General features: G+C 61.6%; 53 protein-coding genes and 2 tRNA genes (2 of these 55 cut by a window edge). 36 read left to right on the top strand and 19 right to left on the bottom strand.

Annotated elements, in window-relative coordinates; all coding sequences use genetic code 11:
• Positions 1–651, bottom strand: partial view of a LysR family transcriptional regulator gene (locus PSH86_RS06285; protein ID WP_176688524.1) — the 5' portion only. It extends 264 nt beyond the left edge of the window; only the first 651 of its 915 coding nucleotides appear in the window; its start codon is at positions 649–651; its stop codon lies beyond the left edge, outside the window.
• A gap of 104 nt (positions 652–755) precedes the next feature.
• Here PSH86_RS06285 and PSH86_RS06280 point away from each other — a divergent pair, with 104 nt between their 5' ends.
• The 3 genes from PSH86_RS06280 to PSH86_RS06270 all read left to right on the top strand — a co-directional run bounded on the left by PSH86_RS06280 (position 756) and on the right by PSH86_RS06270 (position 3778).
• Complete coding sequence (locus tag PSH86_RS06280) at positions 756–1355, top strand: short chain dehydrogenase (RefSeq protein ID WP_163855096.1); 600 nt, start codon at positions 756–758, stop codon at positions 1353–1355.
• Positions 1356–1416: 61 nt separating this feature from the next.
• On the top strand, positions 1417–2091 hold the full coding sequence (locus PSH86_RS06275) for a COG3650 family protein (protein ID WP_163858893.1): 675 nt from the start codon (positions 1417–1419) through the stop codon (positions 2089–2091).
• A gap of 73 nt (positions 2092–2164) precedes the next feature.
• Entirely contained in the window at positions 2165–3778 is a 1614-nt protein-coding gene (locus PSH86_RS06270; protein WP_176688525.1) for an NAD(P)/FAD-dependent oxidoreductase, read from the top strand.
• Positions 3779–3960: 182 nt separating this feature from the next.
• Here PSH86_RS06270 and PSH86_RS06265 read toward each other — a convergent pair whose 3' ends face one another.
• Entirely contained in the window at positions 3961–5055 is a 1095-nt protein-coding gene (locus tag PSH86_RS06265; RefSeq protein ID WP_109755710.1) for a PLP-dependent cysteine synthase family protein, read from the bottom strand.
• Between the two features lie 268 nt (positions 5056–5323).
• Between PSH86_RS06265 and nhaA the strand changes: the two genes are divergently transcribed.
• The gene (gene nhaA / locus PSH86_RS06260; protein WP_109755709.1) at positions 5324–6511 is read left to right on the top strand and encodes a Na+/H+ antiporter NhaA; all 1188 of its coding nucleotides are present in this window, start codon (positions 5324–5326) and stop codon (positions 6509–6511) included.
• A gap of 136 nt (positions 6512–6647) precedes the next feature.
• On the opposite strand, the gene PSH86_RS06255 is transcribed toward nhaA, so the two are convergent.
• The gene (locus tag PSH86_RS06255; protein ID WP_003184697.1) at positions 6648–7112 is read right to left on the bottom strand and encodes a glycine zipper 2TM domain-containing protein; all 465 of its coding nucleotides are present in this window, start codon (positions 7110–7112) and stop codon (positions 6648–6650) included.
• Between the two features lie 170 nt (positions 7113–7282).
• Between PSH86_RS06255 and PSH86_RS06250 the strand changes: the two genes are divergently transcribed.
• Positions 7283–7516, top strand: coding sequence for a hypothetical protein (locus PSH86_RS06250; RefSeq protein WP_109755708.1), 234 nt, complete (start codon positions 7283–7285; stop codon positions 7514–7516).
• On the opposite strand, the gene pdxH is transcribed toward PSH86_RS06250, so the two are convergent.
• The 4 genes from pdxH to dinG all read right to left on the bottom strand — a co-directional run bounded on the left by pdxH (position 7513) and on the right by dinG (position 12833).
• A complete protein-coding gene (pdxH, locus tag PSH86_RS06245; protein ID WP_109755707.1) occupies positions 7513–8160 on the bottom strand; it encodes a pyridoxamine 5'-phosphate oxidase in 648 nt (215 codons plus the stop codon). The two genes, PSH86_RS06250 and pdxH, sit on opposite strands and share 4 nt — an antisense overlap.
• A gap of 24 nt (positions 8161–8184) precedes the next feature.
• Entirely contained in the window at positions 8185–9297 is a 1113-nt protein-coding gene (locus PSH86_RS06240; RefSeq protein ID WP_109755706.1) for an OmpA family protein, read from the bottom strand.
• 119 nt (positions 9298–9416) lie between these two features.
• Positions 9417–10562 carry a serine hydrolase domain-containing protein gene (locus tag PSH86_RS06235; protein ID WP_163855102.1) on the bottom strand — a complete coding sequence of 382 codons (1146 nt, stop codon included), beginning with the start codon at positions 10560–10562 and terminating at the stop codon, positions 9417–9419.
• 126 nt (positions 10563–10688) lie between these two features.
• A complete protein-coding gene (dinG, locus tag PSH86_RS06230; protein WP_092329194.1) occupies positions 10689–12833 on the bottom strand; it encodes an ATP-dependent DNA helicase DinG in 2145 nt (714 codons plus the stop codon).
• A gap of 99 nt (positions 12834–12932) precedes the next feature.
• Here dinG and PSH86_RS06225 point away from each other — a divergent pair, with 99 nt between their 5' ends.
• A complete protein-coding gene (locus PSH86_RS06225; RefSeq protein ID WP_109755704.1) occupies positions 12933–13397 on the top strand; it encodes a CopD family protein in 465 nt (154 codons plus the stop codon).
• Positions 13398–13523: 126 nt separating this feature from the next.
• Here PSH86_RS06225 and PSH86_RS06220 read toward each other — a convergent pair whose 3' ends face one another.
• The 4 genes from PSH86_RS06220 to PSH86_RS06205 form a co-directional block, all read right to left on the bottom strand.
• Entirely contained in the window at positions 13524–14282 is a 759-nt protein-coding gene (locus PSH86_RS06220) for a collagen-like protein (RefSeq protein ID WP_176688529.1), read from the bottom strand.
• The gene (locus PSH86_RS06215; protein ID WP_116831602.1) at positions 14275–14547 is read right to left on the bottom strand and encodes a DUF1145 domain-containing protein; all 273 of its coding nucleotides are present in this window, start codon (positions 14545–14547) and stop codon (positions 14275–14277) included. Before PSH86_RS06215 ends, PSH86_RS06220 begins: the two co-directional genes overlap by 8 nt.
• 145 nt (positions 14548–14692) lie before the next feature.
• Entirely contained in the window at positions 14693–15418 is a 726-nt protein-coding gene (locus tag PSH86_RS06210; RefSeq protein WP_163855106.1) for an OmpA family protein, read from the bottom strand.
• 90 nt (positions 15419–15508) lie between these two features.
• A complete protein-coding gene (locus PSH86_RS06205; RefSeq protein ID WP_109755700.1) occupies positions 15509–16204 on the bottom strand; it encodes an OmpA family protein in 696 nt (231 codons plus the stop codon).
• A gap of 192 nt (positions 16205–16396) precedes the next feature.
• Between PSH86_RS06205 and PSH86_RS06200 the strand changes: the two genes are divergently transcribed.
• The 4 genes from PSH86_RS06200 to PSH86_RS06185 all read left to right on the top strand — a co-directional run bounded on the left by PSH86_RS06200 (position 16397) and on the right by PSH86_RS06185 (position 18151).
• Positions 16397–16894, top strand: coding sequence for a DUF6231 family protein (locus PSH86_RS06200; RefSeq protein WP_109755699.1), 498 nt, complete (start codon positions 16397–16399; stop codon positions 16892–16894).
• Positions 16895–16896: 2 nt separating this feature from the next.
• On the top strand, positions 16897–17385 hold the full coding sequence (locus tag PSH86_RS06195) for a YchJ family protein (RefSeq protein WP_305488610.1): 489 nt from the start codon (positions 16897–16899) through the stop codon (positions 17383–17385).
• Between the two features lie 71 nt (positions 17386–17456).
• On the top strand, positions 17457–17942 hold the full coding sequence (locus PSH86_RS06190; protein ID WP_109755698.1) for an LEA type 2 family protein: 486 nt from the start codon (positions 17457–17459) through the stop codon (positions 17940–17942).
• A 5-nt stretch (positions 17943–17947) separates the two neighbouring features.
• Positions 17948–18151 (top strand): SEC-C metal-binding domain-containing protein, encoded by a 204-nt coding sequence (locus PSH86_RS06185; protein ID WP_003198420.1) that lies wholly within the window; start codon positions 17948–17950, stop codon positions 18149–18151.
• Positions 18152–18443: 292 nt separating this feature from the next.
• Here the strand turns inward: PSH86_RS06185 and PSH86_RS06180 are convergent, their stop codons facing one another.
• The gene (locus PSH86_RS06180) at positions 18444–19001 is read right to left on the bottom strand and encodes a cysteine hydrolase family protein (RefSeq protein WP_109755797.1); all 558 of its coding nucleotides are present in this window, start codon (positions 18999–19001) and stop codon (positions 18444–18446) included.
• A 207-nt stretch (positions 19002–19208) separates the two neighbouring features.
• On the opposite strand from PSH86_RS06180, the gene PSH86_RS06175 reads away from it, so the two are divergent.
• The 11 genes from PSH86_RS06175 to pdeM all read left to right on the top strand — a co-directional run bounded on the left by PSH86_RS06175 (position 19209) and on the right by pdeM (position 34125).
• Positions 19209–21659 carry a penicillin acylase family protein gene (locus tag PSH86_RS06175; RefSeq protein WP_116831600.1) on the top strand — a complete coding sequence of 817 codons (2451 nt, stop codon included), beginning with the start codon at positions 19209–19211 and terminating at the stop codon, positions 21657–21659.
• Between the two features lie 256 nt (positions 21660–21915).
• Positions 21916–22941 (top strand): ligase-associated DNA damage response exonuclease, encoded by a 1026-nt coding sequence (locus PSH86_RS06170; protein WP_305488600.1) that lies wholly within the window; start codon positions 21916–21918, stop codon positions 22939–22941.
• Positions 22938–24629: an ATP-dependent DNA ligase gene (locus tag PSH86_RS06165; protein ID WP_305488597.1), complete on the top strand. Its 1692-nt coding sequence runs from the start codon at positions 22938–22940 to the stop codon at positions 24627–24629. Before PSH86_RS06170 ends, PSH86_RS06165 begins: the two co-directional genes overlap by 4 nt.
• A 555-nt stretch (positions 24630–25184) precedes the next feature.
• Positions 25185–26333 carry an acyltransferase gene (locus PSH86_RS06160; protein ID WP_305488594.1) on the top strand — a complete coding sequence of 383 codons (1149 nt, stop codon included), beginning with the start codon at positions 25185–25187 and terminating at the stop codon, positions 26331–26333.
• A 320-nt stretch (positions 26334–26653) separates the two neighbouring features.
• Positions 26654–27436: a transporter substrate-binding domain-containing protein gene (locus PSH86_RS06155; protein ID WP_109755694.1), complete on the top strand. Its 783-nt coding sequence runs from the start codon at positions 26654–26656 to the stop codon at positions 27434–27436.
• Between the two features lie 57 nt (positions 27437–27493).
• Positions 27494–28222: an ABC transporter permease gene (locus PSH86_RS06150; RefSeq protein ID WP_109755693.1), complete on the top strand. Its 729-nt coding sequence runs from the start codon at positions 27494–27496 to the stop codon at positions 28220–28222.
• Positions 28219–28929, top strand: coding sequence for an ABC transporter permease (locus tag PSH86_RS06145; protein WP_109755692.1), 711 nt, complete (start codon positions 28219–28221; stop codon positions 28927–28929). The genes PSH86_RS06150 and PSH86_RS06145 overlap by 4 nt, the downstream gene beginning before the upstream one ends.
• Before the next feature lie 27 nt (positions 28930–28956).
• Complete coding sequence (locus PSH86_RS06140) at positions 28957–30075, top strand: succinylglutamate desuccinylase/aspartoacylase family protein (protein WP_109755691.1); 1119 nt, start codon at positions 28957–28959, stop codon at positions 30073–30075.
• A 13-nt stretch (positions 30076–30088) separates the two neighbouring features.
• A complete protein-coding gene (locus PSH86_RS06135) occupies positions 30089–30853 on the top strand; it encodes an ABC transporter ATP-binding protein (RefSeq protein WP_109755690.1) in 765 nt (254 codons plus the stop codon).
• Between the two features lie 129 nt (positions 30854–30982).
• On the top strand, positions 30983–33469 hold the full coding sequence (locus tag PSH86_RS06130) for a ligase-associated DNA damage response DEXH box helicase (RefSeq protein WP_305488583.1): 2487 nt from the start codon (positions 30983–30985) through the stop codon (positions 33467–33469).
• Complete coding sequence (pdeM, locus tag PSH86_RS06125; RefSeq protein ID WP_163855121.1) at positions 33469–34125, top strand: ligase-associated DNA damage response endonuclease PdeM; 657 nt, start codon at positions 33469–33471, stop codon at positions 34123–34125. The genes PSH86_RS06130 and pdeM overlap by 1 nt, the downstream gene beginning before the upstream one ends.
• Before the next feature lie 36 nt (positions 34126–34161).
• On the opposite strand, the gene PSH86_RS06120 is transcribed toward pdeM, so the two are convergent.
• Both PSH86_RS06120 and dcd read right to left on the bottom strand, forming a co-directional pair.
• Positions 34162–34377, bottom strand: a complete 216-nt coding sequence (locus PSH86_RS06120) for a hypothetical protein (protein WP_109755687.1) — start codon at positions 34375–34377, stop codon at positions 34162–34164.
• Positions 34378–34480: 103 nt separating this feature from the next.
• Complete coding sequence (gene dcd / locus PSH86_RS06115) at positions 34481–35047, bottom strand: dCTP deaminase (protein WP_003184751.1); 567 nt, start codon at positions 35045–35047, stop codon at positions 34481–34483.
• Positions 35048–35401: 354 nt separating this feature from the next.
• Between dcd and PSH86_RS06110 the strand changes: the two genes are divergently transcribed.
• Positions 35402–35611, top strand: a complete 210-nt coding sequence (locus PSH86_RS06110) for a cold-shock protein (RefSeq protein ID WP_002554837.1) — start codon at positions 35402–35404, stop codon at positions 35609–35611.
• Positions 35612–35806: 195 nt separating this feature from the next.
• Here the strand turns inward: PSH86_RS06110 and PSH86_RS06105 are convergent, their stop codons facing one another.
• Entirely contained in the window at positions 35807–36814 is a 1008-nt protein-coding gene (locus PSH86_RS06105) for a DUF481 domain-containing protein (RefSeq protein WP_109755686.1), read from the bottom strand.
• Between the two features lie 155 nt (positions 36815–36969).
• Here PSH86_RS06105 and PSH86_RS06100 point away from each other — a divergent pair, with 155 nt between their 5' ends.
• The 4 genes from PSH86_RS06100 to PSH86_RS06085 all read left to right on the top strand — a co-directional run bounded on the left by PSH86_RS06100 (position 36970) and on the right by PSH86_RS06085 (position 41743).
• Positions 36970–37323 (top strand): MGMT family protein, encoded by a 354-nt coding sequence (locus PSH86_RS06100; protein WP_109755685.1) that lies wholly within the window; start codon positions 36970–36972, stop codon positions 37321–37323.
• Positions 37324–37367: 44 nt separating this feature from the next.
• Positions 37368–38927, top strand: a complete 1560-nt coding sequence (locus tag PSH86_RS06095) for an AmpG family muropeptide MFS transporter (RefSeq protein ID WP_109755684.1) — start codon at positions 37368–37370, stop codon at positions 38925–38927.
• A 129-nt stretch (positions 38928–39056) separates the two neighbouring features.
• Complete coding sequence (locus PSH86_RS06090; protein ID WP_116831595.1) at positions 39057–40772, top strand: proline--tRNA ligase; 1716 nt, start codon at positions 39057–39059, stop codon at positions 40770–40772.
• Positions 40773–40789: 17 nt separating this feature from the next.
• Positions 40790–41743, top strand: coding sequence for a hypothetical protein (locus PSH86_RS06085; RefSeq protein WP_305488573.1), 954 nt, complete (start codon positions 40790–40792; stop codon positions 41741–41743).
• Positions 41744–41900: 157 nt separating this feature from the next.
• Here the strand turns inward: PSH86_RS06085 and dinB are convergent, their stop codons facing one another.
• Entirely contained in the window at positions 41901–42962 is a 1062-nt protein-coding gene (gene dinB, locus PSH86_RS06080; RefSeq protein ID WP_109755681.1) for a DNA polymerase IV, read from the bottom strand.
• Between the two features lie 282 nt (positions 42963–43244).
• Between dinB and PSH86_RS06075 the strand changes: the two genes are divergently transcribed.
• The 4 genes from PSH86_RS06075 (at position 43245) to PSH86_RS06060 (ending at position 47712) form a co-directional block, all read left to right on the top strand.
• A tRNA-Met gene (locus PSH86_RS06075) sits at positions 43245–43321 on the top strand.
• Between the two features lie 231 nt (positions 43322–43552).
• Positions 43553–43629: transfer RNA gene (locus PSH86_RS06070), tRNA-Met, on the top strand.
• 151 nt (positions 43630–43780) lie between these two features.
• On the top strand, positions 43781–46423 hold the full coding sequence (gene mprF, locus PSH86_RS06065) for a bifunctional lysylphosphatidylglycerol flippase/synthetase MprF (RefSeq protein WP_163855125.1): 2643 nt from the start codon (positions 43781–43783) through the stop codon (positions 46421–46423).
• A complete protein-coding gene (locus PSH86_RS06060) occupies positions 46423–47712 on the top strand; it encodes a virulence factor family protein (RefSeq protein ID WP_109755679.1) in 1290 nt (429 codons plus the stop codon). Before mprF ends, PSH86_RS06060 begins: the two co-directional genes overlap by 1 nt.
• A gap of 255 nt (positions 47713–47967) precedes the next feature.
• On the opposite strand, the gene PSH86_RS06055 is transcribed toward PSH86_RS06060, so the two are convergent.
• Entirely contained in the window at positions 47968–49809 is a 1842-nt protein-coding gene (locus tag PSH86_RS06055; protein WP_370873800.1) for a potassium transporter Kup, read from the bottom strand.
• A 334-nt stretch (positions 49810–50143) separates the two neighbouring features.
• On the opposite strand from PSH86_RS06055, the gene rimO reads away from it, so the two are divergent.
• The 5 genes from rimO to tsaA all read left to right on the top strand — a co-directional run bounded on the left by rimO (position 50144) and on the right by tsaA (position 54215).
• Positions 50144–51484, top strand: a complete 1341-nt coding sequence (rimO, locus tag PSH86_RS06050; protein WP_077505975.1) for a 30S ribosomal protein S12 methylthiotransferase RimO — start codon at positions 50144–50146, stop codon at positions 51482–51484.
• 237 nt (positions 51485–51721) lie between these two features.
• Positions 51722–52195, top strand: coding sequence for a GNAT family N-acetyltransferase (locus tag PSH86_RS06045; RefSeq protein ID WP_109755676.1), 474 nt, complete (start codon positions 51722–51724; stop codon positions 52193–52195).
• An 82-nt stretch (positions 52196–52277) separates the two neighbouring features.
• Entirely contained in the window at positions 52278–52988 is a 711-nt protein-coding gene (locus PSH86_RS06040; RefSeq protein WP_109755675.1) for an rRNA pseudouridine synthase, read from the top strand.
• 57 nt (positions 52989–53045) lie between these two features.
• A complete protein-coding gene (locus PSH86_RS06035) occupies positions 53046–53507 on the top strand; it encodes a DUF1456 family protein (protein WP_063322707.1) in 462 nt (153 codons plus the stop codon).
• A gap of 9 nt (positions 53508–53516) precedes the next feature.
• Positions 53517–54215: a tRNA (N6-threonylcarbamoyladenosine(37)-N6)-methyltransferase TrmO gene (gene tsaA / locus PSH86_RS06030; RefSeq protein ID WP_116831593.1), complete on the top strand. Its 699-nt coding sequence runs from the start codon at positions 53517–53519 to the stop codon at positions 54213–54215.
• A 204-nt stretch (positions 54216–54419) separates the two neighbouring features.
• Here tsaA and fpr read toward each other — a convergent pair whose 3' ends face one another.
• Entirely contained in the window at positions 54420–55199 is a 780-nt protein-coding gene (gene fpr / locus PSH86_RS06025; protein WP_003198368.1) for a ferredoxin-NADP reductase, read from the bottom strand.
• 122 nt (positions 55200–55321) lie between these two features.
• Here fpr and PSH86_RS06020 point away from each other — a divergent pair, with 122 nt between their 5' ends.
• Positions 55322–56248, top strand: a complete 927-nt coding sequence (locus tag PSH86_RS06020) for a LysR family transcriptional regulator (protein WP_162893797.1) — start codon at positions 55322–55324, stop codon at positions 56246–56248.
• Between the two features lie 4 nt (positions 56249–56252).
• On the opposite strand, the gene PSH86_RS06015 is transcribed toward PSH86_RS06020, so the two are convergent.
• Positions 56253–56257 carry the end of a diacylglycerol kinase gene (locus tag PSH86_RS06015; protein WP_003184792.1) on the bottom strand. It continues 358 nt past the right edge of the window, so only the last 5 of its 363 coding nucleotides appear in the window; its start codon lies beyond the right edge, outside the window; it ends in the stop codon at positions 56253–56255.

Below are 56257 nucleotides of genomic sequence, written 5' to 3'. Positions count from 1 at the left end.
CGGCCCCGACACGCGGACCCGCAGCAGTTCGTGTTGCTGGTGATAGAGCCATTCTTCCCGGCCGCTGTAGTGGCTGTTGAGCAGGCAGCGGTGTTCGGCCAGGACCTGGGGGGTCGCGGGTTCGCCATAGTGTTCGAGATAGGCAGGGCTGGCGCAGGTCATTTCGTGCCACGCCAGCAACGGCCGGGCCACCAGCCGCTCATCGATGGCGGCGTCGGAGCGGATCGCCAGGTCGAAGCCGTCGCGGGTCAGGTCACGGTAACCGTTGTTGAGCTCCAGTTCGATCTGCACATCGGGATAGGTGCGAGCGAACTCCATCAGCAAGCCTTCGAAGAAGGTTTCGCCCAACGAAACCGGAACCGTCATACGCACCGGTCCAGAAACATCATCCTTCAATCGAGCCAATGCCTGACGTGCCCTTTCCACTTGCACCAGCAGCGCCTGGGCCTGGGGTAACAACGCCGCCCCTGCCGCCGTGAGGCTCAAGCGCCGGGTGGTACGTTGCAGCAACACCACCGAAAATCGGCTCTCCAACAGGCTGATGCGCTTGGACAACTGGCCTTTGCTGCAGCCCAACTGTTGGGCCGCCAGTGTGAAACTGCCGGCCTCTATCAACACGGCAAACGCCGCCAGGTCATCCATTTCGCTCATTGGATTGTTTCCAATTGAAAACCAAAGGTTGCCTATTAGCATGATTATCCAAGGAAAGAACCCCTCTAGACTGAAAACTCATTCAACCCATTGAGGAACAGCTCATGAAAATCCTGTTGATCGGCGCTAACGGCACCATCGGTTCGGCCATTGATAAGGAACTGTCGCCCCGCCACGAAATCATTCGGATCGGCCGCCACAGCGGTGAACTGCAGGTGGATATCAGCGACAGCGCCTCGATTCGTGCGCTGTTCGCAAAGACCGGCCGTTTTGATGCCCTGGTCTGCGCCGCCGGCAACGTCACCTTTGCCCCCCTGGCCGACATGACCGAAGACAGCTTTGCCCTGGGTTTGAAAGACAAGCTGATGGGCCAGGTGAACCTGCTGCTGATCGGCCGCGAATTCGCCAACGACGGCGCATCCTTCACCTTCACCACCGGCGTGCTCAGCCACGATCCGATCAAGAGCGGCGCGTCGGCGGCCCTGGTCAACGGTGCCTTGGACAGTTTCGTGCGCGCCGCGGCAATCGAGTTGCCACGGGGCTTGCGAGTCAACTCGGTGAGCCCGAACGTGTTGGTGGAAGCCATGGGCAAATACGCCCCCTACTTCCGTGGCTACAAACCAGTGCCAGCCGTCGATGTGGCATTGGCCTACGCCAAGAGTGTCGAAGGCCTACAAACCGGTCAGACCTTTCACGTGGGCTGACACCCCTTGTGATGCAGGAACAGTCTGAGTAACGTGGCGGCACTTGTCTGGAGACCCAATGATGCGTGCCGCCCGCTCCCTGCTGTTTGTCGCCCTCCTGCCGCTCTTTGCCGGCTGCCAATTGCTCGACGCCCCGCGCCAGAGCGTCTCCCACGCCGACCAGACGCGCATGCAGGGCGAACTCACGGCGGCCGATGGCAAGCTGGTGTTCCAGCCATGCCAGGAACAGCGCCGCTACATCGTCAACGACAGCGGTGGTACCAGCGTGCTGCAACAGGCCGCCAGCCTGGCCGATGAACAGGGCAAACTGTTTGCCGATATGCGCGGTCGTATCGGCTCCAGCGCGGCGGCCGGCACCGATAGCCAGCTGGAGGTGGAGCAGCTCTATCGCCTGGAACGGTCGAGCACCGCATGCAATGACGAAAATTTCAGACTGTTGATCCTGCGCGCCGCCGGCCATGGCCCCGAGTGGAACCTCAAGGCCAGCGGCAAGGGCCTGGTGCTCGAACGTGACGGCCAGCCGCCACTGGCGGTGCCTTACATGGAGGAGCAACTGGGTGATGGTCGCCTCAACATCAGCACCGAAGCCAACGGCCAGAAGGTCGAGCTCTGGCTGGCCACCCAGCGCTGCGTCGACAGCGTCACCGGCAGTGTGCAACACATGAGCGCCGAACTGCGGGTCAACGGACAGGTCCAGCGCGGCTGCGCCTATTTCGGCGGCGCGCGCAACGACTGACTCACAGGTTTTGGCTTATAATCGCCGGTTCACGCCCTGATGCAGTTGTGCATCCCGCGAACCGGACCCCGCCATGTTACGAATCACCGAACTCAAGCTGCCAATCGATCATCCCGAAGAAGACCTGCGCCCCGCCATCGTGCAACGCCTGGGCATCGCCAGCGATGATCTGCTCGATTTCACCTTGTTCAAGCGCAGCTACGACGCGCGCAAGAAATCCTCCGAACTGTGCTTCATCTACACCATCGACCTGACGGTGCGCGATGAAGCCAGCCTGCTGCGCAAGTTCGCCGATGACCGTAACGTCAACGAGGCGCCGGATGTCAGCTACAAAGTGGTCGGCCAGGCACCAGCCGACCTGAGCGAACGGCCAATCGTGGTCGGCTTTGGCCCGTGCGGGATCTTCGCCGCCATGTTGCTGGCACAGATGGGCTTCAAGCCGATCATCCTCGAACGCGGCCCGGAAGTGCGCCAGCGCACCAAGGACACCTGGGGCCTGTGGCGCAAAAGCGTGCTCAACCCCGAGTCCAACGTGCAGTTCGGTGAAGGCGGCGCGGGGACGTTTTCCGACGGCAAGCTCTACAGCCAGATCAAGGATCCGAAATTCCTCGGTCGCAAGGTCCTGCACGAATTCGTCAAGGCCGGCGCACCGGAAGAAATCCTCTACGTCAGCAAGCCGCACATCGGTACGTTCCGCCTGACAGGCGTAGTGGAAAACATGCGTGAGCAAATTCGCGCCCTGGGCGGTGAAGTGCGCTTCCAGCAGCGCGTCACCGATGTACTGATCGAGGACGGCCAGTTGGTCGGCGTCGAACTGGCTAGCGGTGAACGGATTCATTCCAGGCATGTGATCCTGGCCCTGGGCCACAGCGCCCGGGACACCTTCCGCATGCTCCACAGCCGTGGCGTGTACATGGAAGCCAAACCGTTCTCGGTGGGTTTCCGGATCGAACACCCGCAATCGCTGATCGACAGCGCACGCCTGGGCAAGTACGCCGGCCACCCGAAACTGGGGGCCGCCGACTACAAACTGGTGCACCACGCCAAGAACGGTCGCTCGGTGTACAGCTTCTGCATGTGCCCGGGCGGTACCGTGGTGGCCGCGACCTCCGAGCCGAACCGCGTCGTGACCAACGGCATGAGCCAGTATTCACGCAACGAGCGCAACGCCAACTCCGGCATCGTCGTCGGCATTACTCCGGAAGTGGATTATCCGGGTGGCCCACTGGCCGGGATCGAGTTGCAGGAGCGCCTGGAGTCCCACGCGTTCGTGCTCGGCGGCAGCAACTACGAGGCCCCGGCGCAACTGGTGGGCGATTTCATCGCCGGCAAGCCGTCCACGGCACTGGGCAGCGTCGAACCTTCCTACAAACCCGGCGTCTCCCTGGGCGACCTGGCCCTGGCCCTGCCGGACTTCGCCATCGAAGCCATCCGTGAAGCCCTGCCGGCGTTCGAGAAACAGATTCGCGGTTATTCGCTGCACGATGCGGTGCTGACCGGGATCGAAACCCGCACCTCGTCGCCCCTGCGCATTACCCGCAACGAATCGCTGCAGAGCCTGAACGTCAAGGGCTTGTTTCCCGCCGGTGAAGGCGCCGGTTATGCGGGCGGGATTTTGTCGGCGGGCGTGGACGGGATCCGGATTGCCGAGGCGGTGGCGCGGGATATCCTGGGGCTGGAGGCCTGACAGAAGCGTCCTTGTGAGGGCAATGCTGTTCACTCAAGGCCGAATTTGCTTAAGTGAACAGCATGACCCTGTGGGAGCGAGCCTGCTCGCGATGGCGGCCTGGCATTCAACACAGATGTTGACTGGTCCGCCGCTATCGCGAGCAGGCTCGCTCCCACAAGGGATTCCGGTGTTTTCAAGGTTCAGATATTCGCCCGCAACACACTCTCTGGCAACGCATCTCCCCTCTCCACACTCGCCGCCACGGCCGCCATCAGCCCGCTCAACTCATAGCCCTGGGCTTTGAGCCACGCGGGGTCGTAATAGGTCGTGGCATAGCGCTCGCCGCCGTCACACAAAATCGCCACGATCGATCCCGACTCCCCTGCCTCCATCATCTGCTTCGCGGCGATCAACGCACCGATCAGGTTGGTACCGCTGGAACCACCAACCCGTCGTCCCAAGCGCTCGGCCAGGTAATGCATGGCCGCCAGTGACAGGGCGTCCGGGACCTTGACCATCGCATCGATGACTTTGGGCAAGAACGACGCCTCGACCCGTGGTCGGCCGATACCCTCGATGCGCGAGCCGCAATCCATGCGCAGATTGGCATCGCCGCTGCGGTAGTAGTCGAAGAACACCGAACGCTCGGCGTCGGCACACAACACCCGGGTGCCGTGCTGGCGATAACGCACGTAGCGCCCCAGGGTGGCCGTGGTGCCGCCCGTGCCGGGACTGGAAATCAGCCAGCTTGGCTCCGGATGCCGCTCGAAGCGCATCTGCTGGAAGATCGATTCGGCAATGTTGTTATTGGCCCGCCAGTCCGTGGCGCGCTCGGCATAGGTGAACTGGTCGATGAAATGCCCGTCATGCTCGCGGGCCAGGCGTTCGGATTCGGCGTAGATCTGCGTCGGATCGTCCACCAGATGGCTCTGGCCGCCATAGAAGGCGATCTGTGCGATTTTTTCCCTGGAGGTGGTCGCTGGCATCACTGCAATGAACGGCAGGCCCAGCAGACGGGCAAAGTACGCCTCCGAAATGGCTGTCGAACCGCTGGAAGCTTCGATCACCGGCGCCCCAGGCTTGAGCCAACCGTTACACAACGCATAGAGAAACAGCGAACGGGCCAGCCGATGCTTGAGGCTGCCAGTGGGATGGCTGGACTCATCCTTGAAATACAGTTCGATGCCCGGCAGGCCAGGCAGCGATAGCGGAATCAGGTGGGTATCGGCGCTGCGCTGGAAGTCAGCCTCGATGATGCGGATCGCTTCGCGCGCCCACTGGCGGTGGTCGTTCATGGTGTTTTCTCACTGGATCGGTTCGACGCGGGGAACCTGACGGTCATGCAGGCGCGACTTTGGTCTCGGAAAAACCAGGCACAAGCTTAGGAAAAAACCGACAGCGCGCACAGGTACAGCTAAGGTCCAATATGCGCCGTAACTGCCCGACCGCGCCGTGCAGGCGTTGTAACGCCATATAACAAAAAAGAATATAACTTTTGTTTTAACAACTAACAGTACGGGTTAGGGTGTGCCATCTTTTTGATTCGATGAATGGAGAGCGATCGTGGCTCTACGTAATTCTCTGACACGTTTTTTCCAGCTGGAGGCGGCCAGTGGCCTGCTACTGATCGCTGCCGCCGTACTGGCCCTGGCCATCAATAATTCGCCGCTGTCCTGGCTGTATAACGGCCTGCTGGACACCCCGGTGGTGGCCCAGGTCGGCGCGCTGAAAATCGCCAAACCCTTGCTGCTATGGATCAATGACGGCCTGATGGCGATGTTCTTCCTGCTCATCGGCCTGGAGGTCAAGCGCGAGGTCCTCGACGGGCAACTGTCGAAACCTTCGCAAATCGTCCTGCCGGGCGCGGCGGCGATTGGCGGCATGGTGGTGCCGGCGCTGATCTACTGGTTCCTCAACCGTGACAATCCCCCCGCCCTCGCCGGCTGGGCAATCCCGACGGCCACCGACATCGCGTTCGCCCTCGGCGTGCTGGCCTTGCTCGGCAAGCGGGTGCCGGTGTCGCTCAAGCTGTTCCTGATGACCCTGGCGATCATCGACGACCTGGGCGCCATTATCATCATCGCCATCTTCTACTCCGGCGCCCTGTCGACCTTGTCGCTCATGCTGGCAGCTGCCTGCATCGCCGCATTGGTGGCGATGAACAGGATGGGCGTGGTCAAGCTCGGGCCCTACATGGTCGTGGGCCTGATTCTCTGGGTCTGCGTACTCAAGAGCGGTGTCCACGCCACCTTGGCCGGTGTGACCCTGGCGTTCTGCATCCCGCTGCGCACGAAGAATGCCGAATCTTCACCGCTGCTGAGCCTGGAGCATGCACTGCATCCCTGGGTGGCCTACGGTATCCTGCCGCTGTTCGCCTTCGCCAACGCCGGCCTGTCCCTGAGTGGCGTCACCGTCGAAAGCTTCACCCATCACGTGCCGATGGGTATCGCGATCGGCCTGTTACTGGGCAAGACCGTCGGCGTCTTCGGCCTGACCTGGCTGGCCGTGAAAATCGGCATTGCCAGCCTGCCCGCCGGCGCCAATTGGGGTCAGGTACTGGGCGTGGCGATCCTGTGTGGCATCGGGTTCACCATGAGCCTGTTCGTCGGCTCCCTGGCGTTCGAGCCTGGCGTGAGTGACTACGCCGGCATGGATCGGATGGGGATTCTCACCGGTTCGATCCTCGCGGCGTTGTTGGGTTACGCGGTGACAGCGGCGTCCAGTCGCAAGCAGCCTGCATTGCCAAGCTGATTCCTGGCTGCCTGAGGGGTGTGTATATCCATTGCTGCGGTAACGGCTGCTTAGGGTTCCGCCCCCGGAAACAAAGCCATAAAAAAACGGCGCCTTCCGTCCAGGACAAGGCGCCGTTTTCTCAAACAATTCCAGCTTAGTGGGATACGCGACTCGTACCATCCACAGTGGAAATACGAACCCGCTCACCCACACGGAACACCTCGTTTTCCTGAACCTGCTGCACATAGGCACGCATGCTGCCGTCATCTTCACGAACGGTGATTTCCACACCCTGGGTACGAGTCAGGCCTTCTTCAGTGGCAGAGCCGATCAGGCCACCGGCCACAGCGCCAATCACTGCGGCGACGATGCTGCCACGACCGCCACCGATGGCGCTACCGCCTACACCACCGACCACGGCACCGGCTGCACCGCCGATAGGGGTCTTGGTGCCTTCGATCTTGACCGGACGCAGGGATTCGATGGTCCCCATGCGAATCGTCTGCACGCGACGCGCTTCGTCACGGGAATAGGAGTCACCGGTCAGGCTCGACTGACAGCCAGTGAGCAACATCGCCATCGTGGAAAAGGAAGCAACCAGCAAAACAGACTTACGCATAGCATCAACTCCAAAAGACAGGGATTCATTAAACTCCGCGACTTGACGCCTGTCACGGTCTCGCCGGGATAAAATTGTTTTCATTCAGGTGGGATACAGGCGCACCGGAAAAATTCACCCAACAGTAGCGCCAATTTCCAAAACCTGCGTCATCAACCCGGGGATTTTTCATGGATTATTTCATTATCGTCGCGATCACCGTGGCCGGCTTGTACTTCCACTGGTGGTTGTACGTACGGATCAAACGCTGGATGGACCGCGACCTGGCGCTGTCCCTGGCGGGGCAGGATGAACGGAAAAAGACCTACATGCTGCAACAACTGGCCCGCGCCCGGGAGCAAGGCATCAAGCGCCGGGACTTGCCGCAATGGCTTCAAACCGCTGCGGCAGGTTATCGCGGCTAAGGCGCCAGACGCTCGCGAATCCAGTTCGTCCCTTGCAGACGATAGTTGAGGCGATCGTGCAGGCGGCTCGGACGGCCTTGCCAGAACTCGATGCGCTCGGGCAGTAAACGATAACCACCCCAATGCTCCGGGCAGTGCGGCTGGCTGTCGCTGAAACGTTGTTCGGTGGCCTTGAGCAAGTCGTCCAGCTCAGCGCGCCCTGAAATCACCCGGCTCTGGGGGGAAGCCCAGGCGCCGAGACGGCTGCCCAGCGGGCGAACCTGATAATAGGCGTCCGACTCCTGCGCCGTGACCTTGACCACTTTGCCTTCGATGCGCACCTGGCGTTCCAGGGCCGGCCAGAAAAACGTCATGGCCGCGAATGGATTCGCGGCCAGTTGCTGGCCCTTGGCGCTGTCGTAGTTGGTGAAGAACGTGAAGCCCAAGGCATCCAGGCCCTTGAGCAGCAGAATTCGACAGTGCGGTCGCCCTTGTGCATCCACCGTGGCCAGGGTCATGGCGTTAGCCTCAACCGGAGCCTGCTCGGTTTTCACCGCGTCGGCGAACCATTGGTGGAACAATGCAAACGGCTCGGCCGGGGCTTGTGCCTCGGTCAAGCCATCGCGGGTGTAGTCGCGGCGCATATCAGCCAGCGGTTGGGTCATGGCGCGTTCCTTGTGGTTAGCCCATCACTGCTTGGGAGTATCGGCGGCCGCGACTTTCTTGGTATCGGTGGCGGCTTTGGCCGGTTGGGGTTTCTTCGCCGCAGTAGTGGCCTTGGCTGGCGCTTTCTTCGCCGGAGCCTTGGCCGCGGCTTTTTTGGCCGGAGCCTTCTTGGCCGTTGAGGTCACGGCTTTTTTAGCCGCAGGCGCTGGGGTCGGGGCTGCGGGCTTCACGTCCTGGGCCGCCACCAGCGTCACCGGCGCAGGGGCCGGCATGTTGTACTTGCTCAACAGCGCAACCATGGTGTTGGCCGGCGTGACCAGCAGTTCCACACGACGGTTCAAGGCACGGCCTTCCACGCTGTCGTTGGCCGCACGAGGTGCCACTGCGCCCATGCCACGCAGCATCAGGCGATCACGTTGCAGGCCGCTGAGACGGAAAATCGCCGCCACGGACTGGGCACGCTCCTGGCTGAGCTTCAAGTTCGCAGGCGCGGCGCCCGAAGTATCGGCGTGGCCGAGGATCAGCACGGCGGTCTTCGGGTCGGCTTCAAGGATCTTCGCCACGCGTGTGAACGGGCCGAGGGTCACGGGCAGCAGCATGGCCGGACGGTCTGGGTTGAAGGAGCCGTCCACGGGCGCGGTAACCACCAACACGTTGTCGCGACGTTCGAGTTCGAGCTTGCTGTCCTTGATGGCTGTGCGCAGCTTCGGTTCGTAGTCGTCGAGCCAGGCCTGGGTGACTTTCGGATCGGGCATCGGCACCGCCTTGGCGGTTTCCTGGTCCTTGCCGCCGAACGGCCACCACCACTTGCCGTTGCTTTCGGCTTCGGCCTTGGCAACGGCCGGCGCCTTGGCTTCAGGCTTGTCTTGAGGCTTGACGTCATCTTTCTTCGCGACGTCAGCAGCGTCATCGGAAGAGAACGGCCACCACCAGTGCGTAGCGCTCTCGGCCTTGGCTTGCGGAGCGACGGCGGCCGGTTTCAGGGGCGCCGCGGGTGTCGTTTCCTTGGCTACCACCTTGTCGGAAGAGCCGAACGGCCACCAGCTACTGCCGGCCTCGGCATCATTTTGTGGGGTTTGTGCGCAACCGGTGATAGCGAAGCACAGCGCCAGAGCGAGGGTTTTATTCGATGACATTGGATATCCACAAAATGATCTAAATGAAAAAACAAAAGGCCATGTTCGGGCCGCATAAACAGACGCTTGGAAACTGAAAAGGACACGAGGTTCCGGTGTCCGCTGCCTTCAATGGCGTTTTACAGACAAGTGGCTAACACCCTCGCCAGGTTCTGCGCGCGCGGATCCATCAGCACATAAGGCCCGAGTGTGTTGGTCACGAAACCAAAGGCAACATCCTGTTCCGGATCGGCAAACCCGATGGAGCCTCCCGCCCCCGGATGGCCGAATGCCCGTGGGCCGAGGCCGTAGGTCGCGTTCGGTACATCCGGTTGATCGAGCATGCAACCCAGGCCGAAACGGGTCCGGGTCAACAGTGTCTTGTCCTCGCCGAGGCTGTGCTGGCGAGTCAGTTCGTCGAGCATTTCGCCTTCCAGCAGGCTGCCGTCCAACAGACCGGCGTAGAACCCGGCCAGGCTGCGGGCATTGCCGTGACCGTTGGCCGCCGGTTGCTGCATGCGTCGCCACTCCGGCTTGTTGGTGCTGGTCATGATCGACGGCGGGTTGGTGAAGGCCCGGGTGGTCATGGCCGTGGGCTCGCGCATCGTCACCTGCAACAGACGCTGGGCCGCTGCATCCCCCACGTTGCCTTTGCCACGGGCAATGTGGGCCACGCGATGAAACTCCTCATCGGCCAGGCCGACATGGAAATCCAGGCCCAATGGCTTGGCAACGCGGGCCACGATGGAGTCCCCCGGGCCACGCCCATCGGCCCGGCGCAGCAGCTCGCCGACCAGCCAGCCATAAGTGATCGCCGCGTAGCCATGGCCTTCGCCCGGCGTCCACCACGGCGTTTCAGCGGCCAGGGCATCGACCATGGCTTGCCAATCATAAAGCGCCTCGGGCGGCAGCAATTCATGCAGAGCTGGTAGTCCAGCCTGATGGCAGAGCAACTGGCGCAGGGTGATGGATTGCTTGCCGGCGGCGGCAAATTCCGGCCAATAGCGGGCAACCGGGGCATCCAGTTGCAGCTTGCCTTCGGCTACCAGTTGCAAGGCAGTGACGGCGGTAAATGTCTTGGTGCAGGAAAACAGATTGGCGATGGTGTCGCTGTGCCAGGCTTCGCTGCCATCCTTATCGGCGGTACCGGCCCACAGATCGACGACAGTCCGGCCACCCACTTGAATGCACAACGCGGCGCCACGCTCCTGGGGATCATCGAACAGCGCCGCGAAGGCTTCACGCACCGCCTCGAACTGAAGTTCATAATGGCCTTGAATCTGCACCCGCAACTCCTTTGAAACAAACACTTTTTAAAGTGCTGGCATTGTTTCAGCCATTCAGGCTTTTGGGAACCGCCGCAAGACGGCTGACCGGACTGACACAGCCCCCGTCAAGCAAATCACCGGAATCTAGGAAATCTCCCGCCGAAACGGTGGCAGCGCATTGAGGATCGCCTTGCCGTAGCGCTGGGTTACCAGCCTGCGGTCAAGCAAGGTGATGGTGCCGCGGTCCTCTTCGGTACGCAGCAAGCGGCCACAGGCCTGGACCAGTTTCAGCGATGCGTCCGGCACGGAGATTTCCATGAACGGGTTGCCGCCACGGGCTTCGATCCACTCGGCCAGCGCGGCTTCCACCGGATCGTCAGGGACGGAGAACGGGATCTTGGCGATCACCACGTGCTCGCAATAGGCACCGGGCAAATCCACGCCTTCGGCAAAACTCGCCAGGCCGAAGAGCACGCTGGAGTCCCCGCCGTCGACCCGCGCCTTGTGCTTGTTCAGGGTTTCCTGCTTCGACAGGTTGCCCTGGATGAACACCTGTTTGCGCCAGTCACGGTCAAGCCCATCGAACACGTCCTGCATCTGTTTACGCGAGGAAAACAACACCAGGGTGCCCCGCGAGCCTTCCACCAATTCCGGCAAGTCACGAATGATCGCCGCAGTGTGGGCGGCGGCATCCCGTGGGTCGGCCTTGAGGTCTGGCACCCGCAACACGCCGGCATCGGCGTGATGGAAGGGGCTCGGAACCACCGCGGTCACGGCTTTCTTCGGCAGGCCGGCGCGCATGCGGAAACGGTCGAACGTGCCCAGGGCGGTCAGCGTGGCGGATGTCACCAACGCACCGTAGGCCACGTTCCACAGGTTGCGCCGCAGCATTTCCGCCGCCAGGATCGGGCTGGCATTGACCTCGATGTCAAACAGCGAACCGCTTTCGGCCAGGGTCAGCCACCGGGCCATCGGCGGGTTGTCCTCCGGGTCCTCGGCGGTGAAGGCCGTCCACAGTTCCCAGTTGCCCTGGGAGCGGGACAACAGGCTGCCAAATAGCGGGTACCATTCCTCGGCCTGGTTGCTGGCGATGCCGATGTTGACCTCGCCATCCATGCCTTCCTTGAGCAGGTCGGTCAGGCGGGTGAACAGATCGGTCAGGCGGGCGAAGCCTTTCTTGAGCTCGATGCCCATTTCGCGCATGTGTTCAGGAATCACCCCGCCGACGAAGCGATGGCGTGGCCGCTCGCGGCCCTCGACGTCTTCGCCGGGCTTGAAGTCGGCCACTTGCTCGCAGGCGGTGAACATGAACTGCTGGTTCGTCTTGATTTCCCGCGCCAGCTCCGGCACTTGCTCGATGAACTTGCCCAGGTCACCCGGCAATGGATGCTGGGCCAGCAGTTTGGTGAGGTTCTTGGCGGTGGTTTCCAGCCAGTCGGCGGTGGAGCGTAGCCGGGTGTAATGGGCGAAATGGCCGATGGCCTTGTCCGGCAGGTGATGGCCTTCGTCGAATACGTAGATCGTGTCGCGCGGGTCCGGCAGCACCGCGCCACCGCCCAGGGCCAGGTCGGCCAGGACCATGTCGTGGTTGGTGACGATGACGTCGACCTTGCCCATGCCTTCGCGGGCCTTGTAGAAGGCGCACTGGCCGAAGTTCGGGCAATGGCGGTTGGTGCATTGGCTATGGTCAGTGGTCAGGCGCGACCAGTCGGCGTCTTCCAGGGCCGTGGACCAGCTGTCGCGGTCGCCGTCCCACTTATTGCCGGCCAGTTTCTCGATCATGCTGGTAAACAGCTTCTGGCTGGCCTCATCGACTTCGATCTTGAAGCCTTCTTCTTCGAACAGCTGGGCCGTGGCGGTCTGCGCCTGGCCTTCCTGGAGCAGCATGTCGAGCTTGGACAGGCACATGTAGCGCCCACGGCCCTTGGCCAGCGCGAACGTGAAGTTCAGGCCGCTATTGCGCATCAGGTCGGGCAGGTCCTTGTAGACGATCTGCTCCTGCAGGGCGACGGTCGCGGTGGCAATCACCAGGCGCTTGCCGGCGGCCTTGGCGGTGGGGATCGCCGCAAGGCTGTAGGCCACGGTCTTGCCGGTACCGGTGCCGGCCTCCACCGCCACGACGGCGGGCTCGCCACTGCGCCGGCCTTCGTCATCGGTGTCGATGTCACCCAGGACTTTTGCCACTTCGGCAATCATCAGGCGCTGGCCATATCGCGGCTTGAGGCTCTTGGCTTCGAGAAAACGCGAATAGGCGCCCTGGATCGTGGTTTTGAGTTCGGTGCTGATCATGAATGGTCGGGCGCTAAAAACGCTGGATAAATTTTCAGTGGTTCGGATCGGCGGCTATCATACCCCGCTAATGAATCCTGCGCAGAACGGAGTAACCCAATGACACCCTTTGCCCTTGTCTACACCCTGCATTTGCTGGCGGCCCTGGTTTGGGTCGGCGGCATGTTCTTCGCCTGGATGATCCTGCGCCCCGCCGCAATGACGGCACTTGAGGGCCCTGCCCGGCTCAAATTGTGGGTAGAAGTGTTTCAACGTTTTTTCGTCTGGGTCTGGGTGGCGGTGGTGCTTTTGCCGATCAGCGGTGTAGGCCTGATCCACGTGCGCTTCGCCGGCTTCGAAACCGCGCCGCGTTATGTGCAGATCATGATGGGCCTGTATGTGGTGATGGCGGCGCTGTTTATCCGCATCCAGGGCCTGCAACTGCCTTCGTTGCGTAACGCAGTGACTGCGCAGGATTGGCCGACGGGTGCGGCGGTGCTGGGGAGAATTCGCAAACTGGTGGGGATCAATTTGCTGATCGGGCTGCTGGTGGTGGCGATTGGCGCGGCGCGGCCGATGTTCTGAAAATATTGCACCTAACCCTGTGGGAGCGAGCTTGCTCGCGATGGCGGCACATCAGGCAATACTTGATCGACTGACCCAATGCCATCGCGAGCAGGCTCGCTCCCACAAGTCGGGATCAGATTTTCTTCAGAACCGCTGCACCGTCACCGCCCCCGCCGCGCCGGCAGGCCCCGGCTGGCCATCGGCACCCGGACGGCCGCTCTTGCCGCCGTCAGCGGTATAGACCAGACAACCCTTGGCCTTGCCACCGACACCGGGTTTGCCGCCGTGCCCAGCCGCGCCACCGGCGCCGCCGTCCACCGTCACCTTGATCTGCTCGGCAGGATAGGCGCGGGGCAGCTCAAGGCGTACCAGCGCACCGGCCGCACCGGGCTGGCCATCGCTGCCGTTGCTGCCGTCGGCCCCGCGACCGGCCGACCCCCAGGTGCAACCTGGCGCCTGGCCATTGGCGCCGTCCAGGCCGACGAAACCCGGCGCACCGGTGCCACCACGGGCATCCACCGACAACAGCGGCGCATTCAAGGCATTGAAGCGCAGGTTCAGATCCCGCCCCGGCCGCGCCGCCTTGGTGTAGGTACCCGGTGCGCCGCGTGAAGTGATCTGGCTGCCCTCGGCCAACTCAGCCTGGGCCACTTTCATTTCCAATACCTGCTGCGCCGGCACGATGGCGATCCGTGCTTCACGTCCCAGGTGCAATTGGTCGATGGTCAGTTCCGTGACATTGGAAGGCACCAGCAGCGTGCCGTAGTCGGCCACATCCAGCCGCTCCAGGGTCAGAGTACTAGTGGTGTTGGGCAGACGCATCAACGAATGGCTTTCGACCTGGACCACTTGGGCCGAAGCCCATGGGCATACGAGTGCGGCGAGCAGACACAATTTACGCATGGGAAGCCTCTGGCGCGGTCGGGAGGGTTTGCAGATGGAAGATGCCGAACAGCAGCACTCTGAGGCGATCGCGGCCAGGCGCGGGACGGCCACGAAAACTGGCCCTGAACACCAGCAGTTCCAATAGATGGAGCGCCAGTAAAAACGCTGCGGCGAAATTGACCAGCAGATGCAACGGATGGACGAACGGCACAATCAGGTTGACCAGCACCACCAGCCAGAACAGTAGGGTCAGTAAACGCCCCAGCCCCCAAAACACCTTCATATGCCCCTCCGATGAGTATTATTCTTTGGCCGCACAGTAACGGCTTGCGCGCAGGATAAGCCAGAGGGCAAGGCAAATTTAATTTACCGCCGGCCAGCGACCGCCGAACCGCCCTCCTCGCGATCCGACGGCTCTGGCTCAGGGCTCAACGCTGGATATGCAGCTCGACCCGACGGTTCTGTGCCCGCCCTTCGTCGGTTTCATTGTCAGCCACCGGCTCGCTTTCGCCCTTGCCTTCACTGGTGAGTTTGTCGGGAGCCAGCCCCTGGGTCAGCAAATACTCGACGACGCTGCTGGCCCGACGTTCGGACAGCCCCTGGTTATAGGCATCAGTGCCGACACTGTCGGTGTGCCCCACCACCCGGATGCTGGCGACATTGGCATGGCTGAGTTTGCCCATCAGCCCATCGAGTTGGCTTCGGGCTTCTGCGGTGAGATCGGATTTGTCGAAATCGAACAGCACCTTGCCGGCATCGTTAAGGGTGATGACTTCGGTGGCCGGTGCTTCAGGCTCGACCGGCGGGGCGCTGGCCGGGTATTGCGGCAGCGGGCAGCCGTGATGCTCGACGGGAGTATTGGCCGGCGTATCGGGGCAACGGTCGCGGCGGTCGAACACCCCGTCGTTGTCTTCATCGCCATCTTGGGCGTAGCAGATCAAACCACCGCCCAGCAGCCCCAACGCGGCGCCACCGGCGGCCCAGCCGCTGCTTTCGATGGCCCCCAATCCGCCACCGACCAAGCCGCCGATCAGGCTACAGATCGGCCAGGTGCGTTGATTGAGGGGGGCGCTGCCATCGCTGTGCGTGGCACAACCGGACAACACGCTGCTGGCCAGCAGCACCGGTAAGACGGCCTTGATAAGAACGTTCATGGTGAAGGCTCCTGTGTCACCGGCCCATACCGGTCACACAGGAGTAAAGACTGTCATCCGCCACTCTACAAGCCGCGGATGGCAAGGGTTTTAGCGATTTATCCGGATTTCCGTGCGACGGTTCTGGGCGCGTCCGTCGGCGGTCTTGTTGTCGGCCACTGGCTGGCTTTCCCCGGCACCACTCACCGAGACGAAACTGGCGCGAGGCACGCCTTGATCGACCAGGTAGTTCACCACCGAATTGGCCCGTTTCTCCGACAGGCGTTGGTTATAGGCATCGCTGCCGACGCTGTCGGTATGGCCGGTGACGCGCAATTGCGCGGTGGACGTTTCCTGTTTCAGCCGGGTGGCGACTGTGCTCAGGACCTCTTTGTCGCCCGGGGTCAACGTGGCTTTGTTGAATTCAAAGTGCACATCGCGGATCACGATGGTTTCTTCCTTGACCACTGCGGGTTCTTCAACCACCGGCGCTGGAGCGGGCGGTGGGCAACCGTCGGCATCGACCTGCACGCCCTTCGGTGTACCCGGGCACTTGTCGCGGCTGTCCGGCACGCCATCGCCGTCTTCGTCGCCGTCGCCATGGGCCCAGCACCAGCCCGCCGCAACGGTGCCGGCCACCAGCGCTCCCGGGCCGATCCAGGAACTGCTTTCGATGGCGCCCAGTCCCGCGCCGACAACACCACCAGTGGCCGCACAGATCGGCCAGTCGGTTTTCTGCAAACCTGCGCAACCAGTCAACACACTGGTTAGCAGAACCAGGGGTAACGCTGTCCGAACTATGCTCATTGGGTTTTCTCCTTGAGGGATCGGCTCTGCGCCGATTCAGGGGAGTAAAGACCCGTCTGCGGATCTGCGCCAGCCTGAGCAATCGCGGGTTTTCGCCCCGTGTTTGCGACGTTTGCGCCCATTCAGGGACAAACCGCTCTAGGCCAGGATGTCCGGGCAGGCTATCGTGACGCTTCTGACTGAGGAACTTCGATGACCGTTGCCATTTCTTCGCGTACGCCCCAGCAAGCCCTGGCGGCCGTGCTTGACCGTTATGCCCCGCAAAAACTGCTGTTGATCGGTGCCAGTGGCTTTCCCGCACTCGAAGCGTTCCAGCAGGCCCACCCCGACACCGAAGTGGTCCATGCCGGCCCAGGCGCGCTGCCGGCGGACGTGGCGGCGCGGCGTTTTGACCTGGCCCTGGCGCTCGATTGCCTGGAGCATTTGCCCAAGCGCGACGGTCTGAACCTGTTGGGCGGCATCCGCAATCTCAACGCCAGCCGTATCGCCGTGCTGGCAGACCTCAACGCCTGCGGCTGGCAAGAGACGGACTTTTTTTCCCTGGCCCTGCAAGCCAGCGAGCGATTCCAGCGCGAAGAGCAGGTGCTGACCCTGTTTACCTATGATCTGCTTGAATACAAGCAAGTCCCCGACTGGCTCAACTCGCGCTTTTGGGCCAACCCGGAAAACTTTGGAAAATATTGGTGGTAGCCGTGAACACAAGCCCGCACACACCCATTTGCCCCTGCGGCAGTGGCAACACACTGGACGCCTGCTGCGGCCATTACCACGACGGTCACCCGGCGCCTTGCGCCGAAGCCTTGATGCGCTCGCGCTACAGCGCCTACGTGCTGGGCCTGGTGGATTATCTGGTCGCCACCACCCTGCCCGCCCAGCAGCAAGGGCTCGATCGCCAGTCGATCAGCGAGTGGAGCGCCAACAGCACCTGGTTGGGACTGGAGGTGGAAAGCAGCGAAGTGTTCGGCGGGCAACCGGAGCACGCCTTTGTCACGTTCACGGCGCGCTGGCACGACGGCCAGGGAGAGCACCGCCACCGTGAACAATCTTCGTTCGTACAGAACAACGGGCGCTGGTACTTCATCGACCCGACCGTGCCAGTCAAGACTGGCCGCAACGACAACTGCCCGTGCGGCAGCGGGCACAAATTCAAGAAGTGCTGCGCCGGCTACTTCAATCGCTGACTTTTCGGAAACGTCCGACGCTCGTCCATCGGCCCATAGGGCTAGACTGGGGATAAACCAGAGGCACGGACATGACCCCACCATCACTCTTGCTGCGCATCACCTGCCTGCTGCTATTCGTCGGGCTCGGCGGCTGCGCGTCCTGGTGGGGTGAAGAAGCCCCTGAGCCACAAGTGCATCTGGTCAAGGTCGAGGTGGTGCGGGCCCGGCTGCTGGAACAGAAGTTCATGCTGCACTTTCGCGTCGACAACCCGGGCGACAGCGACCTGACCGTTCGCGGCCTGACGTATCGCATCCACCTGGGCGACCTGTTGCTGACCGAAGGTGAGCATGAACACTGGTTCACCGTACGCCCCAGACACAGTGCCTACTTCAAGGTGCCGATCCGCACCAACCTGTGGCCGCAGGTGCGGGATGTGGTGAAGTTGCTGGAGAAACCCCGGGAACAGATCCCCTATCGTCTGGAAGGTGAGCTGGAAACCGGATTATTCATCGCCCACTACGTGCACCTTGAGCGCAATGGCGTGATAATCGCCGCCGATTTTATTGCGGAGTAACCCCGATGACCCAGCAACCCCATGTCCACGGCCCTGATTGCAACCACGATCACGACCATCATCACGATCATGACCACGGCCACGTCCACGGCCCGAACTGCGGCCACGCCCACCAGGAACCGGTACGCAACGCCCTGAAGGATGTCGGCCGCAACGACCCTTGCCCATGCGGCAATGGCAAGAAATTCAAGAAGTGCCACGGGGCTTGAAGGTTCGGGCGCAGATAATCTTCGCCTGTTGAATCGCTATCGCGAGCAGGCTCGCTCCCACAGGGGGTCTGCGGCGCTCGTAAGGCCGGGGCTCACCACCGACCTCTGTGGGAGCGGGCTTGCTCGCGAATGCGGCGGGTCAGTTGGCATTGATTAACCTGACACACCCTCTTCGCGAGCAAGCCCGCTCCCACAAGGGCATTGCGGTGAAGCGATATTCCATGATCAGTGCAGAGTCCAGTGTGGGAGCGAGCCTGCTCGCGATGAGGCCGGCACTTTCAATGCCTGTCTATCAGACTGCCTCAAGAACCCGCTTCACACTGACCACCGTCGCATACTCGCCATGCAAGTTGCCCAGGGACATGGCGTGCACCTCGCCAGCCGAACGGGCATTGCCGAAATAGTCGGTCTTGTCGAAGGTAAAGCAGGCATCCTCGACCACCCACGTGTCGAACCCCAGATTACCGGCCGTACGCGCCGTGGACTCCACCGAGTTGTGCGTCGCCACGCCGACGATCACCAGTTGCCCGATGCCTGCCCTGCGCAGGTCTTCTTCCAGGGGCGTGCCACTGAACGCATCCGGCACCTGTTTTTGAATCAACCACTCCCCGGCCATCGGTTCGAACCGTGGCTGGACCTCCACGCCCGACTGTCCCGGCCAGAACACCGAATCCGGCGAGCGGGACAAGTGGTGGACATGAATCACCGGTCGAACCGTGTGCCGCCAGAAAGCCAGAAGCTCCAGCATCCGCAGTTCTGCCTCGGGGTTGTTGCGAGGGCCGAGCCTGGGGTGAAGAATGCCTTTTTGTTGATCGATGAGGATCAGCGCTGCGTTGATCTGTAGCTCCATGCCGATTTCCTCTTGCTCAGTCATTGAATTTCCACACTTGGGCATCACCTCTTCCTGACAGGCAAGCCCTCGAGCGAAAGAGCTTACCCGAGCCCTGGGTTTTGTCGCCAAATCAACAAATAACCCTCGCCCCCGCTTGCGCGCCCCCCTCCTGCTCACTAACGTAGCGCCTTTATTGCCGCCACCCCCTCCCGCAGGAGCTTTGCCATGGCCTCGCCAGCCTCTATTTCCTTCATCCCCCGGCTCGGCGTTGCCGCCGCGGTGGCCAGTATGCTCGGTTTGAGCGGATGCCAGACCTGGAATGCCCAGGACACTGTCCCGCCCACTTCCGGCGTGCAGCCGCTCAAGGGGCTGGCGCAGAACGTCTCGGTCCGCCGCAATGCCACGGGCATGCCGCTGATCGAAAGCAACAGCTTTCATGACGCCCTGTTCACCCTCGGCTACGTCCATGCCAGTGACCGCATCACCCAGATGGTGACCCTGCGTCTGCTGGCCCAGGGGCGGTTGGCAGAGATGTCCGGCGCCGAACGGCTGGACGTCGACCGCTACATGCGCGCCGTCAATCTGAAGAAAAACGCCGATGAGCTGTACAAGGCGTCTTCGCCACGGCTCAAGCGCTTCTTCGAAGTCTATGCCCGCGGCGTCAACGCCTACCTGTTCCGCTACCGCGACAAGTTGCCGGCGGACTTGGCCGCCACCGGTTACAAACCCGAGTACTGGAAACCGGAAGACTCGGCGCTGATGTTCTGCCTGCTGAATTTCAGCCAATCGGCCAACCTGCCGGAAGAAATCGCTAGCCTGGTGCTGGCCCAGACGGTCACCAACGACAAACTCGCCTGGCTGAGCCCGTCCTATCCAGATGAACAACTGCCCCAGGCCGAAGCCGACAAGCTTCAGGGCGTGCGGCTCAACGGCCAGATTCCGGGCCTGAACGAGATCAGCAAGGCCACCAGCCAGTTGGCCGGGCTGAACCTTTTGAGTGCTGCCTCTTCGAGTAACTGGGCCATCGCGCCGCAACGCAGCCGCAGCGGCAAGAGCCTGTTGGCCAGCGACAGCCATGGCCCGCTGGGCATGCCAGGACTGTGGAGCCCCGTACAGATCCGGGCGCCCAAGTACCAGGCGGCCGGGGTTTCCGTGGCGGGCATTCCGATGATCCTGGCCGGTTTCAACGGCAAAGTGGCCTGGAGCATGACCAGCGTGCTGGGCGATAACCAGGACCTGTTCCTGGAAAAAATCCGTCGCCAGGGCAACGGCTTGTCCTACGAGGCCAACGGCAAATGGCAACCGGCAATCGTGCGCAACGAAACCTATTTCATCAAAGGCCAGCGGCCGATTCGTGAAGCGGTGTTCGAGACCCGCCACGGCCCGCTGCTCAACAGCGCCCAGGGCCCGGCCATGGCCAACGGCTTTGGCCTGGCGTTGCAGATGCCGAGCCTGGGCGACGACAAGACCCTGGATGCCTTCTTCGACCTGTCCCGGGCACAAAACGTCGAGAAAGCCTCCGATGCCAGCCGGGAAATCCGCGCCATGGCCGTGAATATGGTATTCGCCGACGCCAGCAACATCGGCTGGCAAGTCACCGGTCGCTACCCCAACCGCCGCGAAGGCGAAGGCCTGTTACCGTCCCCAGGCTGGGATGGTCGCTACGATTGGGACGGTTACGCCGACCCGATGCTGCACCCGTACGACCAGGATCCGGCCCAAGGCTGGCTCGGCACAGCCAACCAGCGGGTCATTCCCCACGGCTACGGCATGCAGTTGTCCAACTCCTGGGCCGCACCGGAGCGTGGCGAGCGCCTGGCCGAACTGGCCAGCGCGGGCAAGCACGACTCCCGCAGCCTGACCGCCATGCAATACGACCAGACCACGACCTTCGCCGCCAAACTCAAGAAGGTCTTCGAAGCCCCGGGCATGTCCCAACCGCTCAAACAGGCGATCGAAGCCCTGCCGGTGGCTGACCGGGCCAAGGCCCGCGAAGCCTATACCCGCTTGATGGCATTCGATGGCCGGCTCAGCCCGACCTCCGCCGATGCGGCGATCTATGAGCTGTTCCTGCAGGAAAGCATGAAGCAGATCTTCCTCGACGAACTGGGCCCGGACAGCAGCCCGGCGTGGAAAGCGCTGATCGCCAATGGCCAATTGTCCTACTCGGCCCAGGCCGATCATCTGCTGGCTCGCGAGGACAGCCCGTTCTGGGACGACGTGCGGACACCGCAGAAGGAAGACAAGGCCGTCATCCTGGCCCGCAGCCTCGCCGCGACCATCAGCGCCGGTGACAGCCAGTTGGGCGGTGACCACAAGGCTTGGCAGTGGGGCAAGTTGCATCGCTACGAGTGGAAGAACAGTAACGGCCAGATCGTGCGCGGACCGCTGCCGGCCGGTGGCGACGCCACCACGCTCAACACCGCGGCGTACGCCGTGGGGCAGGATTTCAATACCACCCTGGCACCGGCCATGCGTTTTATCGTTGACTTCGGCCAACCTGAACCGCTGATGATCCAGGACGGCACCGGCCAGTCCGGCAACCCGGTCAGCCCGAACTATGCCAATGGCATCGATCCGTGGATCAAGGGGCAGTATCAGAACCTGCCCTTGCAGCCGCAGAACTTCGATCGGGCCTATGGCAAGACGCGGTTGACCCTGGTGCCGGGCAAATAGACTCTCCACTGTGGCGAGGGGATTTAGCGAAACGTCGCACCGCCCCGCTGGGCTGCGAAGCAGCCCTGAAACCAAGCAACTCGATCTTTCAGGCAAATTGAGTTGGCTGATTTGGGACTGCTTCGCAGTCCAGCGGGGATAAATCCCCTCGCCACATTTTTCCCTCCTGTCACCTGATCCTGTCCGCCAAAAATCTGATAGAACTTCCCCTCTCGCCTGAGCCTCTACCTGACAAGCCCATCGCCCCGGTGACTGCATGGATCTTGTCATTGCCCGCCCCGAAGGCCTGTACTGTCCGCCTGGAGATTTCTACATCGACCCGTGGCGCCCGATCGAACGTTCGGTTATCACCCACGCCCACGGCGATCATGCCCGCAGCGGCAACCAACACTATCTGGCAGCGGCACCCGGCGAAGGCATTCTGCGTTCACGCCTGGGCCAGGACATCAACTTGCAAACCCTGCCCTACGGCGAGCGCTTGCGGCATCACGGCGTGACCTTGAGTTTCCATCCCGCCGGCCATGTACTGGGTTCGGCCCAGGTGCGGCTGGAATACCAAGGTGAGGTCTGGGTGGCATCGGGGGATTACAAGGTCGAGCCCGACGGTACCTGTGCGCCGTTCGAACCGGTGAAATGTCATACATTCATTACGGAATCGACCTTCGGCCTGCCCATCTATCGCTGGCAGCCCCAGGCGCAAGTCTTCGACGAGATCAACCAATGGTGGCGCGGGAACATCGCGGTCGGTCGCGCCAGCGTGTTGTTCTGCTATTCCTTTGGCAAGGCCCAGCGGATTCTCCACGGCATCGATGAAAGCCTCGGACCGATCCTGGCCCATGGCGCGGTGGAACCGCTGAACCGGGTCTACCGCGAGGCCGGCGTGCGGCTACCGCCGACGATCTATGCCGGCGACGTGAAGAAGAACGACCCGATCATGGGCCAGGCGCTGGTCATCGCCCCGCCCTCCGCCGGGGGGAGCAGTTGGATGCGCCGTTTCGGTGACTACAGCGACGCCTTCGCCAGCGGCTGGATGCGCCTGCGCGGTACACGTCGGCGGCGTGGCGTGGACCGGGGGTTCGTGCTGTCCGATCACGCCGACTGGCCCGGCCTGCTCTGGGCCATCGAACAGACCGGCGCCGAACGGGTAATGGTCACCCATGGCTCGGTCGGCGTGCTAGTGCGCCATTTGTGCGAGCAAGGCCTCGACGCCCAGGGTTTCATCACCGAATACGGCGACGATGAAGAAGAGCTCGGTGCCGACACCAGCGAGGGGGCGTCATGAAAGCCTTCGCCGAGCTGTACGCTGAATTGGACGCTACGACCTCCAGCAACGCCAAGCTTGCCGCCATGCAAAATTATTTCACCCTGGCCCCGCCCCAGGACGCCGCGTGGGCCGTGTATTTCCTTTCCGGTGGACGCCCACGGCAACTGGTGCCGGTCAAGATTCTGCGGGAATTGGCAGTGCAGGTGTCGGGCTTGTCGACGTGGTTGTTCGAAGAGAGCTACCAGGCCGTGGGCGACTTGGCCGAAACCATTTCGCTGGTATTGCCGGAATCGCCCCACAGCTCCGACGAAGGCCTGGCGCTGTGGATCGAGGAGAAATTGCTGCCGTTGCGCGGCGAATCGCCCGAGGTGTTGGCACAGCGGCTGCCAGCATTGTGGGCACAACTGGACCGACCGAGCCTGATGCTGTGTATCAAGCTCATCACCGGCAGTTTCCGCGTCGGCGTATCCAAACTACTGGTAACCCGGGCCCTGGCCGGCATGGCCAACCTGGACAGCAAGCGGGTGGCCCAGCGCCTGGTGGGCTATACCGATCTGTCCTATCGTCCGACCGCCGCCGGCTACCTCAAGTTGATCGCCGCCGAATCCGCCGATGAGCACGCCCAGCGCGGCGGCCAGCCTTATCCATTCTTCCTGGCCCATGGGTTGTCCGCACCGGTGGAGCAATTCGACGCGCTGCTGGGGCCGGCCAGTGACTGGCAAGTGGAATGGAAGTGGGATGGCATCCGCTCCCAGGTGGTCAAGCGTGACGGCCAGCTCTGGGTCTGGTCCAGGGGTGAGGACCTGGTAACCGAGCGCTTCCCTGAATTGCAGGTGTTGGCCCAGGCGCTGCCCGACGGCACGGTCATCGACGGAGAAATCGTCGTGTGGAAAACCACCGAGCCGTTGACCGAAGGCGCCTTCGACCCGGATGCGCCGCTGCAACCGGCGGTGCAACCCTTCGCCCTGCTGCAACAGCGCATCGGGCGCAAGACCCTGGGCAAGAAAATCCTCGAGGATGCGCCCGTGGTGGTGATGGCCTACGACCTGCTGGAATGGCAAGGCGAAGACTGGCGCAGCCGCCCTCAGGTCGAGCGCCGCGAGCAACTGGAAGCGCTGATTGCCCGCGCCCATAGCCCGGTGCTATTGCCATCGCCGATCGTCACCGGCCCGGATTGGTTCGACCTCGCCCGGCAACGCGAAGCCTCTCGCAGCCTCGGTGTCGAAGGCATGATGCTCAAGGCCCGCGATGCCCTGTACGGCGTCGGTCGGACCAAGGACATGGGCGTGTGGTGGAAGTGGAAGATCGACCCGTTCAGTGTCGACGCGGTGTTGATCTATGCCCAGCGCGGCCACGGTCGGCGCGCCAGCCTCTACAGCGACTACACCTTCGCGGTGTGGGACAACCCGCCGGGCAGTCGCGAACGCAGCCTGGTGCCCTTCGCCAAGGCGTATTCGGGGCTGACCGATGAAGAAATGCGCCAGGTCGACAGCATCGTGCGCAAGACCACCGTGGAAAAGTTCGGCCCGGTGAGCAGTGTCACGCCGACCCTGGTATTCGAGCTGGGCTTCGAGGGCATCGCCCTGTCCAAGCGCCACAAGAGTGGGATCGCGGTGCGGTTCCCACGAATGTTGCGCTGGCGCCAGGACAAAACGGTGGAAGAAGCCGACACGCTGGCAATCCTGCAAGACCTGCTGAAATGTTAGCGCCCTCCTGCGGCTGGACTTCGGCCCGTGTCATGACGCCCTCCACGCCAAGGCGAAAATACTTTCACCCGGTACTTCAAAACGAATGCGTCCATCCCGGCACGGAAGTTTTGGCGCTCTGCCATCACTCGGCCTACACGATAGCCGCTATGTAACATGCGTGAGAAAAATAGCGCGAATCGACGATGAACGGTAATTTAAAGATATGTGTTTTGTTGCGTGCCGATGCAATTAAAAAAACTATTGGCGCGCCGTACGCTAGCAGCTTTTCTGACGCCGTAATTGCGTCATTAGTACATTCCCCATAACAAGAAAAAACCGACTTGCTCTTTTAAAGAGCAATGCTAACGTGACATTAGATCAGTGATTCTATTTAAGTACCTCCCATCGTCCAGATCCTGCGCCAGACCCTTCATGCAACAGTGAAGGGAGACAATCGTTCGGGGAGCGGGCGACACCTAGCCCAGGGTGGAGCCGAGCGAGTCCATCCCCCAACGGTAGGGTGATCGGAGTGAAATCCAAGACGTGCCACCCACACGAGCAAGGGAGCCTGAAATGCGCGCAGAAAAGCGATTTCATTCGCTGGACAGTTTCAGGGGGCTGATGGCCATTTCGGTAATGCTCTATCACTTGCGCGTCAGCGGCAGTTTCACCGAATGGTTGTTATTTCGTCATGCCGAAGTATTTGTGTCTTTCTTTTTTGTATTGAGCGGCTTTGTATTGACGCATGCCTACGGCAGCGCCGCACAGTTCAACTTTCGCAAGTTCTTCATAACACGGACTTTCCGCTTACTGCCCCTGCACCTATTTATGCTGAGCATCTTTATACTTCTAGAGTGCGGTAGGTATATGGCCGCCCAAAAAGGCATGGACTTCAACAATGCGCCTTTTTCAGGAAAATTCGCCCCTTCTGAAATTCTGCCGAATGCACTGCTGTTGCAATCCTGGACGTATTTGACCAATCCACTGTCGTTCAACTATCCGTCCTGGAGCATCAGTATCGAGTACTACACCTACATGATCTTCGCCTTGATTCTGGGCATCGCTTTCGGCATCAAGACATGGGTATGGGCGACGATGGTACTGGTGGCCCTGACACTGATGTCTGCAGGCAATACTTTCTTCACCATCGAGTCGCTACGGGGCCTAGCCTACTTTTTCACCGGCTGCCTGGCGTACACCGTGTATGTGAGGTTCCCCCACCCCAACCGGGCCCAGAGCTGGTTGTTGACCACGCTTGAAGTGCTGGCGGTGGCTGCGGCGCTGGTGTTCGTGGTCAACGATTTTGCAGGCAAGCAATTACTGGCCAGCCTGTTGTTCGGTGTCATCGTGGTGATATTCGCCTTCGATGGCGGCGCCGTGTCGCGGCTGTTGGCGGGACGTGGCTTCAGCTTTCTCGGCAAGTTGTCTTATTCAATCTACCTGACCCATGCAGCCGTTCTGTTTTGCGTAGTGTCAGTGTTCATGGTGGCGAGAAAAATCCTTGGCGTTGACATTGCACCTGTGATCGACGGGACTCGCTACCTGGACCTCGGTAACGTACCGCTCAACAACCTCATCGCTTTGCTGGTAGCGGGATCGGTTGTCCTGGTGTCGATGTTCACCTACCGGTATATCGAAATGACCGGACAAGCCGTTGGCCGAGCGCTTGCCAACAAACCCGCGCACAACAGTCCCGTATTGAGACCTGATACTGAGGCTTGAAAAAAGCTCGATGAAAACCGCCAGGCCGCTCTGGCTTTCCCATCAAAGGCCCGCCCTGCGCACTCAGTCGCCACGCCACCTACGGCAGGTAGCCTGCAAGCGACAGAAACGCCGAGTCCGCTCCATCCTGGTGCATGTTTTGATGTACGCTCATCCCAGCGCACCATTGCATTCCGTTGCCTGTCGCCGAAGCTTTTAAAACACTTGTTCGGCACTCTGGTTCGGAAATTGCTACCTTTATGCCGTCATACCGTTCTCGCCTTCACCGGTAACAATACTTACGCGCCACAAGCGCTCATATTGGTTTTAGGGATTGAATAATGAAAAAAGCACTGCTGACCCTTTCTGCACTGGCGTTGTGCATGGCCGCTGGCGTCGCCACGGCCAAGGAATACAAGGAACTGCGTTTTGGTGTCGACCCCTCCTACGCCCCGTTTGAATCCAAGGCCGCCGACGGCAGCCTGGTCGGTTTCGACATTGACCTGGGCAATGCGATCTGCGCGGAACTGAAGGTCAAATGCAAATGGGTCGAAAGCGATTTCGACGGCATGATCCCTGGCCTGAAAGCCAATAAGTTCGACGGCGTGATCTCTTCCATGACCGTGACCCCGGCCCGCGAAAAAGTCATCGACTTCTCCAGCGAGCTGTTCTCCGGCCCGACGGCGTACGTGTTCAAGAAAGGTTCAGGCTTGAGCGAAGACGTTGCCTCGCTCAAAGGCAAAACCGTCGGCTACGAGCAAGGCACCATCCAGGAAGCCTACGCCAAGGCCGTGCTGGACAAGGCCGGCGTCAAGACCCAGGCCTACCAGAACCAGGACCAGGTCTATTCCGACCTGACCTCCGGCCGCCTCGATGCAGCGATCCAGGACATGCTGCAAGCCGAGCTGGGCTTCCTGAAATCGCCAAAAGGCGAAGGCTATGAAATCAGCAAGCCAGTGGACAGCGAACTGCTGCCGGCCAAGACCGCCATCGGTATCAAGAAAGGTAACACCGAGCTGAAGGCTCTTTTGGACAAAGGTATCAAAGCGTTACACGACGACGGCAAGTACGCCGAAATCCAGAAAAAACACTTTGGCGATCTGAATCTGTACAGCGGCAAATAATGCGCGGCGCCCATCCGGCCTCGGATGGGCGCTTTTCTCCTGCCAAAGGCCTCTTTCATGTTCGAACAACTCCTACAAAATCTGGGGCTCTCCGCCTTCAGCCTGCAGGGCTTTGGCCCGTTGTTGATGCAAGGCACCTGGATGACCATCAAGCTGTCGGCCCTGTCCTTGTTGCTGAGCGTCTTGCTCGGCCTGCTGGGCGCCAGCGCCAAGCTGTCCAGCGTCAAACTGCTGCGAATTCCTGCCCAGCTCTACACCACGCTGATTCGCGGCGTGCCGGACCTGGTGCTGATGCTGCTGATTTTCTACAGCCTGCAAACCTGGCTGACTTCGTTTACCGACTTCATGGAATGGGAATACATCGAAATCGACCCATTCGGCGCCGGGGTGATCACCCTGGGTTTCATCTATGGCGCGTATTTCACCGAAACCTTTCGCGGCGCGATCCTCGCGGTCCCCCGGGGCCAGGTCGAAGCCGCCACCGCGTATGGCCTCAAGCGTGGCCAGCGCTTTCGCTTCGTGGTGTTTCCACAAATGATGCGCTTTGCCCTGCCGGGTATCGGCAACAACTGGATGGTGATGCTCAAGGCCACCGCGCTGGTGTCGATCATCGGCCTGGCCGACCTGGTCAAGGCCGCCCAGGATGCGGGCAAGAGCACCTACCAACTGTTTTACTTCCTGGTACTGGCGGCACTGATCTACCTGCTGATCACCAGCGCGTCCAATTTCGTCCTGCGCTGGCTTGAACGTCGCTACGCCGCCGGAGCCCGGGAGGCGGTGCGATGATCGAACTTCTGCAAGAATACTGGCGGCCGTTCCTTTACAGCGATGGCGTCAACGTCACGGGCCTGGCCATGACCCTGTGGCTGCTCAGCGCCTCGCTGCTGATCGGTTTCGTGGTGTCGATCCCACTGTCCATCGCCCGGGTTTCACCCAAGTTCTACGTACGCTGGCCGGTGCAGTTCTACACCTACCTGTTCCGTGGCACGCCGCTTTATATCCAATTGCTGATCTGCTACACCGGCATCTATAGCATCGCAGCGGTGCGCGCCCAGCCATTGCTCGACAGCTTCTTCCGCGATGCGATGAACTGCACGATCCTGGCCTTCGCCTTGAACACCTGCGCCTACACCACGGAGATTTTCGCCGGGGCGATCCGCAGCATGAACCATGGCGAAGTCGAAGCGGCCAAGGCTTACGGCCTCACCGGCTGGAAGCTGTACGCCTACGTGATCATGCCCTCGGCCCTGCGCCGTTCGCTGCCGTACTACAGCAACGAAGTGATCCTGATGCTGCACTCGACGACCGTGGCGTTCACCGCTACCGTTCCTGATGTGCTGAAAGTCGCCCGGGACGCCAACTCGGCCACGTTCCTGACGTTCCAGTCGTTTGGCATCGCCGCGTTGATCTACCTGACCGTCACCTTTGCGCTGGTGGGCCTCTTCCGCCTCGCCGAACGCCGCTGGCTGGCCTTTCTCGGGCCGACCCACTAGGGCTTTTGTTCCAGGACACACACGCAAATGCGCCACCAGATCCATGACTTGCTGGGTCCCGTACCGGGGACCGCGCGCAAGATCCACAGCTTCCACTTCGGCCCGGAAAAAGCCGAGGGCAAGATCTACATCCAGTCGTCCCTGCACGCCGATGAACTGCCCGGCATGCTGGTCGCCTGGCACCTCAAGCAGCGCCTGGCCGAACTCGAAGCGTCGGGCCACCTGCGGCACGAGATCGTGCTGGTGCCCGTCGCCAACCCCATCGGCCTCGAACAGGTGTTGATGGACGTGCCCCTGGGCCGCTACGAAACCGAGAGCGGGCAGAACTTCAACCGACGCTTCGTCGACCTGAGCGAAGAGATCGGCAACGACATCCAGGACCTGCTCACCGACGATCCGCAGCACAACCTGATGCTGATCCGCACCAGCTTGCGCGACGCTCTCGCCCGGCAGACCCCAGGCACGCAATTGCAATCCCTGCGCCTGACCCTGCAACGGCTGGCCTGCGACGCCGACATGGTGCTGGACCTGCATTGCGACTTCGAAGCCGTGGCCCATCTCTACACCACGCCCGAAGCCTGGCCGCAGGTCGAGCCGCTGGCGCGCTACATCGGTGCCGAAGCCAGCCTGCTGGCGACCGATTCGGGTGGCCAGTCGTTCGACGAATGCTTCACCCTGCTCTGGTGGCAACTCAAGGAACGCTTCGGCGAACGCTACGAGATCCCCCTGGGCAGCTTTTCGGTCACAGTGGAATTGCGTGGCCAGGGTGACGTCAACCACGGGCTGGCGAGCCTCGACTGCCAGGCCCTGATCGAGTACCTGATCCGTTTCGGCGCCATCGACGGCGAACCGATGCCAATGCCCGAACTGCCCTACCCTGCCACGCCGCTGGCTGCTGTCGAGCCGGTGGCGACGCCCGTGGGCGGGTTACTGGTCTACAGCGCCCTGCCCGGCGAGTATCTGGAGGCGGGGCAACTGGTGGCGGAAGTCATTGACCCGGTCAACGACACTGTCACCCCTGTCCATTGCCGTAACGCCGGGCTGATGTACGCCCGCTCGCTGCGCCGCATGGCGACTGCCGGCATGGTCATCGCCCATGTCGCCGGCACCGAAGCCTACCGCAGCGGCTACTTACTTTCGCCTTGAGGATGCATGCTCCATGTACAAACTGACCATCGAAGGCCTGCATAAAAGCTATGGCGAACATGAAGTGCTCAAGGGCGTTTCGCTCAAGGCCAAGACCGGCGACGTCATCAGCCTCATCGGCGCCAGCGGCTCAGGCAAAAGCACGTTTTTGCGCTGCATCAACTTCCTGGAACAACCCAACGACGGCGCCATGAGCCTGGACGGCCAGCCGATCCAGATGATCAAGGACCGCCACGGCATGCACGTGGCCGACGCCAACGAACTGCAACGCATCCGCACGCGCCTGGCCATGGTGTTCCAGCACTTCAACCTGTGGAGCCACATGACCGTGCTGGAAAACATCACCATGGCGCCGCGCCGGGTGCTGGGTGTCAGCAAACAGGAAGCCGACGACCGCGCCCGTCGTTATCTCGACAAGGTCGGCCTGCCGGCGCGGGTTGCCGAACAGTACCCGGCGTTCCTCTCCGGCGGCCAGCAACAGCGCGTGGCCATTGCTCGCGCCCTGGCGATGGAGCCGGAGGTGATGCTGTTCGACGAACCGACCTCGGCCCTGGACCCGGAGCTGGTGGGCGAGGTGCTGAAGGTGATCCAGGGCCTGGCCGAAGAAGGCCGGACCATGATCATGGTGACCCACGAAATGAGCTTCGCCCGCAAAGTCTCGAATCAGGTGCTGTTCCTGCACCAGGGCCTGGTGGAAGAAGAAGGCAGGCCGGAAGACGTGCTGGGCAATCCCACCAGCGAACGCCTCAAGCAGTTTCTCAGTGGCAACCTGAAATAACCCTTGTGGCGAGGGGATTTTGTGGGAGCAAGCTTTGCTCCCACAGGCCCCCTGCACTGACTCCCCATTAAACCTTTCATCGCTCGCCGTGGTCACTGAAGAAGGACTTTCAGGGCGCACACGGCAGGCATGGCGACATCCAACAACTTTGCAAACCAGTGGTTCAGCGCCCGCGGCTGGAAGCCGTTCGCCTTTCAGAAGCAGGTCTGGACCGCCGTCAAACAGGGCGAGTCCGGGCTGTTGCACGCCAGCACTGGCGCAGGCAAGACCTACGCCGTGTGGTTTGCCGCCCTCAACCGTTTCGCCCGACCGGCCCCACCGCCGGATAAACCGCGCAAACGCAAACCGCCGGCCGAGCCGCTCACGGTGCTGTGGATCACGCCAATGCGGGCGCTGGCTGCCGACACCGGCAAAGCCCTCGAAACGCCCCTGGCAGACCTGAACCTGCCGTGGAGCGTTGGCCTGCGTACCGGCGACACCAGTGCCAGCGAACGCGCCCGCCAGGGCCGGCGCCTGCCAACCGCGTTGATCACCACTCCCGAAAGCCTGACCCTGATCCTCGCCCGGGCCGATGCGCAAGTCGCCGTCTCGAGCCTGCGCATGGTCGTGGTGGATGAATGGCACGAGTTGCTCGGCAATAAACGTGGTGTGCAATTGCAACTGGCCCTGGCGCGCTTGCGGCACTGGCATCCCGAACTCATCGTCTGGGGCGTGTCCGCGACCCTGGGCAACCAGGCCCACGCCGAACAGGTATTGATCCCGCAGGGCAACGGGGTCAGCGTGCAGGGGGCCGACGGCAAGGCACTGCAGGTCGACACGCTGATACCCCCGGCCCTCGAACGCTTCCCTTGGGCCGGGCACATCGGCCTGAAAATGCTGCCCCAGGTCGTTGCCGAAATCGACGCCAGCAGCAGTTGCCTGGTCTTCACCAATACCCGGGCACAGTCGGAAATCTGGTATCAGGCGCTTCTTGAGGCGAGGCCCGATTGGGCCGGGCTGATCGCCTTGCACCACAGCTCGCTGTCGCGTGATACCCGGGACTGGGTGGAACAGGCATTGAAGGACGGCCAGCTCAAGGCGGTGGTCTGTACGTCCAGCCTGGACCTGGGGGTGGATTTCCTGCCAGTGGAACGGGTACTGCAGATCGGTTCGGCCAAGGGCGTAGCACGTCTGATGCAACGGGCCGGGCGCTCCGGCCACGCACCGGGGCGCGCCTCGCGGGTGACGCTGGTGCCGACCCACAGTCTGGAGTTGATCGAGGCCGCCGCCGCACAGGACGCCGTGGCCCAACGGCGCATCGAACCTCGCGAATCGCCCCACAAGCCGCTGGATGTCCTGGTGCAGCACTTGGTCAGCATGGCCCTGGGTGGCGGCTTCGTGCCCGATGAACTGTTTCGGGAAGTGCGCGGCGCCTGGGCCTACCGCGATCTCAACCCAGCCGAATGGGCCTGGGCCCTGGCTTTCGTACGTCATGGCGGCCTGTCCTTGACCGCCTACCCTGACTACCGACGGGTCGAGCCGGACGAACACGGGATCTGGCGCGTCCCCGACGCACGCCTGGCCCGCCGCCACCGCATGAGCATCGGCACCATCGTCAGCGATGCCAGCCTGCAATTGAAGTTCTGGAGCAAGGGCGGAGGCGGCAAGACCCTGGGCAGCGTAGAGGAAGGCTTCATCGCCCGCCTGCGCCCCGGTGACGGTTTCCTGTTCGCCGGGCGGCTGCTGGAATTGGTCCGGGTCGAAGACATGACCGCCTACGTGCGACGCAGCCAGGCCAAGAAAGCCGCCGTACCGCGCTGGAACGGCGGACGCATGCCGCTCTCCAGCGAACTGGCGGCCGCCGTCGTGGCCCGTTTGAGCGAAGCCGCCGCGGGCCGTTTCGAGGGCCCGGAGATGCAGGCCGTACAGCCCTTGCTGCTGACTCAGCAACGCTGGTCCGGGTTGCCCACGCAAAGCACATTACTGGCCGAAGCCCTCAAGTCCCGGGAAGGCTGGCATCTGTTCCTCTACCCATTTGCCGGACGCCAGGTTCATCTGGGCCTGGCCAGCCTGCTGGCATGGCGTGTCAGTCGGCAACAGCCGCTGACGTTTTCCATTGCGGTCAACGATTACGGCCTGGAGCTGCTCAGTGCCACGGCAGTGGATTGGTCGCAGTACCTGACCCCGGGACTGCTGAGCGTCGATCACCTGCTCGCCGACGTGCTTGCGAGCCTGAATGCCGGGGAACTGGCCCTCAGGCGCTTTCGCGAAATCGCCAGGATCGCCGGGCTGGTCTTCGCCGGCTACCCCGGTGCGCCGAAAAGCACCCGGCAAGTGCAGGCGTCCAGTGGGTTGTTCTTCCAGGTGTTCAAGCAATACGACGCCGACAATCTGTTGCTGGCCCAGGCTGGGGAGGAAGTTCTGCGTGAAGAATTGGATATCCATCGACTGGAGCAGACCTTGCAACGCCTCGATACCTTGACGCTGGACCTGCACGTGATCAAGCGCCCCACCCCACTCGGGTTCCCGCTGCTGGTGGAGCGGTTCCGGGAAAGCATGAGCTCGGAAAAGCTCGCCGACCGCATCCGGCGAATGGTCAGCGAGCTGGAAAAGACTGCCGATCGCGGTGACGCCTGATGCCAGCGCCCTATCCTGTCAGCCTGGCCGGAGAAGAACTCTGGTTGCTCCCGGAAAAAGCCCTGTACTGGCCCGCCCAGGAAACCCTGATGGTGGCCGACGTTCATTTCGGCAAGGCCGCCGCCTACCGCAGCCTCGGGCAACCGGTACCCCATGGCACCACCGCCAGCAACATCGCCGTACTCGATGCAATACTGGCCAGCCTGCCGTGTCGACAGTTGCTTTTCCTCGGGGATTTTCTCCACGGCCCGGGCTCCCACGCGCCCGGCACCTTGCAGGCCCTTGCCGATTGGCGTGAGCGACATCCGCACCTGGCCATGACGCTGATTCGTGGCAACCATGACAAACGCGCCGGCGACCCACCGCCAGCGCTGAATATTCGCGTCGTACCGGAGCCCCTGCTGCTGGGCCCTTTCGCCGTACAACACGAGCCTGACCCGCACCCCAGCCGCCATGTGCTGGCCGGTCACGTGCACCCGGTCTACCACCTGAGCGGCAAAGGCCGGCAACGCCTGCGCCTGGCCTGCTTTCGACTGGGCAGCGAGATCAGCCTGCTACCGGCCTTCGGTGCGTTCACGGGCGGCTATCGAGTCGAGCACGACAGCGATTGCAGGATTTTTGTCATCGGCGATAACGAAATATGGCCCGTCAACTGAAGCACGCTGTGCTATCGCTGCCGGGCCATCGTCTCATCAGGCAACAGGCGCAGGAGGCGGCTCATCCGGCAAGGTCGGTTCGCCGGGTTCAGTGGGATCGTTGGGTTGTTCGTTGGGAGTATCGGGATCGGGCTGGCCGGGAATGCCACCCGCCGCTTCGGCAGGATGGGCCAGCAATGACCAGGCCATGACGCCGATCTGATTGGGCTCAAGCCTTGCCAGTTCGGCACTGATTCGCGGATCGATCTTCATAGAGCAACTCCTGAGCGAAGGCCCGCTGCGCTGACGCACAAAAAACGGGCAGTACACGCAATAGAGTGCCTACCCGCCCAGGAATTCCAGCAGCTCGTCAGATTCAGGTACGCGGCAGCGTTACACCGCGCTGGCCCTGGTATTTGCCGCCACGATCCTTGTAGGACACTTCGCACTCTTCATCGGATTCGAGGAACAGCATCTGCGCCACACCCTCGTTGGCGTAGATTTTCGCCGGCAAGGTCGTGGTGTTGGAGAATTCCAGGGTCACGTGGCCTTCCCACTCCGGTTCCAGCGGCGTGACGTTGACGATGATGCCGCAACGGGCGTAGGTGCTCTTGCCCAGGCAAATGGTCAGCACGTTGCGCGGAATGCGGAAGTACTCGACAGTGCGGGCCAGTGCGAAGGAGTTCGGCGGGATGATGCAGACATCGCTCTTGACGTCGACAAAGCTCTTCTCGTCGAAGTTCTTCGGGTCGACGGTAGCCGAATTGATATTGGTGAACACCTTGAATTCGTCGGCGCAGCGCACGTCGTAGCCGTAGCTGGAGACACCGAAGGAGATCAGCCGGTCGGCGCCTTCGCCACGCATCTGGCGCTCGACGAAGGGCTCGATCATGCCGTGCTCTTGCGCCATGCGGCGAATCCACTTGTCCGATTTGATGCTCATGGCGGTTTCCTGAAATAGCGAGGTGGAAAAAATACGTCCGGCATCTTACCGGGGCACGGGGCCGGGTTCAAAGCGCGACACGCAATTCTCGCCGATCCACCTTGATTTCCGGGTCCTGACGGCAATACCGCGCACCGCCAGTCACTAAATCCGAGAAACCTTCGCAAAGACCATTGGCACGTTCCGGAAAAAGGGTTAAGGTGGCGCCACTGTGCTGCTTGTGTCACTGAGAATCTCTACACGATATGTTGAATTTCGATCCAACCATCTACAAGAATTTTTCCTGCTCTTTGCACTCAGTCTCGGCCAGGGTTCTTCCTGAGTCGCAGTTATCTTTGTTCAAGGAGTTACACCATGTCTAATCGCCAAACCGGTACCGTTAAGTGGTTCAACGATGAAAAAGGCTTCGGCTTCATCACTCCACAATCCGGTGACGACCTGTTCGTTCACTTCAAAGCTATCCAATCCGACGGCTTCAAAAGCCTGAAAGAAGGCCAACAGGTTTCTTTCATCGCTACCCGCGGTCAGAAAGGCATGCAAGCTGAAGAAGTTCAAGTTATCTAACTTGTCCTTGCTTTAGTAAAAGGCCCCGCCCTCAAAAGCGGGGCTTTTTTGTGCCTGTCAGTTTTCTACTGTGCACAAAAAACTGTGGGAGCGGGCTTGCTCGCGAAAGCGGTGGATCAGCAACATCAACGTTGACTGACACACCGCTTTCGCGAGCAAGCCCGCTCCCACATGGGTTTGCTGGTTAGCCTGGGACTACCAGGTAACGCCAAACCCAGCCGTGTAGCGCGTCTTGCTCAAGTCGCTGTCTTCGGTACCCTCGATGACATCCTTCTCGGCCTTGAGGTTGAGCGACGCCCAATCGGTCACCTTATAGCGCAACCCGATCTCTGCGTCGTAAGCGTAATCCGCCACATCGGACAGCGGTTTGCCCACTTCGCCGTTGGTGAAGAACTCGACGCGCTTGCCAATCAGGTAGCGGTTGTAGTCCCACTTCATGGCGACGGAATAGAAGTTGTCCTTGCCGCCGTCACGGTATTCATAATCGGTGCGGTTCAACAGCGAACCCAGCGAGAACGCACCCAGCTCGTCATCCCAGAATTGATAGCCCGGACCGGTACCCACCACGCGCTGGCGCGCCAGGTCTTCGACTTTGTCCCGCTTGTAGTTCAGGCGGCCTTGCCAGAACCACTTGTCCGTCAGGAACCGGTCGAGGGAATACTCCAAGCGCCAGTTATCGGCGGAAACCACATCATCCTGGAACTCACGGTTGTATTCGCCTTCGGCTGTGTGCCGCCATCTGCCGTGGCGTGCCGAGGTCTTGAAGTCGATGTCGTAATCGTCGGTATCGTTTTCCGCACGCTGGTAATCCAGCGCGGCATCGATATTGCCTTTCCACACCAGGTCCTCGACCACCGGCTTGGGCTTGAGGATCTGCTGGATACTGGCCAGCTCGACGGTCTTGGGCGCATCACCGTTGGCCAAAGTGACCTTGCCATCCTCGGCCGCCTGCAACGCCTTGGCTTTCTCGCCGGTATAGGCATCCTGCTTGACCAGGAGTTGCTGGTCACTCTCCAGGGTCTTGACCTGTTTCCAGTCAATGGGAATCGCACCGGCGTAATCGGTCTGGATCAGCAGCTTGCCGCCATCGAAAACGGTAATCTTGCCACTGAGTTTGTCCCCATTCTTCAACCAGACAGTGTCGGCGAGCAAGGGCGTAGAGGCGCTGGCAACAGCCAGGCATAGCAGGGTTCTAGACAACATAAGCGATAAAGGGCTCAAGTTTGCGGTGAAAAGGCGGCATTATCCCCCAGGATGACACCTCAGCAAGGACTGACCCGTGTATGGGTGATGAGTTCATTTCTCAATCAACCTTGTAGGAATTAATCTACAGACGGACACCCGAGGAGCCCCCCAACGTGACTGATACCCCAGCGGATACCGAGAACGCTGCCCAAATCCGCCGCACCACCCTCTACCTGACCCTGGCACAAGTGCCGGCGGGCAAGGTCGTCACCTACGGCCAACTCGCCGAAATGGCCGGCCTGGGCCGTGCGGCGCGCTGGGTCGGGCGGACCCTCAGCCAATTGCCGAATGACACCAAGCTGCCCTGGCACCGAGTCTTGGGTGCCGGCGGTCGGATCAGTCTGCCGGTGGGCAGCTCTTCAGGAGATGAACAGCGCGCGCGCCTGCGCATGGAGGGAGTCAGTGTCCTGAACAATCGTGTTGATATTCAGCGCCATGGCTGGCGCCCGGTAGAGCACAGCGGTTAGAGTGCGCGCTTTGTTTTCGCAATTTTTGAGGCAGACTCCAGCCCATGCCCCGTAAAACCTGGCGCGCCGCCCTCGCCGCCTATGCCAGTCCCTCGACGCTCGTGCTGTTGCTGCTTGGCTTCGCCGCCGGCTTGCCCTACATGCTGGTGTTTTCCACGCTTTCGGTCTGGTTGCGCGAGGCCGGCGTGGCCCGCGAAACCATTGGCTATGCGAGCCTGATCGGCCTGGCGTATGCCTTCAAGTGGGTCTGGTCGCCGCTGCTCGACCAATGGCGCCTGCCGCTACTGGGCAAACTGGGGCGTCGCCGCTCATGGCTGGTGCTCTCCCAGGCCTTGGTGATCCTCGGCCTGATCGGCATGGGCTTTTGCGACCCACAAAAACACCTGTCCTGGTTGATCGCCATCGCCGTCATCGTCGCCTTCGCCTCCGCGACCCAGGACATCGCCGTCGACGCCTATCGCCTGGAGATCGCCGACGACACCCGCCAGGCCGCCCTCGCCGCCAGCTACATGTCCGGTTATCGCATCGCCGCGCTATTGGCCACCGCTGGCGCCCTGTTCTTCGCCGAAGGATTTGGCTCCACCGGCTTCAGCTACAAGCACTCGGCCTGGGCCGGTACCTACCTGCTGTTCGGCGTATTGATGGTCCCGGCGCTGCTGACCTCGCTGTTCATGCGCGAGCCGCCAGTGCCGCTGCGCACCCAATTGCAGGCCGGACGCTACACGTTCGTTCATCAGTTGGCGTCGGTGTTCGTGCTCATCGTGCTGCTGGTGTCAGTTCCGGCGATGTTCACCCAACTCTACAACACCGATTTCGCCAGCGTGCTGTTCGAGGGCGTCAGCCTGCTCGACCTGCTGCTCGAAGACCGTGCGTTCCTGCGGGCCATCCTCTACATCATCCTGACTGCCCTGTGCCTGTCGGCCATGGGTCGCCGTGGACTGGCGCCAGTGCTGACGCCGGTCAACGATTTCATCCTCCGTTACCGCTGGCAGGCCCTGCTGCTGCTCGGGCTGATCGCAACCTATCGGATGTCCGACACGGTCATGGGCGTCATGGCCAACGTGTTCTACATCGACCAGGGCTTCACCAAGGACCAGATCGCCAGCGTCAGCAAGATTTTCGGGCTGATCATGACCCTCGTCGGTGCCGGCATGGGCGGCCTGCTGATCGTCCGTTTCGGCATCCTGCCCATCCTGTTCATAGGCGGTGTCGCCTCGGCCGGAACCAACATCCTCTTCCTGATGCTCACCGACATGGGCGCCAACCTGAAGATGTTGATCGTCACCATCTCCCTGGACAACTTCAGCTCCGGCCTGGCCACTTCAGCGTTCGTCGCCTATCTGTCGAGTCTTACAAACCTGAAATTCTCCGCCACCCAATACGCCCTGCTCAGCTCGATCATGCTGTTGCTGCCGCGCTTGATCGGTGGTTATTCAGGGGTGATGGTGGAGAAGTTCGGTTATCACAACTTCTTCCTGATCACCGCCCTGCTTGGCGTGCCGACCCTGGTGCTGATCGCCCTGCACTGGTTCCAGGAGAACCGGCGCCAAGATTCGCCCCCGACCGAGGAGCCGGCGCCCACCCGGCCCGCAGAAGAGTCGTAGGAAACTTCAGCAAACGCCGGGGAAACCGGCGTTCGCACCTGGCGACCGGCCACGCGCCTGTACGCCAGGGCATCTCGCCCGTACAATGCTCCGTCACTTCTCGTCATCAGCAACCGACAACGGCCAACCATGCGCACCAGTCAATTTTTGCTCGCCACACAGAAAGAAACGCCTTCCGACGCCGTCGTGATCAGCCATCAGTTGATGCTGCGTGCCGGCATGATCCGCAAACTCGCCTCGGGCCTGTACACCTGGCTGCCGATGGGCCTGCGGGTCATGCGCAAGGTGGAAGCCATCGTTCGCGAAGAGATGGACGCCGCCGGTTCCCTGGAAGTGTTGATGCCGGGCACCCAACCGGCCGAGCTGTGGCAGGAATCGGGGCGCTGGGAAGAGTACGGCCCTGAGCTGCTGCGCATCAAAGACCGTCACGGTCGCGACTTCTGTGCAGGCCCGACCCACGAAGAAGTGATCACCGACCTGATGCGCAACGAGTTGAGCAGCTACAAGCAGCTGCCGATCAACCTGTACCAGATCCAGACCAAGTTCCGTGACGAGATTCGTCCACGCTTCGGCCTGATGCGCGGTCGCGAATTCATCATGAAGGACGCCTACTCGTTCCATACCGACCTGGCCTCGCTGCAAGTCACCTACGACCGCATGCACCAGGCGTATTGCAACGTGTTCACCCGCCTGGGCCTGAAATTCCGCCCGGTTGAAGCCGACAACGGCTCCATCGGCGGTGCCGGCTCCCACGAGTTCCACGTACTGGCCGAGTCCGGCGAAGACGACATCGTCTTCAGCAATGGCTCCGATTACGCCGCCAACATCGAGAAAGCCGAAGCCGTGCCGCGGGAAACCTCCCGCGCCGCGCCGACCGAAGAGCTGCGCCTGGTGGACACTCCGAACGCCAAGACCATTGCCCAGTTGGTGGAAGGCCACAACCTGCCGATCGAACGGACCATCAAGACCCTGATCGTCCGCGCGGAAGAAGCCGGCAAGCTGATTGCCCTGATCATCCGTGGCGATCATGAGCTGAACGAAATCAAGGCCGCCAACCAGCCTGGCGTCGCCAGCCCGCTGGTCATGGCCACCGACGCCGAACTGCGCGACGCCATCGGCGCCGGTGCCGGTTCCCTCGGCCCGCTGAACCTGCCGCTGCCGATCATCATCGACCGCTCGGTGGCGTTGATGAGCGACTTCGCCATCGGTGCCAACATCGATGACAAGCACTATTTCGGCGTGAACTGGGAACGCGACCTGCCGGTGCCAACCGTGGCCGACCTGCGCAACGTTGTGGCCGGCGATCCGAGCCCGGACGGCAAGGGCACCCTGGAAATCAAGCGCGGCATCGAAGTCGGGCACATCTTCCAGCTGGGTAACAAGTACAGCAAGGCGATGAAGTGCGAAGTGCTGGGCGAGAACGGCAAGCCGGTCACCCTGGAAATGGGTTGCTACGGCATCGGCGTTTCCCGCGTGGTGGCAGCCGCCATCGAGCAGAACAACGACGAGAAAGGCATCATCTGGAGCGACACACTGGCGCCTTTCCAGATTGCCTTGGTGCCGCTGCGCTATGAAACCGACCTGGTGCGTGAAGCCACCGACAAGCTCTACGCCGAATTGACGGCCGCCGGCTTCGAAGTGCTGCTGGACGACCGCGACAAGAAAACCAGCCCCGGCATCAAGTTCGCGGACATGGAACTGATCGGCATCCCCCATCGGATCGTCGTCAGTGACCGTGGCCTGGCCGAAGGCAACCTGGAATACAAGAGCCGCACCGAGGCCGAGCCGCAAGCGCTGCCGGTCGCCGACGTGCTGTCGTTCCTCCAGGCCCGTATCCGCCGCTGACACCAGATAGAGACGTCATGTTCAAGCGAAACACCTTAGGCCTCGGTGGCGCCGCCCTGTGCGGCGCCCTGCTGGTCAGCGGCTGTGCCAACCAGATGTCACAACGCAGCGAGCACGAAGAGCGGGTCGAGCGTAAATTGCTCGACCACAGCCTGCAGATCGATGTGGGCGAACCCAAGGTGCTCGACCTGCCCCAGCGGCGGGTGCGAATCAACGAGCAGAAGACCTTCGAAGTCACTGAGTTCGAGGTCACGCGCCATTACGATCGCTACACGCCGTACCAACCCTGGCGGGAGATTTACGAAATCCCCTTGGGTGCCGTGGCCGTGGTGGCCGGTGTCGGCACGAACGTGGTCAATGTGTTCGCCCTCGGCAGCCTGCCGGACACCGTGACCCGTGACTGGATCAGCTATGGTTTCGCCGGGCTCAACCCATTCATGAACGTCCCTTCCCATGGTCGTGCCCAGCAGAACCTGGCGGGCATCGACGAAGTCCAGCGCGACAAGCGCACGGAACACTCGAGCCTGCCTTGGAGCGAACGCCCGGTGGAGGTCAAGGCCGCCCGGCAGACCTTCGAGCTGAGCACCGACCGTAACGGCGTGCTGCGCTTGAACCTGCTGGAAAGCCCGTTCGCCGAACAGGATCTGAGCCAGTTCGGCAAATTGCAGATCAGCGTGACGGATGCCCAGGACGAAGTGCACACCGACTCATCCCTGAGCATCAGCAGCACCTTGCGCAGCAAGCTGCTGGAAGCCCATGCGTTGATCTACGACGACCTGGAAGACGACGAAGTGAGCCAGTGGGTTCATCGAGTCAAGCGCCTGTCGGAGCTGGGACTGGAAGAAGAAGCCAGCGAACTGGAGCAGAGCCTGATCGAACTGACCCGCAATGATCCAGAGCTGCAAGCCGAATTCATGAAAGCGCTGACCAAGGATGGCGGGCGGCTGGTGGCGGATCCTGGCGTGAATTGAAATACCTCCTGCGGCAGGAGGTTGTGTGAAGGAGAGACCTGTGGGAGCAGGGCTTGCCCGCGAGGGCGGTCTCAAGGATGCCATCGCGAGCAAGCCTTGCTCCCACAGGATTCCCTTGCCACAAGGACCGCGCCAAGCAGGGCACTCATCGTCAGCCTCACCGCTCAAACAACTCCAACTGCTCGAACCCACCGCGCAAATCTTCCAACCGCACGCCTATCCCCAATAATCGCACCGGTTTACCACCGCGGTTGAACGCCTGGGTCAACAGCAATTGGTAACTGCCCAGGTCCCGCCCCGCCCCAGCCTGCTCCAGAGTGGTCTGGGTGAAGTCGTGGAACTTCACTTTGACGAACGGCTTGCCCGGCCGATAACTGCTGTCGATCCGCGCCATGCGTCCGCTGAGGGTTTCCATCAGTTCCGGCAGCTTGTCTAGACAGCTCACCAGGTCGGGCAGGTCGACATCGTAGGTATTTTCCACACTGATGGACTGCCGTCGGCTGTCGTTGTGCACCAGACGCTCATCGATCCCACGGGCCAGGCTCCAGAGCCGCTCACCGAAACTGCCGAATTCGCGCACCAGCGCCAACTTGTCCCATTGACGCAATTGCAGGCAATCGACGATACCAAGCCGGTTCAGCTTATCGGCGGTGACTTTTCCAACACCGTGGAGCTTGCTGACCGGCAGGGCCGAGACGAAGTCCTCGACCTGGTCCGGGGTGATGACGAACAGGCCGTTGGGCTTTTTCCAGTCACTGGCGATCTTGGCCAGGAACTTGTTCGGCGCGACGCCTGCGGACACGGTGATGTGCAACTGGTTGGAAACGCGTCGGCGAATATCCTGGGCGATGCGGGTGGCGCTGCCACCGAAATGAGCGCTGGCGGAGACGTCCAGGTAAGCCTCGTCCAGTGACAGCGGCTCGATCAGGTCAGTGTAATCGCTGAAAATCGTATGAATTTCCCTCGACGCTTCCCTGTAGGCATCCATTCGTGGCTTGACGATAGTGAGATCCGGACAGAGCTTCAACGCGTGACCGGAGGACATGGCCGAGCGTACGCCATAGGCACGAGCCTCATAATTACAGGTGGCAATCACGCCCCGCCGATCCGCCGAACCACCCACCGCCAGGGGCTTGCCGGCCAGCCGCGGGTCATCGCGCATCTCGATAGCGGCATAGAAGCAGTCACAGTCGACGTGGATGATTTTACGTTGCGTCATAAAGAAGCGGAGTGTGCGACGAATCGGGTCACCAGTATCGCACTCGCACCTGTATATAGCACCAGTAGTTTGAAAGATCCTTCGCTCAGTAAGGAAAGCGCCTACATAAATTTATTTATTCAATCGCAGCGAATCATCCGATAGAGCGCCAGCCCTTGCCAGGCCTGCGTCACAGCGCTGTCACAATGCCCTTTACCAAGTCTAAGCGCTTGAAGCGGAACAGGTTTTTATAACGCCGGGGTTGACAGCAAGGCGATCCTCTGTAGAATGCCGCCACACAGACGCGGGATGGAGCAGTCTGGTAGCTCGTCGGGCTCATAACCCGAAGGTCGTCGGTTCAAATCCGGCTCCCGCAACCAAACATCAAGAAAGGCTACTCGAGAGAGTGGCCTTTTTTGTGCGTGCTCGTTTTTGACTACATGATCAGAGAGTCGCCGCCTGCGCCCCTCCACGCCCCCCCAAGTTGTAGGACAATTCCCTTACATTCCGAGCATTTAGGAAGACCAGGTGTGGATCGCTCGTTTATTTGGCCCCATCGCCTTTTAACGGTTGACACTCGGGCGTTCGCCTGTAGAATGCCGCCACACAGACGCGGGATGGAGCAGTCTGGTAGCTCGTCGGGCTCATAACCCGAAGGTCGTCGGTTCAAATCCGGCTCCCGCAACCAAATATCAAGAAAGGCTGCTCGAAAGAGTGGCCTTTTTTGTGTCTGGCGAAAAAGACTTCATTACAAATGTTTTGTAATTATTTTCTGCCGCAGGGATTGGTAACTTGGCTGGATACCCCCATCCTGTCGCGCATAGCTCAAGAGGTGATTGATGCGCGCCCATTCGTCTGACCCGCAAGACTCCGCTACTGCGACACAACCGATCAAGGCCGAGCGACTGCGCTGGCTGGATCGGATCAGCCAGTACCGCCAGCCCATCGGCCTCGCCGTCACGCTGCTGCTGTTTGCGATTGCATTGATTGCCTGCCGCCACCTGCTGAGCGAGCTCGATCTGTACGCCCTGCACGACTCTATTCTGGAAGTGCCCCGGCCAGCCCTGCTCGGTGCGATCGCCGCCACGGTGGCCGGCTTCATCATTCTCCTGGGCTACGAATGGTCCGCCAGCCGTTACGCCGGAGTGACGCTGCCACCACAAACCATGGTCCTGGGCGGATTCACCGCGTTCGCCATCGGCAATGCCATTGGCCTGTCACTGCTGTCGGGCGGTTCGGTGCGCTACCGCCTGTATGCGCGTCATGGCCTGGGGGCCTCGGATGTCGCCCACATGACGCTGTTCGCCAGCCTGTCCCTGGGCTGCGCGTTGCCGCCGCTGGCGGCCCTGGCGACGCTCAGCAACCTGCCCGCCGCGTCCGCTGCGCTGCACCTGCCTGCGACTTTGCTGGGGGCCATTTCCGTGGCGGTGCTGCTGCTCACCAGCGTGTTGGCCATCGGTATTTACCGCCGGCGCCTGCCGGAACAGCCTCATCGGGACAGCCTGCTGGTCAAGGCCGGGCGCCGCACACTGCGCCTGCCGGGCCGACGCCTGACCTTCCTGCAACTGGTGATCACCGCGCTGGACGTCGCCGCCGCCGCCACCGTGTTGTATCTGTTGCTGCCCGAGGCGCCGCCGTTCGGCGCTTTCCTGCTGGTGTACCTGCTGGCGCTGGCCGCCGGGGTGCTCAGCCATGTACCGGGCGGTGTCGGCGTGTTCGAAGCGATCCTGCTGGCCGCGTTTGCCGACAAACTCGGCGCCGCCCCACTGGCCGCCGCGCTGTTGCTGTATCGCTTGATCTACGTGCTGCTGCCGATGCTGGTGGCTTGCGTATTGCTGCTGATCAATGAAGCGCAACGGCTGTTCCAGACGCGCCAGACCCTGCGGGCGGCGTCGGGCCTCGCGGCACCGATCCTGGCAGTGCTGGTGTTCCTCTCGGGCGTGGTGCTGCTGTTTTCCGGGGTGACACCAGAAATCGACACCCGCCTGGAGCACATCGGTTTCCTGATCCCTCATCGGCTGGTCGACGCTTCGCACTTCGGCGCCAGCCTGGTGGGCGTGTTGTGCCTGTTGCTCGCCCAGGGGCTGCGTCGCCGCCTGTCGGCGGCCTGGATGCTGACCACCATTTTGCTGCTGGTGGGCGCCCTGCTCTCCCTGCTCAAGGGTTTTGACTGGGAAGAAGCCACGTTGCTGACGCTGACGGCCTCCCTGCTGGCGGTATTCCGGCGTTCCTTCTATCGTCCGAGTCGCCTGACCGAGCTGCCGTTTTCCCCACTGTTCCTGATCGCCAGCCTTTGCGTGCTTGGCGCGTCGATCTGGCTGTTGCTGTTTGCTTACCAGGACGTGCCCTACAGCCATCAACTCTGGTGGCAGTTCACCCTCGACGCCGACGCCCCTCGTGGCCTGCGCTCGCTGCTGGGTGCGGCAGTGCTGCTGGTGGTGGTGTCCCTGACCTGGCTGCTGCGCACCGCCCGGCCGGTGATCCATTTGCCGACCGCAGAAGAACTGGAGCGGGCCAAGACGATCCTCATGGCGTCTTCGCAACCCGACGGTGGCCTGGCCCTGACCGGTGACAAGGCATTGCTGTTTCACCCCAACGACGAAGCCTTCCTGATGTATGCCCGCCGTGGTCGCAGCCTGGTGGCGTTGTATGACCCTATCGGGCCAACCCAACAACGGGCCGAAATGATCTGGCAGTTCCGTGACCTGTGTGACATCCACCATGCCCGCCCGGTGTTCTACCAGGTGCGTGCCGAGAACCTGCCGTACTACATGGACATCGGCCTGACAGCCATCAAGCTGGGCGAGGAAGCACGGGTCGACCTCAAGCGTTTCGATCTCGAAGCCAAGGGCAAAGAGATGAAGGACTTGCGTTACACCTGGAACCGCGGCACCCGTGACGGGCTTTCGCTGGAGATCCACGAACCGGGCCAGGCACCGATGGATGAGCTCAAGGTCATTTCCGATGCCTGGCTGACCGGCAAGAACGTGCGCGAGAAAGGTTTTTCCCTGGGCCGTTTCAGCGACGACTACCTCAAGCACTTTCGTATCGCGGTGATTCGATTCGAAGGCCGCCCGGTTGCATTCGCCAACCTGCTGGAGACCCACAGCCATGATCTGGCCAGCCTCGACCTGATGCGCGCCCACCCCGAAGCCCCGAAGCTGACCATGGAGTTCATGATGGTCGGCCTCATCCAACACTATAAGAACCATGACTTTGCCCGTTTCAGCCTGGGCATGGTCCCACTGTCGGGCCTGCAGCCGCGTCGTGGCGCGCCGCTGACCCAGCGCCTAGGCTCGATGGTGTTCCGCCGTGGCGAGCAGCTCTACAACTTCCAGGGGCTGCGCCGCTTCAAAGATAAATTCCAGCCTGACTGGGAACCTCGTTACATGGCCGTGCCCGCCGGACTCGATCCGCTGGTGGCGCTGGCCGATACTGCCGCCCTGATTGCAGGCGGCCTGACTGGACTGGTGAAACGCTGATGATGCAACGCTCCTGGCGATACGTAGTGGCCGCCCTGCTGGTGCTGGCGGTGATTCTCGGTGGCGGTTACTGGTACTGGAACCGCCCGGCCCCGCAACCCACCCTGGAACAACTGGCGCCCGCCGACGGCGTGGCAATGACCCGGGTCATCCCTGGCACCAAGCCACGTGCCCAGGTGCTGGTGGCGGTCAATGAAGACCAGAAGCTCAGCGACACCCAATTGACGACCCTCAGCCGCAGCGGCTCGGCACAGATCGTCCAGGTGATCCTGCCCAAGGACTGCATGCTGCAAGGCCGCGCCCTGCAAGCGGGCCTGCGGCAGCTCCAAGGGCCGGCCACGCTGGTTAGCGGCATCGGCCCTGGCGCCGTGCTGGCCTGGCGCTGGCTGGCCGAGCAGAAAGACGACAAGGCCAAGGCCGTTTCGGTGGACCTGGCCCTGGAAAAACCCGGCTGCACGCACTTGCTGCCCAAAAGCGCGGCCCATGGCCACTGGCTGGTGGCGTGGAACGATAACCCTGACGACACCAGCGCCGGTTTCGTACGGGATCAGAAAAATGCCGAAACCAGCATCAGCGACTACGACATCAACCTGCCGCAAGTGCTGAACAACGAACTGCGCAAGATCCTGGTAGGCGCCGACAAGGGCAAGGGTGGCCTGAGCATCCCGGTGGTGGAAGTCCCAGCCAGCCAGGCGCGGGACACCGTAACCCTGTTCCTCTCCGGCGACGGTGGCTGGCGTGACCTGGACCGCGACGTGGCCGATGAAATGGCCAAGATCGGCTACCCAGTGGTCGGTATCGACACCCTGCGCTACTACTGGCAGCACAAGAGCCCTGAGCAGAGCGCGGTCGACCTGGCCGAACTGATGCAGCACTACCGTCAGATCTGGGGCACCAAGCGCTTCATCCTGACCGGCTACTCCTTCGGCGCCGACGTGCTGCCAGCCATCTACAATCGCCTGCCAGCCACCGAACAACAGCGGGTCGATGCGATCATCCTGCTGGCCTTCGCCCGCACCGGCAGCTTCGAGATCGAAGTCGAAGGCTGGCTCGGCAACGCCGGCACCGAGGCGGCCACCGGCCCGGAAATGGCCAAGCTGCCTGCCGAGAAAGTGGTGTGCATCTATGGCGGCGAAGAGGCTGACGAAAGCGGTTGCACCGACAAGACCGCCGTGGGCGAAGCCATCAAACTGCCTGGCGGCCACCACTTTGACGAAAACTACCCGGCCCTGGCCAAGCGCCTGATCGATGAGATCAACAAGCGCCAGAGCAAGCCTGCCGACCAGTGACCTGATGCAGGCTTAACGAGAAGCCCCTGCAGCCTTTACGGATGCAGGGGCTTTTTTGTGGTCGTTCGATTTACACATACCCCTGTGGGAGCGAGCCTGCTCGCGATGACGGCAGCACAGTCAACATCACCGTCAACTGACCCTCAGCTATCGCGAGCAGGCTCGCTCCCACAAGGATTCATTAGCATCTTACAGTTGGGTCGCCCACAAAAAAGCCCCCGCCGCCGCAAGGCAACGGGGGCTTCTTGCCCAGGCTTACATTTCGACCTGCGTTCCCAATTCAATCACCCGGTTCAGCGGCAGATTGAAGAAGCGCAGATTGCCGTTGGCATTTTTCAGCATGAAGGCGAACAGTATCTCGCGCCAGCGGGCCATACCCTCGAGCTTGGAGGCAATGACGGTCTCGCGGCTGAGGAAGTAGGTCGTGCGCATCGGACTGAAGTCCAGGTCATCCAGATGGCAAAGCTTGAGCGCCTGCGGGACGTCCGGCTCGTCGGTAAAGCCGAAGTGCAGGATCACCCGGAAGAACCCTTCGCCATAGGCGTCGACCTCGAAGCGCCGTTGCGGCGGCACCCGGGGGATATCTTCATAGACCACCGTCAGCAGTACGACTTGCTCATGCAGCACCTGATTGTGCAACAGGTTGTGCAACAACGCGTGGGGCACTGCGTCCGAACGCGCGGTCAGGAACACGGCGGTACCCTGGACACGGTGAGGGGGCTGCACGCGGATGCTGCTGATGAAGATCGGCAGCGGCAGCGCCCCTTCATCCAGGCGATCCACCAGCAACTGCTTGCCGCGCTTCCAGGTGGTCATCAGCACGAACAAGGCAATGCCGGCGATGACCGGGAAAGCGCCGCCCTGGATGATCTTCGGCACGTTGGCAGCGAAGTACAGGCCGTCCACCAGCAGGAAACCGAACAACAGCGGCACCGCCAGAAACGGCGGCCATTTCCACAACAGCAGGATCACCGCGGACACCAGGATCGTGGTCATCAGCATGGTACCGGTCACTGCCACGCCGTAGGCCGAGGCCAGCGCGCCGGAAGACTCGAAACCCAGTACCAGCAGCACCACGCCGACCATCAGCGACCAGTTCACCGCACCGATGTAGATCTGGCCCTGCTCGGCGCTGGAGGTGTGCTGGATGTACATGCGCGGGATGTAACCGAGCTGAATCGCCTGACGCGTCAGGGAGAACGCGCCGGAAATCACCGCTTGCGAAGCGATCACCGTGGCCAGGGTCGACAGGCCCACCAACGGGATCAGTGCCCAGCTTGGCGCCAGCAGATAGAACGGGTTGCGCGCCGCTTCCGGGTCGCCCAGCAGCAACGCCCCCTGGCCGAAATAATTGAGCACCAGCGCCGGCAACACCAGGATGAACCAAGCCCGGGCGATCGGTTTGCGGCCGAAGTGGCCCATGTCGGCGTACAGGGCTTCGGCGCCGGTCAGTGCCAGTACCACCGCGCCAAGGATCGCCACACCCATGCCAGGATGGACGACAAAAAAGCGCACAGCCCAGGCCGGGTTGATCGCATGCATCACTTCCGGTTGCTGACTGATGCCGTAAACGCCAAGAGCGCCGAGCACCAGGAACCAGGTGACCATGATCGGGCCAAACAGGATGCCAATCCGTGCGGTACCGTGGCGCTGGATCAGGAACAACCCCACCAGCACCACCAGCGACAACGGCACCACCCAGTGATCGATGCCTTCGAACGCCAGGCCAAGGCCTTCAATTGCCGAGAGCACGGAAATCGCCGGGGTGATCATGCTGTCGCCGTAGAACAGCGCCGCACCGATCAAGCCGCAGACCACCAGGAATGTCCGCAGTCGTGCCTTTCCCGCCGCCGCTCGCCGCGCCAGGGCAGTGAGCGCCATGATCCCGCCCTCGCCCTGGTTGTCGGCGCGCAGGACGAACATCATGTACTTGATCGACACGACCCAGATCAGCGACCAGAAAATCAGCGAGAGAATCCCCAGCACCCCATCGTGATTGACAGGCACGCCATAGGCACCGGAAAACACTTCCTTGAGGGTGTACAACGGGCTTGTGCCGATATCGCCATAAACCACTCCGACCGCCGCGACCAGCATGCTCAGCGGCTTCGCTGCCGAATGCTCGGCACCCGCCGCCTGACTACTTGCATGACCCATCCAACACTCCCGATTCCCAGACCTGTCTTCTTGAACGAAGCACTTTGTTTTGCTGAAGCAGCATGCGCTGTTTTACGTATTGTTACAGACGTTTCGTTGACTGTAGCAATCGTCAGAACGCAAAGGCGCGAAGCATAGCGCAGCACTCGTCGCATTTCCCGGTATAAAGCTGGTCAAGTGCGTCGGCCATGGATAGAATTGCGCACTTTTTGATCAGAGGCGCGCCAGGCGCCCTGTCTCGGCAAGAGACGATCCCCCTACACCGAGGTTAGACATGTCCACCACTACCGCGCCAGCCAATCCGAAGGTTGGCTTCGTATCCCTGGGTTGCCCGAAGGCTCTGGTCGACTCCGAGCGCATCCTGACCCAACTGCGCATGGAAGGCTATGACGTAGTGTCCACTTACCAGGACGCCGACGTGGTGGTGGTCAACACCTGCGGCTTCATCGATTCGGCCAAGGCCGAGTCCCTGGAAGTGATCGGCGAAGCCATCAAGGAAAACGGCAAGGTCATCGTCACCGGCTGCATGGGCGTGGAAGAAGGCAACATCCGCAACGTGCACCCGAGCGTGTTGTCCGTGACCGGACCGCAGCAGTACGAACAGGTGGTCAATGCCGTCCACGACGTGGTGCCACCGCGCCAGGACCACAACCCGCTGATCGACCTGGTGCCGCCACAAGGCATCAAGCTGACCCCGCGCCACTATGCCTACCTGAAGATTTCCGAAGGCTGCAATCACAGCTGCAGCTTCTGCATCATCCCGTCGATGCGCGGCAAGTTGGTGAGCCGCCCGGTGGGTGATGTGCTCGACGAGGCCCAGCGCCTGGTCAAGGCCGGCGTCAAGGAATTGCTGGTGATCTCCCAGGACACCAGCGCCTACGGCGTCGACGTGAAATACCGCACCGGCTTCTGGAACGGCGCGCCGGTGAAAACCCGCATGACCGAACTGTGCGAAGCCCTCAGCACCCTCGGCGTCTGGGTCCGCCTGCATTACGTCTACCCGTACCCGCATGTCGACGAACTGATCCCGCTGATGGCCGCCGGCAAGATCCTGCCGTACCTGGACATCCCGTTCCAGCACGCCAGCCCGAAGGTCCTCAAGGCCATGAAGCGCCCGGCGTTCGAAGACAAGACCCTGGCTCGGATCAAGAACTGGCGCGAAATCTGCCCCGACCTGATCATCCGCTCGACCTTCATCGTCGGCTTCCCCGGTGAAACCGAAGAAGACTTCCAGTACCTCCTGGACTGGCTGACCGAAGCCCAGCTCGACCGCGTCGGCTGCTTCCAGTACTCCCCTGTCGAAGGCGCACCGGCCAACGACCTGGACCTGGACGTGGTGCCGGACGACGTCAAGCAGGACCGTTGGGACCGCTTCATGGCGCACCAGCAGGCCATCAGCTCAGCCCGCCTGCAAATGCGCATCGGCCGCGAAATCGAAGTGCTGGTGGATGAAGTGGACGAGCAAGGTGCCGTGGGCCGCTGCTTCTTCGACGCCCCGGAAATCGATGGCAATGTCTTCATCGACAATGGCAGCAACCTCAAGCCGGGTGACAAGGTCTGGTGCAAGGTGACCGACGCCGATGAATACGACTTGTGGGCTGAACAGATCGGTTGATCTGCCGCGCTTTACAGGCTGCTGCATGACCTGTGGGAGCCGAGCTTGCTCGCGATGGCGGTGTATCAGTCAGCATGAAAGTTGGCTGACACGACGCCATCGCGAGCAAGCTCGGCTCCCACAGATGCTTTCACAAGCCGAAAAATTGAAAAGCCCTGCCTTGCGACAAGATGCAGGGCTTTTTTACGGCTATCGTATGAAGAAATCCGGGACATCCAGCACAAGGAACTGACGGGCATGCGCCAGCATTCGGTCATCCACACCCCCAAACCCAGCGATTATCAGGAACTGACCCAGGTCTGGGAGGCTTCGGTGCGGGCCACTCATGACTTTCTGCCGGACAGCTATATCGAGCTGCTGAAAAACCTGGTGCTCACCCGTTACCTCGATGCGGTCATGCTCATCTGCACCCGGGATACTCGCCAGCGAATCACCGGTTTCGCCGGTGTTGCCGCCGGCAAGATCGAGATGCTCTTCATCGACCCGCAACACCGTGGCCAGGGCCTGGGCAAACAACTGCTGCACTACGCCATGGAACACCTGAACGCCGATCAACTGGACGTCAACGAACAGAACCCGCAAGCCCTGGGCTTTTACCTCAAGCAGGGTTTTGAAGTGATTGGGCGCTCGGCACGGGACGGCATGAACCAGCCTTATCCACTGCTGCACATGCGCTACAAACAGCCGGACCTGAAGGCCCGACGCGGCTAAAAGCCACACGAGGCAAATGGACCCGCGATTAACCCGCGCCAGGCAGGTACAATGCCCACCCTCTTTTTGTTACGGCCCTGTCATGACTGACCCGATTCGTCTCTCCAAACGCCTCATCGAACTCGTCGGCTGTTCCCGTCGGGAGGCTGAGTTGTTCATCGAGGGCGGCTGGGTCACCGTGGATGGCGAAGTGATCGATGAACCGCAGTTCAAGGTCACTACCCAGAAAGTCGAACTCGACCCCGAGGCCAAGGCCACCGCGCCGGAGCCGGTGACCCTGCTGCTGAACGTCCCGGCAGGCACCGATGTAGACACTGCAATGGCCTCCCTTGGACCGCAGACCCTGAGCGAAGAACATCGCTTCGGCAAGCGGCCGCTCAAGGGCCACTTCCTGCGCCTGACCGCCAGCGCCGACCTGCAGGCCAACGCCAGCGGGCTGCTGGTGTTCACCCAGGACTGGAAGATCCTGCGCAAGCTCACCGCCGACGCCGCCAAGATCGAGCAGGAATACGTGGTCGAAGTCGAAGGCGAGATGGTCGCCCATGGCCTCAATCGCCTGAACCATGGCTTGAGCTACAAGGGCAAGGAACTGCCCGCGGTCAAGGCCAGCTGGCAGAACGAGAACCGCCTGCGCTTCGCCATGAAAAACCCGCAACCGGGTGTGATCGCACTGTTTTGCCAGGCGGTCGGCCTCAAGGTGGTCGCCATCCGCCGCATCCGCATCGGCGGCGTGTCCATCGGCAAGGTGCCGCTGGGCCAGTGGCGCTACCTGTCCGCCAAAGAGAAATTCTAATTTTCCGGCGCCCCGCAGAGCCGGGGCGCCCATTGCCGATTGATCAGGACTGCACACATGATTCACAACGACGTACTGCGCAGCGTGCGCTACATGCTCGACATCAGCGACAAGAAAGTCATCGAGATCATCAAGCTCGGCGGCCTGGAAGTCTCCCTGGCAGACCTGGCGGGCTACCTCAAGAAAGACGAGGAAGAAGGCTTCGTGTTCTGCCCTGACGAGGTCATGGCGCATTTTCTCGACGGTCTGGTGATCTTCAAGCGTGGCAAGGACGAAAGTCGTCCGCCGCAGCCGATCGAAGTGCCGGTGACCAATAACATCATCCTCAAGAAACTGCGGGTGGCCTTCGAACTGAAGGAAGACGACATGCACGCCATCCTCAAGGCCGCCGAGTTCCCGGTGTCCAAGCCGGAGCTGAGCGCGCTGTTCCGCAAATTCGGACATACCAACTACCGCCCTTGTGGCGACCAGTTGCTGCGCAACTTCCTCAAGGGCCTGACGCTGCGCGTGCGCGGCTGATCCCAGCCAATGACCCATACCGTCTCCCCCATCGGCTTCGTCCGCTCCTGCTTCAAGGAGAAGTTCGCTATCCCCCGTCAACCGCAACTGGCCCCGGCCGCGCGCGGTGTGCTGGAGCTGGTGGCGCCGTTCGATCAGGGAGATGCGGTGCAAGGGCTGGAGCAGGTCAGTCATGTCTGGCTGCTGTTCCTGTTCCATCAGGCCCTGGAAGACAAGCCACGGTTGAAGGTTCGTCCACCGCGCCTGGGCGGAAATAAGTCCATGGGCGTATTCGCCACCCGCGCCACCCACCGACCCAACGGCATCGGCCAGTCGGTGGTGAAGCTGGAACGGGTCGAAGCCGGGCGCCTGTGGATCTCGGGTATCGATTTGCTGGACGGCACGCCAGTGCTGGACATCAAGCCCTACGTGCCCTACGCCGACATCATCGACTCGGCGTCCAACGACATTGCCAGCGCCGCGCCTGAGCTGATCCCCGTGCAATGGGCGGACACCGCCCTGCTGCAGGCCCAAGATCACGCCACGCGCCTGGAAGAGCCCTTGGTGGCGCTGATTGAACAGTGCCTGGCCCAAGACCCACGCCCGGCGTACCAGATTCCTACAGCCGAGCGGGAATACGGCGCGCAGTTCTGGGACCTGGACGTTCGCTGGCATTACCCACAGCCGGGGGTGATCCGGGTGCTGGAAGTGATTCCGGCGAAATCGTAACCGCCAGAAACGAAAAAGCCCGCGCTGCCTTCTTCAGGTAGCGCGGGCTTTTTTTGGCTGTCTGGACCGAGTCACGACCATCGCGAGCAGTCTCGCTCCCACATTTGATCTGCAGTGGACACGAGATTTGTGTTCACACAGGATTCATTGTGGGAGCGAGCCTGCTCGCGATGGCGATCATTCAGCCACCGCAGATGTCGAGGTTTACTTCTCTACAAACGCCCGCTCGATCAGGTAATCACCTGGCTCGCGCATACGCGGCGAAACGGTCAGGCCGAAGCTGTTGAGCACTTCGCTGGTCTCGTCGAGCATGCTTGGACTGCCGCACAACATGGCGCGGTCGTCCTGCGGATTGATCGGCGGCAGGCCGATGTCGCGGAACAGCTTGCCACTGCGCATCAGGTCGGTCAGGCGACCTTCGTTCTCGAACGGTTCGCGCGTCACGGTCGGGTAGTAGATCAGCTTTTCACGCAGCGCTTCGCCGAAGAACTCGTTCTGCGGCAAGTGCTCGGTGATGAATTCGCGATAGGCGACTTCATTGACGTAACGTACGCCGTGGCACAGGATCACCTTTTCGAAACGCTCGTAGGTTTCCGGATCCTGGATGACGCTCATGAACGGCGCCAGGCCAGTGCCGGTGCTGAGCAGGTACAAATGCTTGCCAGGCTTGAGATCGTCCAGCACCAGCGTGCCAGTGGGCTTCTTGCTGATGATGATCTCGTCGCCTTCCTTCAAGTGCTGCAACTGGGAGGTCAGCGGACCGTCAGGCACCTTGATGCTGAAGAACTCGAGATGCTCTTCCCAGTTCGGGCTGGCAATCGAGTAAGCGCGCATGAGCGGGCGGCCGTTGGGCTGTTGCAGGCCGATCATCACGAACTGGCCGTTCTCGAAGCGCAGGCCCGGATCGCGGGTGCACTTGAAGCTGAACAGAGTGTCGTTCCAGTGATGAACACTGAGGACACGCTCGTGGTTCATGTTGCTCATGTACGGTGACTCCTGGGGAATGATGCCTGCGTCGTTAATTTGCGCAATTGCATCGCATTCTAATGGCGGCGACAATATCTGTTAAATGGATTATTAAGATAAGGGTTATCGGTTATATCGATATGCGATTTACTCTTCGTCAACTTCAAGTCTTCGTCGCCGTCGCTCAGCAAGAGAGTGTGTCCCGTGCTGCGGGCCTGCTCAATCTATCGCAGTCGGCCGCCAGCACCTCCATCACTGAACTGGAGCGCCAATCCAGCTGCCAGTTGTTCGACCGCGCCGGCAAACGCCTGAGCCTCAATGCCCTGGGCAAACAGCTGCTGCCCCAGGCCGTGGCGCTGCTGGACCAGGCCAAGGAGATCGAAGACCTGCTCAATGGCAAGTCCGGTTTCGGCTCATTGGCGGTCGGCGCCACGCTGACCATCGGCAATTACCTGGCGACCCTGCTGATCGGCGGCTTCATGCAGCGCCATCCGGAAAGCCAGGTGAAGCTGCACGTGCAGAACACTGCCAATATCGTGCACCAGGTTGCCCACTATGAAATTGATCTGGGTCTAATCGAAGGTGACTGCAGCCATCCGGACATCGAGGTGCAGAGCTGGGTCGAGGACGAACTGGTGGTGTTCTGCGCCCCCCAACACCCGCTGGCCAAGCGCGGCCAGGCGACCATGGAGGAACTGACCCATGAGGCCTGGATCCTGCGAGAACAGGGTTCCGGCACCCGCCTGACCTTCGACCAAGCCATGCGCCACCACCGCAGTGCGCTGAACATCCGCCTGGAACTGGAACACACCGAAGCGATCAAGCGCGCCGTGGAGTCCGGCCTGGGCATTGGCTGCATTTCACGCCTGGCCCTGCGCGACGCCTTCCGCCGCGGCAGCCTCGTCGCGGTGGAAACCCCGGACATGGACCTGGCGCGGCAGTTTTATTTCATCTGGCATAAACAGAAGTACCAGACCTCGGCCATGCGTGAATTCCTCGAACTGTGCCGAGCGTTCACCGCCGGGGCCCAACGCAGCGACGAAATCGTGCTGCCGGCCATTGCGTGAGCCGCTACA

The sequence above is a fragment of the Pseudomonas sp. FP2300 genome (genome assembly GCF_030687595.1).
Lineage (GTDB): Bacteria > Pseudomonadota > Gammaproteobacteria > Pseudomonadales > Pseudomonadaceae > Aquipseudomonas > Aquipseudomonas bijieensis.
Note: the sequence above shows the minus strand (reverse complement) of the source record. Positions and strands in the feature narration are given on the sequence as shown.

Coding starts and splice junctions, on each gene's coding strand:
- PSH86_RS06160 (WP_305488594.1), top strand. CDS start 25,185: ATGCGCGCAGAAAAGCGATTTCATTCGCTGGACAGTTTCAGGGGGCTG.
- PSH86_RS06040 (WP_109755675.1), top strand. CDS start 52,278: ATGACTGACCCGATTCGTCTCTCCAAACGCCTCATCGAACTCGTCGGC.
- dinB (WP_109755681.1), bottom strand. CDS start 42,962: ATGACGCAACGTAAAATCATCCACGTCGACTGTGACTGCTTCTATGCC.
- tsaA (WP_116831593.1), top strand. CDS start 53,517: ATGACCCATACCGTCTCCCCCATCGGCTTCGTCCGCTCCTGCTTCAAG.
- PSH86_RS06255 (WP_003184697.1), bottom strand. CDS start 7,112: ATGCGTAAGTCTGTTTTGCTGGTTGCTTCCTTTTCCACGATGGCGATG.
- PSH86_RS06085 (WP_305488573.1), top strand. CDS start 40,790: ATGTTCAAGCGAAACACCTTAGGCCTCGGTGGCGCCGCCCTGTGCGGC.
- PSH86_RS06270 (WP_176688525.1), top strand. CDS start 2,165: ATGTTACGAATCACCGAACTCAAGCTGCCAATCGATCATCCCGAAGAA.
- PSH86_RS06130 (WP_305488583.1), top strand. CDS start 30,983: ATGGCGACATCCAACAACTTTGCAAACCAGTGGTTCAGCGCCCGCGGC.
- PSH86_RS06190 (WP_109755698.1), top strand. CDS start 17,457: ATGACCCCACCATCACTCTTGCTGCGCATCACCTGCCTGCTGCTATTC.
- PSH86_RS06120 (WP_109755687.1), bottom strand. CDS start 34,377: ATGAAGATCGATCCGCGAATCAGTGCCGAACTGGCAAGGCTTGAGCCC.
- PSH86_RS06035 (WP_063322707.1), top strand. CDS start 53,046: ATGATTCACAACGACGTACTGCGCAGCGTGCGCTACATGCTCGACATC.
- PSH86_RS06275 (WP_163858893.1), top strand. CDS start 1,417: ATGCGTGCCGCCCGCTCCCTGCTGTTTGTCGCCCTCCTGCCGCTCTTT.
- PSH86_RS06145 (WP_109755692.1), top strand. CDS start 28,219: ATGATCGAACTTCTGCAAGAATACTGGCGGCCGTTCCTTTACAGCGAT.
- pdeM (WP_163855121.1), top strand. CDS start 33,469: ATGCCAGCGCCCTATCCTGTCAGCCTGGCCGGAGAAGAACTCTGGTTG.
- PSH86_RS06200 (WP_109755699.1), top strand. CDS start 16,397: ATGACCGTTGCCATTTCTTCGCGTACGCCCCAGCAAGCCCTGGCGGCC.
- PSH86_RS06110 (WP_002554837.1), top strand. CDS start 35,402: ATGTCTAATCGCCAAACCGGTACCGTTAAGTGGTTCAACGATGAAAAA.
- PSH86_RS06105 (WP_109755686.1), bottom strand. CDS start 36,814: ATGTTGTCTAGAACCCTGCTATGCCTGGCTGTTGCCAGCGCCTCTACG.
- PSH86_RS06045 (WP_109755676.1), top strand. CDS start 51,722: ATGCGCCAGCATTCGGTCATCCACACCCCCAAACCCAGCGATTATCAG.
- fpr (WP_003198368.1), bottom strand. CDS start 55,199: ATGAGCAACATGAACCACGAGCGTGTCCTCAGTGTTCATCACTGGAAC.
- PSH86_RS06265 (WP_109755710.1), bottom strand. CDS start 5,055: ATGAACGACCACCGCCAGTGGGCGCGCGAAGCGATCCGCATCATCGAG.
- PSH86_RS06165 (WP_305488597.1), top strand. CDS start 22,938: ATGAAAGCCTTCGCCGAGCTGTACGCTGAATTGGACGCTACGACCTCC.
- dinG (WP_092329194.1), bottom strand. CDS start 12,833: ATGATCAGCACCGAACTCAAAACCACGATCCAGGGCGCCTATTCGCGT.
- PSH86_RS06220 (WP_176688529.1), bottom strand. CDS start 14,282: ATGCGTAAATTGTGTCTGCTCGCCGCACTCGTATGCCCATGGGCTTCG.
- PSH86_RS06135 (WP_109755690.1), top strand. CDS start 30,089: ATGTACAAACTGACCATCGAAGGCCTGCATAAAAGCTATGGCGAACAT.
- PSH86_RS06150 (WP_109755693.1), top strand. CDS start 27,494: ATGTTCGAACAACTCCTACAAAATCTGGGGCTCTCCGCCTTCAGCCTG.
- pdxH (WP_109755707.1), bottom strand. CDS start 8,160: ATGACCCAACCGCTGGCTGATATGCGCCGCGACTACACCCGCGATGGC.
- PSH86_RS06240 (WP_109755706.1), bottom strand. CDS start 9,297: ATGTCATCGAATAAAACCCTCGCTCTGGCGCTGTGCTTCGCTATCACC.
- PSH86_RS06250 (WP_109755708.1), top strand. CDS start 7,283: ATGGATTATTTCATTATCGTCGCGATCACCGTGGCCGGCTTGTACTTC.
- dcd (WP_003184751.1), bottom strand. CDS start 35,047: ATGAGCATCAAATCGGACAAGTGGATTCGCCGCATGGCGCAAGAGCAC.
- PSH86_RS06215 (WP_116831602.1), bottom strand. CDS start 14,547: ATGAAGGTGTTTTGGGGGCTGGGGCGTTTACTGACCCTACTGTTCTGG.
- PSH86_RS06155 (WP_109755694.1), top strand. CDS start 26,654: ATGAAAAAAGCACTGCTGACCCTTTCTGCACTGGCGTTGTGCATGGCC.
- PSH86_RS06225 (WP_109755704.1), top strand. CDS start 12,933: ATGACACCCTTTGCCCTTGTCTACACCCTGCATTTGCTGGCGGCCCTG.
- PSH86_RS06020 (WP_162893797.1), top strand. CDS start 55,322: ATGCGATTTACTCTTCGTCAACTTCAAGTCTTCGTCGCCGTCGCTCAG.
- PSH86_RS06055 (WP_370873800.1), bottom strand. CDS start 49,809: ATGCTGGTCGCGGCGGTCGGAGTGGTTTATGGCGATATCGGCACAAGC.
- PSH86_RS06205 (WP_109755700.1), bottom strand. CDS start 16,204: ATGAGCATAGTTCGGACAGCGTTACCCCTGGTTCTGCTAACCAGTGTG.
- PSH86_RS06140 (WP_109755691.1), top strand. CDS start 28,957: ATGCGCCACCAGATCCATGACTTGCTGGGTCCCGTACCGGGGACCGCG.
- mprF (WP_163855125.1), top strand. CDS start 43,781: ATGCGCGCCCATTCGTCTGACCCGCAAGACTCCGCTACTGCGACACAA.
- PSH86_RS06185 (WP_003198420.1), top strand. CDS start 17,948: ATGACCCAGCAACCCCATGTCCACGGCCCTGATTGCAACCACGATCAC.
- PSH86_RS06060 (WP_109755679.1), top strand. CDS start 46,423: ATGATGCAACGCTCCTGGCGATACGTAGTGGCCGCCCTGCTGGTGCTG.
- PSH86_RS06095 (WP_109755684.1), top strand. CDS start 37,368: ATGCCCCGTAAAACCTGGCGCGCCGCCCTCGCCGCCTATGCCAGTCCC.
- PSH86_RS06180 (WP_109755797.1), bottom strand. CDS start 19,001: ATGGAGCTACAGATCAACGCAGCGCTGATCCTCATCGATCAACAAAAA.
- PSH86_RS06280 (WP_163855096.1), top strand. CDS start 756: ATGAAAATCCTGTTGATCGGCGCTAACGGCACCATCGGTTCGGCCATT.
- PSH86_RS06090 (WP_116831595.1), top strand. CDS start 39,057: ATGCGCACCAGTCAATTTTTGCTCGCCACACAGAAAGAAACGCCTTCC.
- PSH86_RS06210 (WP_163855106.1), bottom strand. CDS start 15,418: ATGAACGTTCTTATCAAGGCCGTCTTACCGGTGCTGCTGGCCAGCAGC.
- PSH86_RS06175 (WP_116831600.1), top strand. CDS start 19,209: ATGGCCTCGCCAGCCTCTATTTCCTTCATCCCCCGGCTCGGCGTTGCC.
- PSH86_RS06170 (WP_305488600.1), top strand. CDS start 21,916: ATGGATCTTGTCATTGCCCGCCCCGAAGGCCTGTACTGTCCGCCTGGA.
- rimO (WP_077505975.1), top strand. CDS start 50,144: ATGTCCACCACTACCGCGCCAGCCAATCCGAAGGTTGGCTTCGTATCC.